Source organism: Rhodanobacter sp. TND4EL1, from assembly GCF_054061035.1.
Window position 1 is genome coordinate 1,243,233 of record NZ_JBSSDT010000001.1, and the last position, 57,671, is coordinate 1,300,903.

At 64.2% G+C, this 57,671-nt stretch carries 54 protein-coding genes (2 of these 54 cut by a window edge); 12 read left to right on the forward strand and 42 right to left on the reverse strand.

The window, feature by feature from the left end:
* From ACVWWQ_RS05905 to ACVWWQ_RS05915, 3 genes are all read left to right on the forward strand, one after another.
* Positions 1-873, forward strand: partial view of an alpha-amylase family glycosyl hydrolase gene (locus ACVWWQ_RS05905; RefSeq protein ID WP_133951164.1) — the 3' portion only. It extends 687 nt beyond the left edge of the window; only the last 873 of its 1,560 coding nucleotides appear in the window; its start codon lies off the left edge, out of view; the stop codon is at positions 871-873.
* A 25-nt stretch (positions 874-898) separates the two neighbouring features.
* Positions 899-3,292: a TIM-barrel domain-containing protein gene (locus tag ACVWWQ_RS05910; RefSeq protein ID WP_133951166.1), complete on the forward strand. Its 2,394-nt coding sequence runs from the start codon at positions 899-901 to the stop codon at positions 3,290-3,292.
* A 97-nt stretch (positions 3,293-3,389) separates the two neighbouring features.
* Positions 3,390-4,931 (forward strand): GH39 family glycosyl hydrolase, encoded by a 1,542-nt coding sequence (locus ACVWWQ_RS05915; protein ID WP_133951168.1) that lies wholly within the window; start codon positions 3,390-3,392, stop codon positions 4,929-4,931.
* Between the two features lie 249 nt (positions 4,932-5,180).
* Here ACVWWQ_RS05915 and ACVWWQ_RS05920 read toward each other — a convergent pair whose 3' ends face one another.
* The gene (locus ACVWWQ_RS05920; RefSeq protein WP_133951170.1) at positions 5,181-6,761 is read right to left on the reverse strand and encodes a tryptophan halogenase family protein; all 1,581 of its coding nucleotides are present in this window, start codon (positions 6,759-6,761) and stop codon (positions 5,181-5,183) included.
* A gap of 170 nt (positions 6,762-6,931) precedes the next feature.
* Here ACVWWQ_RS05920 and ACVWWQ_RS05925 point away from each other — a divergent pair, with 170 nt between their 5' ends.
* Positions 6,932-9,337, forward strand: a complete 2,406-nt coding sequence (locus ACVWWQ_RS05925) for a TonB-dependent receptor domain-containing protein (RefSeq protein WP_133951172.1) — start codon at positions 6,932-6,934, stop codon at positions 9,335-9,337.
* Positions 9,338-10,036: 699 nt separating this feature from the next.
* Here ACVWWQ_RS05925 and ACVWWQ_RS05930 read toward each other — a convergent pair.
* Both ACVWWQ_RS05930 and ACVWWQ_RS05935 read right to left on the reverse strand, forming a co-directional pair.
* Entirely contained in the window at positions 10,037-12,520 is a 2,484-nt protein-coding gene (locus ACVWWQ_RS05930) for a glycoside hydrolase family 3 protein (RefSeq protein ID WP_133951510.1), read from the reverse strand.
* 320 nt (positions 12,521-12,840) lie between these two features.
* Positions 12,841-13,851, reverse strand: a complete 1,011-nt coding sequence (locus ACVWWQ_RS05935; protein ID WP_099654100.1) for a LacI family DNA-binding transcriptional regulator — start codon at positions 13,849-13,851, stop codon at positions 12,841-12,843.
* 234 nt (positions 13,852-14,085) lie between these two features.
* Here ACVWWQ_RS05935 and ACVWWQ_RS05940 point away from each other — a divergent pair, with 234 nt between their 5' ends.
* From ACVWWQ_RS05940 to ACVWWQ_RS05955, 4 genes are all read left to right on the forward strand, one after another.
* A complete protein-coding gene (locus ACVWWQ_RS05940; protein WP_133951174.1) occupies positions 14,086-16,275 on the forward strand; it encodes a glucosidase family protein in 2,190 nt (729 codons plus the stop codon).
* Positions 16,272-17,762: an MFS transporter gene (locus ACVWWQ_RS05945; RefSeq protein WP_099654097.1), complete on the forward strand. Its 1,491-nt coding sequence runs from the start codon at positions 16,272-16,274 to the stop codon at positions 17,760-17,762. The genes ACVWWQ_RS05940 and ACVWWQ_RS05945 overlap by 4 nt, the downstream gene beginning before the upstream one ends.
* Positions 17,763-17,883: 121 nt before the next feature.
* Positions 17,884-19,560, forward strand: coding sequence for an alpha-amylase family glycosyl hydrolase (locus tag ACVWWQ_RS05950; RefSeq protein WP_133951176.1), 1,677 nt, complete (start codon positions 17,884-17,886; stop codon positions 19,558-19,560).
* A 182-nt stretch (positions 19,561-19,742) separates the two neighbouring features.
* On the forward strand, positions 19,743-20,291 hold the full coding sequence (locus tag ACVWWQ_RS05955; protein WP_133951178.1) for an NMCC_0638 family (lipo)protein: 549 nt from the start codon (positions 19,743-19,745) through the stop codon (positions 20,289-20,291).
* Between the two features lie 398 nt (positions 20,292-20,689).
* On the opposite strand, the gene ACVWWQ_RS05960 is transcribed toward ACVWWQ_RS05955, so the two are convergent.
* The 3 genes from ACVWWQ_RS05960 to tldD form a co-directional block, all read right to left on the reverse strand.
* On the reverse strand, positions 20,690-21,859 hold the full coding sequence (locus ACVWWQ_RS05960; protein WP_133951180.1) for a YncE family protein: 1,170 nt from the start codon (positions 21,857-21,859) through the stop codon (positions 20,690-20,692).
* 69 nt (positions 21,860-21,928) lie between these two features.
* Entirely contained in the window at positions 21,929-22,909 is a 981-nt protein-coding gene (locus tag ACVWWQ_RS05965; RefSeq protein WP_457383326.1) for a creatininase family protein, read from the reverse strand.
* A 592-nt stretch (positions 22,910-23,501) separates the two neighbouring features.
* The gene (gene tldD, locus ACVWWQ_RS05970; RefSeq protein ID WP_099654094.1) at positions 23,502-24,941 is read right to left on the reverse strand and encodes a metalloprotease TldD; all 1,440 of its coding nucleotides are present in this window, start codon (positions 24,939-24,941) and stop codon (positions 23,502-23,504) included.
* Between the two features lie 119 nt (positions 24,942-25,060).
* On the opposite strand from tldD, the gene ACVWWQ_RS05975 reads away from it, so the two are divergent.
* Positions 25,061-26,263, forward strand: coding sequence for a sterol desaturase family protein (locus ACVWWQ_RS05975; protein WP_133951182.1), 1,203 nt, complete (start codon positions 25,061-25,063; stop codon positions 26,261-26,263).
* A gap of 20 nt (positions 26,264-26,283) precedes the next feature.
* Here the strand turns inward: ACVWWQ_RS05975 and ACVWWQ_RS05980 are convergent, their stop codons facing one another.
* Both ACVWWQ_RS05980 and rng read right to left on the reverse strand, forming a co-directional pair.
* On the reverse strand, positions 26,284-30,279 hold the full coding sequence (locus ACVWWQ_RS05980) for a YhdP family protein (RefSeq protein WP_133951184.1): 3,996 nt from the start codon (positions 30,277-30,279) through the stop codon (positions 26,284-26,286).
* Between the two features lie 21 nt (positions 30,280-30,300).
* Positions 30,301-31,767, reverse strand: coding sequence for a ribonuclease G (rng, locus tag ACVWWQ_RS05985; protein ID WP_133951186.1), 1,467 nt, complete (start codon positions 31,765-31,767; stop codon positions 30,301-30,303).
* A 139-nt stretch (positions 31,768-31,906) separates the two neighbouring features.
* Here rng and ACVWWQ_RS05990 point away from each other — a divergent pair, with 139 nt between their 5' ends.
* Together ACVWWQ_RS05990 and ACVWWQ_RS05995 are read left to right on the forward strand one after the other, a co-directional pair.
* Positions 31,907-32,599, forward strand: a complete 693-nt coding sequence (locus ACVWWQ_RS05990; RefSeq protein ID WP_133951188.1) for a Dph6-related ATP pyrophosphatase — start codon at positions 31,907-31,909, stop codon at positions 32,597-32,599.
* Complete coding sequence (locus ACVWWQ_RS05995) at positions 32,583-33,104, forward strand: mismatch-specific DNA-glycosylase (RefSeq protein ID WP_133951190.1); 522 nt, start codon at positions 32,583-32,585, stop codon at positions 33,102-33,104. Before ACVWWQ_RS05990 ends, ACVWWQ_RS05995 begins: the two co-directional genes overlap by 17 nt.
* Positions 33,105-33,110: 6 nt before the next feature.
* Here the strand turns inward: ACVWWQ_RS05995 and ACVWWQ_RS06000 are convergent, their stop codons facing one another.
* Positions 33,111-34,397 (reverse strand): cytochrome c, encoded by a 1,287-nt coding sequence (locus tag ACVWWQ_RS06000; RefSeq protein ID WP_133951192.1) that lies wholly within the window; start codon positions 34,395-34,397, stop codon positions 33,111-33,113.
* Positions 34,394-35,143 (reverse strand): c-type cytochrome, encoded by a 750-nt coding sequence (locus ACVWWQ_RS06005; protein WP_133951194.1) that lies wholly within the window; start codon positions 35,141-35,143, stop codon positions 34,394-34,396. The genes ACVWWQ_RS06000 and ACVWWQ_RS06005 overlap by 4 nt, the downstream gene beginning before the upstream one ends.
* 98 nt (positions 35,144-35,241) lie before the next feature.
* On the opposite strand from ACVWWQ_RS06005, the gene ACVWWQ_RS06010 reads away from it, so the two are divergent.
* Positions 35,242-36,879, forward strand: coding sequence for an amidase (locus ACVWWQ_RS06010; protein ID WP_133951196.1), 1,638 nt, complete (start codon positions 35,242-35,244; stop codon positions 36,877-36,879).
* Here the strand turns inward: ACVWWQ_RS06010 and ACVWWQ_RS06015 are convergent.
* The 32 genes from ACVWWQ_RS06015 to fusA all read right to left on the reverse strand — a co-directional run.
* Positions 36,876-37,685, reverse strand: coding sequence for a hypothetical protein (locus tag ACVWWQ_RS06015; protein WP_133951198.1), 810 nt, complete (start codon positions 37,683-37,685; stop codon positions 36,876-36,878). The genes ACVWWQ_RS06010 and ACVWWQ_RS06015 overlap by 4 nt on opposite strands.
* A gap of 108 nt (positions 37,686-37,793) precedes the next feature.
* Positions 37,794-39,161 carry a class II 3-deoxy-7-phosphoheptulonate synthase gene (locus tag ACVWWQ_RS06020; protein WP_099654085.1) on the reverse strand — a complete coding sequence of 456 codons (1,368 nt, stop codon included), beginning with the start codon at positions 39,159-39,161 and terminating at the stop codon, positions 37,794-37,796.
* A 28-nt stretch (positions 39,162-39,189) separates the two neighbouring features.
* A complete protein-coding gene (locus ACVWWQ_RS06025; RefSeq protein ID WP_133951200.1) occupies positions 39,190-39,693 on the reverse strand; it encodes a disulfide bond formation protein B in 504 nt (167 codons plus the stop codon).
* Between the two features lie 175 nt (positions 39,694-39,868).
* Positions 39,869-40,252, reverse strand: coding sequence for a 50S ribosomal protein L17 (gene rplQ / locus ACVWWQ_RS06030; protein WP_099654083.1), 384 nt, complete (start codon positions 40,250-40,252; stop codon positions 39,869-39,871).
* A gap of 302 nt (positions 40,253-40,554) precedes the next feature.
* Entirely contained in the window at positions 40,555-41,553 is a 999-nt protein-coding gene (locus ACVWWQ_RS06035) for a DNA-directed RNA polymerase subunit alpha (RefSeq protein WP_056386812.1), read from the reverse strand.
* 15 nt (positions 41,554-41,568) lie between these two features.
* Positions 41,569-42,195: a 30S ribosomal protein S4 gene (rpsD, locus tag ACVWWQ_RS06040; RefSeq protein ID WP_099654081.1), complete on the reverse strand. Its 627-nt coding sequence runs from the start codon at positions 42,193-42,195 to the stop codon at positions 41,569-41,571.
* Positions 42,196-42,205: 10 nt separating this feature from the next.
* Entirely contained in the window at positions 42,206-42,592 is a 387-nt protein-coding gene (gene rpsK / locus ACVWWQ_RS06045) for a 30S ribosomal protein S11 (RefSeq protein WP_007513384.1), read from the reverse strand.
* 12 nt (positions 42,593-42,604) lie between these two features.
* Positions 42,605-42,961: a 30S ribosomal protein S13 gene (gene rpsM, locus ACVWWQ_RS06050; RefSeq protein ID WP_056764196.1), complete on the reverse strand. Its 357-nt coding sequence runs from the start codon at positions 42,959-42,961 to the stop codon at positions 42,605-42,607.
* A 136-nt stretch (positions 42,962-43,097) separates the two neighbouring features.
* Positions 43,098-44,420, reverse strand: coding sequence for a preprotein translocase subunit SecY (gene secY / locus ACVWWQ_RS06055; protein WP_133951202.1), 1,323 nt, complete (start codon positions 44,418-44,420; stop codon positions 43,098-43,100).
* A gap of 4 nt (positions 44,421-44,424) precedes the next feature.
* A complete protein-coding gene (rplO, locus tag ACVWWQ_RS06060) occupies positions 44,425-44,862 on the reverse strand; it encodes a 50S ribosomal protein L15 (protein ID WP_199107526.1) in 438 nt (145 codons plus the stop codon).
* Positions 44,862-45,062 carry a 50S ribosomal protein L30 gene (gene rpmD / locus ACVWWQ_RS06065; RefSeq protein ID WP_099654078.1) on the reverse strand — a complete coding sequence of 67 codons (201 nt, stop codon included), beginning with the start codon at positions 45,060-45,062 and terminating at the stop codon, positions 44,862-44,864. The genes rplO and rpmD overlap by 1 nt, the downstream gene beginning before the upstream one ends.
* Positions 45,055-45,564 (reverse strand): 30S ribosomal protein S5, encoded by a 510-nt coding sequence (gene rpsE, locus ACVWWQ_RS06070; protein WP_007808187.1) that lies wholly within the window; start codon positions 45,562-45,564, stop codon positions 45,055-45,057. Before rpsE ends, rpmD begins: the two co-directional genes overlap by 8 nt.
* Before the next feature lie 103 nt (positions 45,565-45,667).
* Positions 45,668-46,021 carry a 50S ribosomal protein L18 gene (gene rplR / locus ACVWWQ_RS06075; protein ID WP_099654077.1) on the reverse strand — a complete coding sequence of 118 codons (354 nt, stop codon included), beginning with the start codon at positions 46,019-46,021 and terminating at the stop codon, positions 45,668-45,670.
* A gap of 102 nt (positions 46,022-46,123) precedes the next feature.
* A complete protein-coding gene (gene rplF, locus ACVWWQ_RS06080; RefSeq protein WP_099654076.1) occupies positions 46,124-46,651 on the reverse strand; it encodes a 50S ribosomal protein L6 in 528 nt (175 codons plus the stop codon).
* A gap of 11 nt (positions 46,652-46,662) precedes the next feature.
* Positions 46,663-47,058: a 30S ribosomal protein S8 gene (gene rpsH, locus ACVWWQ_RS06085; RefSeq protein ID WP_099654075.1), complete on the reverse strand. Its 396-nt coding sequence runs from the start codon at positions 47,056-47,058 to the stop codon at positions 46,663-46,665.
* Positions 47,059-47,283: 225 nt separating this feature from the next.
* Positions 47,284-47,589, reverse strand: coding sequence for a 30S ribosomal protein S14 (rpsN, locus tag ACVWWQ_RS06090; protein WP_099654074.1), 306 nt, complete (start codon positions 47,587-47,589; stop codon positions 47,284-47,286).
* Positions 47,590-47,601: 12 nt separating this feature from the next.
* A complete protein-coding gene (gene rplE, locus ACVWWQ_RS06095; RefSeq protein ID WP_199107524.1) occupies positions 47,602-48,144 on the reverse strand; it encodes a 50S ribosomal protein L5 in 543 nt (180 codons plus the stop codon).
* 9 nt (positions 48,145-48,153) lie between these two features.
* The gene (rplX, locus tag ACVWWQ_RS06100) at positions 48,154-48,471 is read right to left on the reverse strand and encodes a 50S ribosomal protein L24 (protein ID WP_199107522.1); all 318 of its coding nucleotides are present in this window, start codon (positions 48,469-48,471) and stop codon (positions 48,154-48,156) included.
* An 11-nt stretch (positions 48,472-48,482) separates the two neighbouring features.
* On the reverse strand, positions 48,483-48,851 hold the full coding sequence (gene rplN / locus ACVWWQ_RS06105; protein WP_007513359.1) for a 50S ribosomal protein L14: 369 nt from the start codon (positions 48,849-48,851) through the stop codon (positions 48,483-48,485).
* 14 nt (positions 48,852-48,865) lie between these two features.
* Positions 48,866-49,141, reverse strand: a complete 276-nt coding sequence (gene rpsQ, locus ACVWWQ_RS06110; protein ID WP_099654072.1) for a 30S ribosomal protein S17 — start codon at positions 49,139-49,141, stop codon at positions 48,866-48,868.
* A 12-nt stretch (positions 49,142-49,153) separates the two neighbouring features.
* Positions 49,154-49,339 carry a 50S ribosomal protein L29 gene (gene rpmC, locus ACVWWQ_RS06115; protein ID WP_007808194.1) on the reverse strand — a complete coding sequence of 62 codons (186 nt, stop codon included), beginning with the start codon at positions 49,337-49,339 and terminating at the stop codon, positions 49,154-49,156.
* Positions 49,339-49,752, reverse strand: coding sequence for a 50S ribosomal protein L16 (gene rplP / locus ACVWWQ_RS06120; RefSeq protein ID WP_056386829.1), 414 nt, complete (start codon positions 49,750-49,752; stop codon positions 49,339-49,341). Before rplP ends, rpmC begins: the two co-directional genes overlap by 1 nt.
* An 11-nt stretch (positions 49,753-49,763) precedes the next feature.
* Entirely contained in the window at positions 49,764-50,516 is a 753-nt protein-coding gene (gene rpsC / locus ACVWWQ_RS06125; RefSeq protein ID WP_099654071.1) for a 30S ribosomal protein S3, read from the reverse strand.
* 15 nt (positions 50,517-50,531) lie between these two features.
* Positions 50,532-50,867: a 50S ribosomal protein L22 gene (gene rplV / locus ACVWWQ_RS06130; protein ID WP_099654070.1), complete on the reverse strand. Its 336-nt coding sequence runs from the start codon at positions 50,865-50,867 to the stop codon at positions 50,532-50,534.
* Entirely contained in the window at positions 50,867-51,139 is a 273-nt protein-coding gene (gene rpsS / locus ACVWWQ_RS06135) for a 30S ribosomal protein S19 (RefSeq protein ID WP_099654069.1), read from the reverse strand. Before rpsS ends, rplV begins: the two co-directional genes overlap by 1 nt.
* 12 nt (positions 51,140-51,151) lie before the next feature.
* A complete protein-coding gene (gene rplB / locus ACVWWQ_RS06140) occupies positions 51,152-51,976 on the reverse strand; it encodes a 50S ribosomal protein L2 (protein WP_099654068.1) in 825 nt (274 codons plus the stop codon).
* A 17-nt stretch (positions 51,977-51,993) separates the two neighbouring features.
* A complete protein-coding gene (gene rplW, locus ACVWWQ_RS06145; protein WP_099654283.1) occupies positions 51,994-52,287 on the reverse strand; it encodes a 50S ribosomal protein L23 in 294 nt (97 codons plus the stop codon).
* Positions 52,284-52,886: a 50S ribosomal protein L4 gene (gene rplD / locus ACVWWQ_RS06150; protein ID WP_099654067.1), complete on the reverse strand. Its 603-nt coding sequence runs from the start codon at positions 52,884-52,886 to the stop codon at positions 52,284-52,286. The genes rplW and rplD overlap by 4 nt, the downstream gene beginning before the upstream one ends.
* Positions 52,887-52,897: 11 nt before the next feature.
* Complete coding sequence (gene rplC, locus ACVWWQ_RS06155; RefSeq protein ID WP_133951204.1) at positions 52,898-53,539, reverse strand: 50S ribosomal protein L3; 642 nt, start codon at positions 53,537-53,539, stop codon at positions 52,898-52,900.
* Between the two features lie 20 nt (positions 53,540-53,559).
* The gene (rpsJ, locus tag ACVWWQ_RS06160) at positions 53,560-53,871 is read right to left on the reverse strand and encodes a 30S ribosomal protein S10 (protein ID WP_007082173.1); all 312 of its coding nucleotides are present in this window, start codon (positions 53,869-53,871) and stop codon (positions 53,560-53,562) included.
* 436 nt (positions 53,872-54,307) lie between these two features.
* Positions 54,308-55,498, reverse strand: coding sequence for an elongation factor Tu (gene tuf, locus ACVWWQ_RS06165; RefSeq protein ID WP_099654055.1), 1,191 nt, complete (start codon positions 55,496-55,498; stop codon positions 54,308-54,310).
* A 122-nt stretch (positions 55,499-55,620) separates the two neighbouring features.
* Positions 55,621-57,671, reverse strand: the 3' portion of a protein-coding gene (gene fusA / locus ACVWWQ_RS06170; protein WP_099654064.1) for an elongation factor G. The gene runs 79 nt beyond the window's last position; 2,051 of the gene's 2,130 nt are visible here — the last part of the coding sequence; its start codon lies beyond the right edge, outside the window — the gene reads right to left on this strand; it ends in the stop codon at positions 55,621-55,623.

A 57,671-nucleotide genomic window follows, 5' to 3' on the forward strand; every position in this document is an offset into this window, starting at 1 on the left:
TACGACTTCAAGGCGGATGCCGACAATCCGCTGGTACTGCGGAAAAACCTGGACTGGTGGACCGAGTTCCGCCGCGGCCTGGATGCGGTGAATCCCGCGGCGTACGTCGTCGGCGAAGTGACACGGGATTCCGCCGACGCACTGGCGCCTTACTTCAAGCCACTGGATGCGGTGTTCGATTTTCCGCTGGCGACACGGCTGATCGACTGCGCGCGCAGCGAACGCGCCGGCGATCTTGGAGCGTTGCTCGCACGCACCGACGCAGCCTATCGCAAGGTTGCCGGCAAGTCGGGCGTGGATGCACCGTTTCTTTCCAACCACGACCAGAACCGGGTGATGAGCCAGCTGGCCGGCAACCCACGCCACGTGCGCATGGCCGCCGCGATGCTGCTGACCCTGCCCGGCCATCCATTTGTCTATTACGGCGAAGAGCTGGGCATGCGCGGCGAGAAGCCCGATCCCGATCTGCGCGAGCCGATGCGCTGGCACCGCCATCCCGGTGGCATCGGCCAGACATCCTGGAAGGCCTTCAGCGCGGGCGACGACGCCGATGTTTCGGTGGATGCCGAACAGAACAGGGGCGACTCGCTGTTGCATGACTACACGACGCTGATTGGCTGGCGCCGCGACATCAGCGCCCTGCGCGACGGCGCCATTCGCGCCTGGCCGTTGGCCAATCCGCAGATCGCTGCCTGGCAGCTCGACGATGCCGACAGTCACGTGCTGGTCCTGCACAACCTTTCCGGGCAGACCCAGAACGTGCCGCTGGCCAACAGCGCTTTCCGCCATCTTCTGCGGCAGAGCGAACCCGACACCACCCTGCAGTCGGGCGGGCTTTCCCTGCCACCGTATGCCAGCGCCATCCTGGATTGACACCGTGATCCACGAGGAAACCGATATGAAGTACCGCCCCCGTATCAGCAAACCGCGCCGACCCCCGGCTGCGTGGCTATGGCTTGGCCTGGCGCTGCCGTCGTTCGGTGCGCTGGCCGCCAGCCCGGCCACCGCGCCGACCGCGCCGACGGCTCACTCCGAAGTGCACGGACTGACGATCGATCTCGGCCACGACATGGTGCAGATCGATTTCGTCGCACCCGGCATCGTGCGCTTGCATCTGTTGCCCGCCAGTCATCCCGGCGCCCCGGCGTCGTTGGTACTCGATCCGGCGCGCAGCGCAACGATCTTCGCGGCGCAGTACGCAAAGGATGCGCAAGGCGCAAGCCTCAGCACGGCCATCGCCTCGGTCCACTGGGATGAAAGGCAGCGCGAGCTGCAGGTCGACGATGGAAGCCGACACTTGCTGCTGCGCATCGACCTCGGCGCCCTTCCCCACGGCCGACTGCAGGCACGGCACGCCGTGGGTGATTCGCTGTATGGCGTCGGCGGCTACAACGCGACCGAAAACGCCTCCGCCGGCTTGCTGCGCAGCGGCCGGCAAGTCGCCAAGTCCGGCGAGCAGGGCCACGCCGGCGCGCCGTTCGTCTGGAGTACGGCCGGTTACGGCGTGCTGCTGGACAGTGACGGCGCAACGTTCGGCTTGCAGCCGGGCACGATCACCGCTACGGGACCTGGCACGAGCAAGGATGTCGACGTCTATCTCCTCATCGGCACGCCGGCACAGATGTTCGATTCGCTGAGCCGGCTGAGCGGTCGCACCCCGTTGTTCCCGAAATGGGCGATGGGCTTCACCAACAGCCAGTGGGGCATCGATCAGAAAGAACTGCTGCAGATCGTCGACACGTATCGCGCAAAGCACATCCCGATCGACAACATCACGTTGGACTTCGACTGGAAGGCGTGGGGCGACGACAACGACGGCGAGTTCCGCTGGAATCCGGTGAAGTTCCCCGATGGGCCAAGCGGCGCATTGGCGAAGGAAATGGCTACGCGCGGCATGCACCTGACCGGCATCATGAAGCCGCGCATCCACGTCGACACCGTGGAAGGCCGCTACGCCAGTGCGCACCACTTCTGGCTACCCGGCGAGAAGGTCAGCGACGACTATTTTTCGCACAAGCCGGTGCGGGACGTCGACTTCGACCTTGCCGCCGCGCGCCAATGGTTTGGTGACCTCGCCGTCAAATACGGCTACCTGCACGGCATCGCAGGGTGGTGGAACGACGAAGCGGACACTGTCGGCAGCACCACCGAATTCATGAACATGCAGCGCGCGCTCTACGACAGCCAGCGCGCCGTCTCGAACCAGCGCGTGTGGTCGATCAATCGCAACTTCTGGTTGGGATCGCAGCGCTACGCCTATGGTCTGTGGTCGGGCGACATCCAGACCGGTTTCGCGAGCATGGCCGCCCAGCGCGCGCGCATGCTCAGCGCGATCAACGTGGGTGCAATGCAGTGGGGCATGGATGGCGGCGGCTTCCGCGGCGGCACGCCCACGCCGGAAAACTACGCGCGTTGGGTGCAGTTCGGCGCCTTCACGCCAATCTTCCGCGTGCATGGGGACTTTGGCCAGAAGCGGCAGCCATGGGTCTACGGGCCGGTGGCCGAGCAAGCGGCAACCGCCGCGATTCGCCTGCGCTATGCCTTGATTCCCTACATCTACAGTTACGAACACAGCCGTCGCACGGATGGCGTCGGCCTGGTCCGCCCGCTGCTGTTCGACTGGCCGCACGACGCCAACGTGCGCAACGATATCGACAGCTGGCTGTTCGGCGACTGGTTGCTGGTTTCGCCGGTGGTCGCACAGGGCCAGACGACGAAGGACCTCTACCTGCCTGCCGGGCATTGGCTCGACTGGTTCAGCGGCAAGCCGTACGACGGTGGCCGAACCATCCATCTCGCGGTCGACGCGAAGCAATGGAGCGACATCCCGCTGTTCGTCCGCGAAGGCGCGATCATCCCGACCCAGCCGCCGATGGACTACGTCGACCAGAAGCCGCTGACCCAGCTCGACGTCGACGTGTTCCCCGCCGCTCGGCGCAGCAGCTTCGACTACTACGATGACGATGGCGTCAGTTACGACTACGAAAAACACGCGTACTTCAGCCAGCCGCTGTCCGTGCAGCGCGACGGCGACGGTGTCCGGTTCGAGGCCGGTGCGGTCAGCGGCAGCTACACGCCGGCGTTGCGCTTTTATGGGCTGAAGATTCACGGCGCGGCGGCGGGCGCGGTCACCAGCAATGGCAGGTCGCTGCCGTCCTTCGAGAATGCCGATGCCTTGCGGCACGCCAGTGGCGAGGGCTGGGCGCGCGGCCGCGATCGGTTTGGTCCGGTCACCTGGGTGCGCATCGCGGCGGGCAGCAAGCAGACCGTGTTGCTCGCCCCGCCGCGTTGATGGTCGCGGCCGGCCGAACGAAACCCGCCTCAAGGTGTAGCCTGATCCGGTGCCTGCGCCATCGCGGGCACTTTCGCCGCCACCCAGGGACGTTGCCATGTCAGCCACCCACCGTTTTTTCGCTGCCGCCTGCGCCGTCATGCTGCTGTTCGCCGGCCCGCTTGAAGCGACCTCCCCGCCGACCGAACAGATTCGCGTGGATGCGCGCGCCAGCACCACGCCGTTCCCCCACTTCTGGGAACAGGCACTGGGCTCCGGCCGCGCCTCGCTTGCCTTGCGCGACGATTACCGCAAGGATCTGGACGCCATACATCAGGCCACCGGCGTCGGCTACATCCGCTTCCACGGCATCCTCGATCACGATGTCGGACTGGTGCGGCGGGATGCCCAGGGAAAGATTTCCTGGAACTTCTCCTACGTCGACCAGATCTACGACGGCCTGCTCGACCACGGCTTCAAGCCGTTCGTCGAACTCGGTTTCATGCCGCCGGAACTGAGCTCCGATCCCGCTGCGCTGCAGGAGTTCTGGTACCACCCGAACATTGCGCCGCCGAAGGACTACGCCGAGTGGGACGCGATGATCGGCGCGCTGGCAAAGCACCTGGTCGAACGCTACGGCATCGAGGAAGTGGCCAGCTGGTACTTCGAAGTGTGGAACGAGCCGAACATCGGCTTCTGGGCCGGCAAGCCGGCGCAGTCCACCTATTTCACCTTGTATGAGCACACCGTGCACGCGCTCAAGGCCGTCAGTCCGCGCCTGCGGGTGGGCGGCCCCGGCACGGCGCAAGCCGCTTGGGTATCGGACTTCCTGCGGCACGCACACGACAGCAACCTGCCGGTGGATTTCATCAGCACCCACGTCTACGGCGATGACACCGCCGACAACGTATTGCACACCGCCGAGAACATTCCGCGTCGCGACATGGTCTGCCGCGCGGTGGACAAGGTACACGGGGAAATCGCCGCTTCGCCGTATCCGCACATGCCACTGGTGTTCAGCGAGTACAACGCCAGCTACGCCAACCTGCCCAACGTCACCGACACCGTGTTCATGGGTCCGTGGCTGGCCAACACGATCCGCGCGTGTGCCGGCAAGGTGCAGGTGATGAGCTACTGGTCGTTCTCCGACGTGTTCGAGGAACAGGGCGTGGTGCGCAACCCGTTCTACGGCGGCTTCGGGCTGATCGCCGCCGATCGCATTCCCAAGCCCGCGTTCAACGCGTTCGCGCTGCTGCACAAGCTGGGCGACCAGCAACTGCCGGCAGACTCCGACTCCGCCCTGGTCACCCGCCGCGCAGACGGCACGCTGGTGATCGCGCTGTGGAACTACGCCCCGCCCGTCGGCGACACCGCCAACTACACCGCGGGCAAACCCGGCGGCGCCACGAAGCATTTCAGCCTCGCCCTGCAAAACCTGCCTGCCTCCGCCCATGCCACCATCTGGCGCGTGGACGAAACCCACGGCAATGCCATCGCCGCGTTCGACGCGATGGGTCGACCGGACTCTCCCAGCCGTTCGCAGATCGCGCAGTTGCGCGAAGCCGGCAAGCTGGCCGCACCGGAAACGATGGACGTGCACCACGGCAAGCTCGCGCTCGACGTGCCGGTGCAGGGGCTGGTGGTGATCGAGTTGCGTTGATTCGGCTTTCGCACCGCGTGATCGGCGCGCAAAGACCGCTGCCCGTGGCATCGCCGTCGGAAGCTTTTGTAGGAGCGCACCCTGTGCGCGATGCTCTTCGTCATGTCGAGCAAGAGCATCGCGCACAAGGTGCGCTCCTACAGATGACCCGGCCGACGCGATGTAGGGCGGACATTGTCCGCCGCTCTTTGCGGCAGCAGCCGGCGGGCGGCGCCCGCCCTACCGATGCGCCGCGGAACTTGCCTCAGCTCACGCGTCCACCGCCACGCGCCGCTCCATGTGCTGCGCGTGCTCGCGACACAGCTGCTCGACTAGGGCGCGATGATCCGGCAGATCGTTCAGCGCATGCCCGGCCATCTGCTGGATCATCGCGAACTCGCGCTGCGCGGCATCCATCTGCGTGTACGCGCTGCGCATCGGCTCCAGGTCGGTCTTGAATTCCATGCCGTACAGCACGTACTGCCAGCTGGCCGGCATGAACATTTCCAGGTCGGTGACGAAGTCCAGGCGGTGTGGCGGACGGTGGCGCCACAGCGCCAGACGATCCTGCAGCGTCTGCGGAATGCTGGCCGCATCGGCGTTGTCGATCCAGAACGCGTGGTCGCGACGTTGCGACAGGCAGTAGTGCATCTTGATGAAGTCGATGATTCGCTCGTAGCGCGCCACCATCATCTGGTTGTAGTGGCGCGCGCTGCGTTCCATGTCGTCGAGATCACCTGGCAGCAGATGCGTGATCAGGTAGGCACCCAGCTCGACCAGCGCGATGCCGGTGGATTCCAGCGGTTCGACGAAGCCGCCGGCCAGGCCCACCGCCACGCAGTTGCGCCGCCAGTGTTCCGGCCGGTAGCCGGTTTCGAACTTGAGGTGCAACGCCTCCAGTCCCGCCGCCTGCTCGCCGACGTAGCGGCGGATGATGTCCTCCGCGCGCGTGGCATCGGCATGTCGCGAGGAATACACGTAGCCGATGCCGCGCCGCGTCTGCAGGCTGATGTCCCAGATCCAGCCCGCCTCCTGCGCAGTGGCACGGGTGAATGGCAGGATCGGTGCGTCGGGTTGCTGGTATGGCACCTGCAAGGCCACCGCGCGATCGACAAACAGCACGTCGCGCCGGCTGTGGAACGGCGACTGCATCGCGCCACCGATCAGCGCACCGCGCAGGCCGGTGCAGTCCACGTAGAGGTCGGCTTTGAGATCACCGATCTCGCGCGTGACGATGCGCGCAATCGCACCGGAGTCATCCAGCTCCGCGCGCTCCACCGTCGCCAGATGACGCGTGATGCCCAGTTGCTGGCCGTGCTCTGCCAGCACCTTGGCAAAGCAGGCCGCGTCGAAATGGTAGGCGTGGTTCATCGGCCCCTGGTAGTCGGGATCGGTGGCCCGCTTCGGTGCGCGGCCGTGGTCGATCAGTCGCTGCTGCATGGTCACCGCGTCGGCGAACGAGGTGCCTTCCGGCGCGCCACCGAGCAGCCAGTACGGCAGCAACTCCGGGCTGCCGGGACGCTGGCTGGGCTGGCTGAAGGGATGGAAGAAGCGGTCCGCTCCCGCTGTGCCGGGCGGACGCAGCCAGTTCACGTACTGGATGCCCTGCTTGAAGGTCGCGTTGGCGCCGGCCAGGAAACGGCGTTCATCCAGGCCGATCGCGGCAAGGGTGCCGCGGATCGACGGGAACGTCGCCTCGCCCACCCCGAGCAAGGCGATATTCGGTGACTCGACCAGCTCGACCTGAATGCTGGCAGACGCAGCGCTATTGAGCGTCTTGGCCAGATAGCAGGCGGTAAGCCAGCCCGCGGTGCCGCCGCCCACCACCAGAATCTTTTGAATGCGTGACATTTCGCGCCCTCCGCCGCTTGCTGCAGAGCAACAAGCCAAGCATGGAATTTCGCAGTAGGATCGGCCCCGATGACAGCGCTGTCATACATCTTGACAGCGCTGTCATTCCGCACAATACCGCATGTCCACGACTACTGCATGTCCACGACGATCTTTGGGGAGAGGGTGAAATGAAATTACGCTACTCGGCTTTGTACCTCGCGATGACCGCGATCCTTGCCTCCGGCACCGTCTGCGCCGCAGGTCAGGACACTGCCCCGCAGAAAGCGGCGGATGCGCGCAAGGTGAAGGATCTGGACAGCGTCCAGGTCACCGCCACCAAACGCGAAACCCCGCTGCAGAAAACCCCCGTCGCGATCAGCGTGATCAGTGCCGACTCGCTCGACAAGGAGCGGGTGATGACGGTGCAGGACATCACCAAGCTGGTGCCCGGTTTCCAGGCCACCTCGCAGGGTGACCATGGCGTGGTCACCCTGACCATGCGCGGCATCGGCAACGACAGCGCCAAGACCGAATACGCCGATCCGGAAGTGGCGATGTTCATCGACGGCGTGTACTCGCCGCGACCGGAGGCGGCCGCCGGCCTGCTGCTGGACATCGACAGCGTGGAAGTGCTGCGCGGACCGCAGGGCACGCTGTGGGGCCGCAACTCCACCGCCGGCGTGGTCAACTTCCAGACCGGCAAACCGGACCTCAGCGGCTTCTACGGCAACGCGCAGATCGAAGCTGGCAACTACAGCCACGTCGGCACCCGCGCCACGGTCAACCTGCCGATCAGCAGTACCTTCGGCGTGCGCGTGGCGATCGCGCAGGAACAGCATGACGGCTACGTCAACTATCAGAACCCGTCGAAACAGCTGCCCAGCCTGGCCGACCAGCAAGCCGCCTACCTGAGCAATGGCGGCACGCTCGCCACGTTCCAGCCGATCAATGCCAGCGACTACGTGACCGGCGGCGACAAGTACAACGCGCAGGACCAGTCCGCCGCGCGCGTCAGCGCCCTGTGGCAGCCCAGCGACGCGTTCACCTGGAACCTGTCGTGGGAGTACTTTCGCGACCGCGGCACGCCGGGCATGAGCCTGATGCAGCAGCCGCGCGCCGGGCAGGATTTCTGGTCCGCGCTGATCGATACCGCGCCCTACCTCAAGCGTGATTCGAACACGGTGCGCAGCCGGATGGACTTCAAGATCGGCGACTCGATGCTGCTGAGCTACGTGGCCGGCTTCAACCGCTTCTCCGGCAAGAGCAACTACGACCAGGACAACGGCGCCCAGGTGCCGACCAGCTTCAACACCGGCGCCTCGTATCAGGCCGACCGCACCAACTCCTCCAACTACAGCAACTACAGCCACGAGCTGGACCTGAAGTCCACCGGTGACAACAAGGTCGACTGGATCCTCGGTGCGTACTACGCCGCCGAAGACAACAACATCCGCTTCGACATCCCGATCTTGAACGGCACCTCGCAAGGCACCGTGTCGTGGCAGGGCTCGTTCATCCAGCCCAAGGAAACGGTGAAGTCGACCGCGTTCTTCGGCCAGGCCACGTGGCACATCACCGACGGCCTGCGCCTGACCGGTGGCGCGCGCTGGTCCAACGACAAGAAGGCGAACGTCGGCGGTCGCGGCTGGGGCTGGGCGTATGACCCGAACGTGCCGCAGGTGCCGATCGCGCCGGATGTCGAGCCGGGCAACGTGGGCTTCAATGTCTCCACCGTCAACGACGCGAAGTACAAAAAGAGCAAGGTGACCTGGCTGGGCCGACTGGATGCCGACGTGGGCCAGCATGGGCTGGTGTATGCCAGCGTATCCACCGGCTACAAGTCCGGCGGCACCCAGGATGCGGGCACGCTGTATGAGCCGGAGACGCTGACCAACTACGAAGTCGGCTCGAAGTTCAGCTTCCTCGACGGTCATCTGACCTGGAACAGCGCGATCTACTACGAGCAGTTCAAGAACTTCCAGCTGGCGGCGCCAATCACCTACCCCGATGGCAACCGCGGGCTGGGCTTCTCCAACGTCAAGGGCACCACCAAGGTAATGGGCTTCGAGTCCGAGCTGGCCTATTCCAGTCAGGACGACCGCCTCAACCTGGTGTTCTCGGCGATCCCGAAGAAGGAACTGGGCACCCTGAAATACGCCGGCAGCAACGACTACCAGGGCCTGCCCGCCTGCGCGCCGGTATCCGGCATCAGCAACTGCGTCGACGTCAGCGGCAACGACCTGCCGCACGCGCCGAACGTGTCGCTGACCGCGATCTACGAGCACGACTTCCACCTGGCCAACGGTGGCCGCGTCACGCCGCGCCTGTCCGCGCAGTACCAGAGCTCGCAGTGGCTGAGCACGTTCAACCTCGGCGCCGGTGACCAGCAGAAGGCCTATACGCGCGGCGATGTGTCGGTGCGCTACACCGAGCCGCAGGATCGCTGGTGGGTCTCGGCCTACGTGCAGAACGTGGCCGACGGCAAGGTACGCACCAGCGCCGGTCGCTTCGCCCTGCCCGACAACAGCTATATCTACACCTCGCAATACCTGCCGCCGCGCACCTACGGCGTCACCGTCGGCGTCTGGTTCTAGCGGCGATCGGCAAAAGGCGATGATGCGGCGGTCCACGGATGGATCGCCTCATTCAGGCGCTACCGCTGCCTGATTTGCGTAGCAGGACACGGAAAGCTGCCGGTCGCGGCGCTTCCATCGATACAGGCTCTTCTTCCTCGATTCTGTACTTCAGGCGTTCTTCTGGCGACCGCCCTCCCCCGGGTCGCCACTGGATGCCCCGGCAACGGGGCATCCTTTTTTTGCGTCGCGAATCGCCGTGCCATTCGTAGGGCGGGCACCGCCCGCCGCTTTTGCGCCTGCTCGCGACCAGGGCCGGCGGGCGATGCCCGCCCCACGAACGCCACAGCGACGGGGGCATCATTTTCAAACGCCCGGGATCATCAAGCCCCTCACAGGAGCGCACCCTGTGCGCGCTGCTCTTCGTCGCGTGACGAAAGGCATCGCGCACAGGGTGCGCTCCTACAGCGGCCCGTCAGTTTCGCAGGGCGGGCACGGCCCGCCGTTCTGCCGCAGCTCGCGACATGGACCGGCGGGCACTGCCGCCCTACCAACCATGGCAACGGACATTTTTGGCCGTCCATATGAATTTTCACGCCGCCATACGTCACATCGATCAGCGCGGCAAGCGTCCACGAGAAGGGCGGCCCGCAGGCCGCCTCTGCTCATTCCATTCCAACTTCCCGCGATCAGCTCGCAGAGCGTGCTCGCAAGACGTTGTCAGTGCGCCCCGCAGTCCAACGTCCGATCAGCCACGGTGCCCAGCGCAACCCCGGCGACCGCGATGTCTTCGCCGGAACTGCTGGTCCATTCGAACGGTCGATCCAGCTTGCTCATGTCGGCACCGGCAGCGCGGAAGCATTTCAGCGGCATGCCCACACGCAACCATTGCCCGCGCGGCAGGGCCGCCAGTTGCGTGCCGATCGGTAACTTGGCGCCACAGCCACTGCCGCAACTGACACCGATCGTCGCACCCTGTTTCGATAGCGCGTCAACCCGCAGCGTGGTCACCAGCATCACGTCGCCATTGGTCTCGCGTTCCACGTCCAGCGACGCCGGCGCGACCAGTGCTGCCTGCGCCGTGCCCTTGCCGGACCAAACCAGCTGGCGCGCATCTTCCTGTGCCTTGTAATCGAGCGAAGTCACCCGCAGGCTGCCATCGCGCGTCGCGAACGGCGTGGCGGTGACGCTGCTGCCGGCGCCATCGGCGCCCGTCAGACGCAATGCGAAACCCTGCGTCGGCTTGCCATGGGTGAAGTAGACACCGGCACGCGCGCTGCTCAGTTCGATGCCGGGATCTTCGGAAAGCGGACCGCCCTTGCCAGGCTCGGCGTAGCTCAGGCCGAACCCGTACGGAAACTGCGGATCGTAATGCGCCTTGCCGCCGGCCAGCGGAATCTGCACCGCGGTGCGCGGCCACGAGTACCCCAGCCTGCCGTGGAAGTCATGGGCAATGCCGCCGTCACGCGTGCGCAGCACCACGTCGGCAATGCCTTCGCCTTCGCTGCCCGGCAACCACGCCACCACGAAGGCGTCGGCGGCGTTGATCTCGCGGTTCATCCACAACGGCCGCCCGGTCAGGAACACCGCCACCACGGGTACGCCCTGCTTGCGCAATTTCCGAAGCAGGTCGAGGTCATGGTCATCGCCGGGTCGATAGGCGAGGTTCGGCAGATCGCCCTGGAACTCGGCATACGGGTCCTCACCGAACACCACGATGGCCACGTCGGGCTTCTGCTTGTAGTCACCTTCAACCGACAGCTCCACGCTGCCGCCAGCCGCCTGTACCTGCGCGCGAATGCCCGCGAAGATCGAAGTTGCGCCGGGAAAGTTCGCGTTGGTGAGACCGGTGCCCTGCCAAGTCAGCGTCCAGCCGCCGTTCTGCTTGGAGATGTTGTCGGCGCCATCACCGGCGACCAGCACGTGCTTGCGCGGATCGATCGGCAACACGCCGTCGTTCTTCAGCAAGACCAGCGATTCGCGCACTGCCTGCCGCGCCAGCGCACGATGCGCCGGGCTGCCGATCACTTTCGCCGCGTCACGCACCAGCGGGTTCGCTGACGGCAAGCCGGCCTTGAACATGCCCAGGCGCAGCTTCACCCGCAGGATGCGGCCGACCGCATCGTCAACACGGCTCATCGGAATCACCCCGGCTTTCACTTCGGCCAGCGTGTTGGTGTACAGGCCCTTCCACGAATCCGGGGCTTCCAGCATGTCCAGCCCGGCGTTGTACGCGACCGGGCAGTCCTCGTTGGTGCAACCGGGTACCTGGCCATGCGCGTTCCAGTCGCCCAGCACGACGCCGTCGAAGCCCATGCGCTGCTTCAGCACGTCGGTGATCAGCGCCTTGTTGCCGGCCATCTTCACCCCGTTCCAGCTGGAGAACGACACCATCACCACCTGCACGCCGGCCTTGATCGCCGGCGGATAACCGGCCGCGTGCACGTCACGCAACACTGCCTCGCTGATCTCCGCGTCGCCCTGATCCTTGCCGTCCCGGGTGCCTCCATCGCCGACGAAATGCTTGGCAGTGGCGATCACGTGGTCGGCATCCAGGAACTGCGGCGTGCCGACCTTGCCTTCCAGCCCTTCGACCACCGCGCCGGCGTATTGCGCGACCAGCGCCGGGTTCTCCGAATAGCCTTCGTAGGCACGACCCCAGCGGCCGTCCTGCGGCACGGTGAGTGTCGGCGCGAACGTCCAGTTGATGCCACTGGCACGCAGTTCGCGCGCGGTGACTTCGCCGATCCGGCGGATCAGCTGCGGGTCACGCGCATTGCCCAGCGCGGAGTTCTGCGGAAAGAGCGTGCTGCCGACCAGGTTGTTGTGGCCATGCACCGCGTCGATGCCGAACAGCACCGGAATCGCCAGCCGCCCCCCGCTGGTATCCATCGAGGCCCGATAGAATGCATCGGACAACTTCTGCCATTGCGCGGCCGTGCCGTACTGGCCGCCATCGGGCCCGGAGTTGCCACCGGCCAGGATCGAGCCAAGCCGGTATTTGCGCACGTCGTCAGGCGTCACGTATTTGATGTCGGCCTGGATCATCTGGCCGACCTTGTCTTCCGGCGACATGGTCGCCAGCAGCGCTTTCACCCGCGCCTCGATCGCTGGATCCGGCGGCAGCGGCGAGCTGCCCCGTGGCCAGGCACCGGGGTGAACGGCGGTGGCGGCGTCCCCCGCCAGCACGAAAGAAGTGGGCATGATCAGCGCGCCGGCAAGGGTGACGGAGAGAACAAAACGTCGCGGCAACGAGTTCGGTGGAGGCGGAAATCGCACGGCAAGGCTCCTGGCTGGCGCGCCCATCGCGCACGGTATGAATCGCATAGTGACACGGATGACAGCGCTGTCAATTCGCTGTGCAACACGACCGGTAGAACCGCTGGGCGCACTTCATGGGCGGGCGGGTACTGCCCGCCCTGCGAAGCTGCGCGGGCATTTCGTAGGAGCGCACCCTGTGCGCGATGCCTTCCGTCACGTGACGAAGAGCATCGCGCGCAGGGTGCGCTCCTACACAGGCCTTCTCAGGGAGCCGGGGCGGTGGAGTCGCGGATCTGCAGGGCGAATGGCATCTGCACCAGTTCGCCCGGGCCGCGGCCGCGCAGCAAGTTGAGCAACTGCTGGGCGGCGATCCGGCCCATCTCGCGGCTGGGCTGCTGCACCGTGGTCAGTGCCGGCCACAACTGGCGCGCCAGCGGCGTGTCGTCGAAACCGCAGACGGACAGGTCGTGCGGCACCTTCAAACCGTATTCACCGGCAGCCCACATCACGCCGGTGGCCATGTCGTCATTGGCGGCAAACACCGCGGTGGGCCGTTGCTTCAAGGCGAACAGCTCGCGCGCCGCGCTGACGCCGGAGCCGAACGTAAACGCACCCTGCACCACCAGCGCGGGATCCTCGGTCACGCCAGCCGCCGCCAACGCCTCGCGGTAGCCCGCCAGCCGCCAGCGACTGGCGCCGTGGTCGGCAATGCCCAGCACGTGGGCGATGCGCCGATGGCCGAGGCTCAGCAGGTGTTCGACGATGGCCCGCGCCGCGGCCTGCTCGTCCATCCGCACGCCGATGCCGGCATCGCTTTGCGGCGACACGCTGGCGTACGGCACGTTGCGCTCGCGCAGGCGCTTCAGCAGCGGCGCGTAATCGGTGATCGGCGGGGTCAGCACCACGCCGTCGGGGTGGTGATCGGAAATCAGCGCGTCGAGCCGGCGGATGAAATCGTCGCTGCGCATCCGCAGCGGGCGCACCATCATGCTGTAGCGGTGCGCATCGCAGGCTTCCAGCACGCCATCCTGGATCTCGGCCAGATAGGTCGAAGCCGGGTTGTCGTTGTTGTCGTACAGCATCGCCACCACGAAGGAGCGGTTGCCGGCGAGGCTGCGGGCCGATGGATGCGGGCGGTAGTCCATCGCCTCCATGGCGGCGAGCACGCGCTTGCGCGTATCGTCGCTTACGTTGGCCTCGTCGTTGAGCACGCGGGACACCGTCTTGGGCGATACGCTCGCTGCGCGCGCCACATCTTCGAGGCGTACCCGCATGGAATCTCCCGCTGTGTTTGCTGTTGTCGATTGACTATGCCGTCATCGGATGCCGCTTTACAAGAAGCCACGCCGGCCCGGCCGGCTTGTGGCACAGGCGGCACCGGATGAATACGTATGCAAGCTCTGGTTGCTGCACTGCGACCTTGCCTACCATGCAGGACGCCTGCCCGCGTCCGGAGTGTTCCTGTCCATGATCACCGCCATCCATCATCCGCTGTCGCCAACCCGCCCGTGCTGAGCCTGCTGCTCGCCGGCGCACTGGCCGCCCAGGCGCCGGCCGCCGCCTGGCACGACGGCCTGGACTGGCACGGCGTGCACGTGGGCATCGAGCGCGACTCGCAGCAGCAGTACACGCTGGCCTGGCCTTATGGCCAACGGGTGATCGCGGCGCAACCGCTGCGCAGCGAGACGGCCAGCATGCTGTTCGACGGGCTGTTCGCGATGGCGCAGGACGATCTCAAGCTCGATTCGGTGAGCGCGATCCGCGATGGCGCGTTCGACCACGGCCAGCCGATTCCCTGCCAGTGCTTCGTCACCGGCCTGAAGTGGCCCTACGTGTGGACGCGCGACCTGTCCTACGCGATCGACCTCGGCCTGTGGCGTTTCGACGCCGCGCGCTCGCGCGACGGGTTGCAATTCAAGCTGTCCGAGGTGCGCGTGGCGAGTCCGCCGCAACGCCTGTACCCGATGCAGGACACCGGTTCCGGCGGCAGCTGGCCGATCAGCACCGACCGCGTGGTGTGGTTCCTGGGCGCGCGCCACTTGCTGGGCGACAAGGCGTTTGCCGCCGACGTCCGGCGCGCGCTCGGCACCACCCTGGCGCAGGACCGCCAATACGCGTTCGACGCGCGCTTCGGCCTGTATCGCGGCGAGACCTCGTTCCTCGACTGGCGCGAACAGAGCTATCCGGCGTGGACGGCGGACGACGTGGGTTTCATCGCACAGTCGTTCGCGCTGTCCACCAACGTGCTGCATTACCAGGCGCTGCAGCTGGCGGCCACGCAGGCAGCGGGTCGGCACGACACCGAAGCAGCGGCAGGCTACACCGCCGAAGCCACCGCGCTGAAGACGGCGATCAATACCCATTTCTGGCGGGCCGATCGCGGCATGTTCATGAGTTACCTGGGCGGCGACGGCACGCCGTACGACACCTATGACCTGCTCGGCATCGCACTGGCGATCGACAGTGGCGTGGCTGATGGTGAGCGCGCGCGGCAGGCGCTGGCGAACTATCCCACCTGGCCCGCCGGCAGTCCGGTGATCTGGCCCGAACGCGTCGACCAGCCGATCTACCACAACCGCGCGATCTGGCCGTTCGTCAGCATGTACGCGCTGCGCGCCGCACGCAAAGTCGAGCAGCCGGCGCGGATCGCGCACGAGATCGCCTCGATCATGCGCGGCGCGGCGCTGTATGGCTCCAACATGGAAAACTACGAGTTGCTCAGCCAGGGCCAGCACGTTGACGAAGGCGCGCTGAGCGGGCCGGTGGTGAATTCGCCGCGGCAGTTGTGGTCGGTGGCGGCTTATCTGGCGATGGTCAGCGAAGGTGTGTTTGGACTGGACGAAGACGGCCAGGTGCAACCGAAGTTGCCCACCTCGTTGGTGCCGATGCTGTTCGGTTCGCGCCACACGATCACCCTGCAATTGCCCGCTCGCACGATCACCCTGGTGCTTCCCGAAAAGCTGACCGGCAACCTGCTGGTAGCCGACCACAGCCGCAGCCAGGGCAGCACCACCACGGTGACCCTGAAGGCGGTGCAGGTGGCCGATGCGCCGTTGCGCCTCGACGCGCCGCTGTACGCACCGCTCGCTCCTGCGGCACCCACGGTGCAGCGCGCGGCGGATGGCTGGCGGGTGACGGTCGATGGCCAGCAAAGGTTGTATCTGGACGGCGCCGCGCACGGCGACATCGACGGCACCGCGACGCTTGAGCGAAAGCGGGGGCTGGCCTGCTTCAGCACCACGCGGGTGGACCCGCACGGACTGGAGTCGCTGCATAGCCCGACCGTCTGCGCGGGCGACACGAACACGGTTGGCGGCCAGTGGCCGCGGCGCTGGACGGCACCAGCCAGCGGCGACTATCGGGTGGCGCTCGACTACGCCAATGATCACGGCCCGATCAACACCGGCATCACTGCCGCAGTGAAGATGCTGGTGATCGACTGCACCGGCAGCGACGAGCAGCGCCTGCCGCTGGTCATGCCGCACAGCGTGCGGGTGCAGTCCTCCAGTTGGGGCCGCTTCACCGCCCGCGCCGGGGCCACCTGTCGATTCAGCCTCGACGACGGCTTCAACATGAGCTATCTCGCCCACTTCGCCCGCTATACCGGAGGCACCGGCGGCAGCGAAGGCCCGTTGAATCAGGCAGTAGTGCATGATCTGCGGATCGCTCCGCTCGCCCACGGCCCCGATTTCCGATGAACGATGGTTCCCGCGTGACGTCCAAACCGGCGCTGTCGTTCTGGCAGATCTGGAACATGTGCTTCGGCTTTCTCGGCCTGCAGTTCGGCTTCGCATTGCAGAACGCGAATGTCAGCCGCATCTTCCAGACGCTGGGCGCCGACCTCAACGACATCCCCGCGCTGTGGATCGCCGCCCCGCTGACCGGGCTGATCGTGCAGCCGATCATCGGCCACTTCTCGGACCGTACCTGGACCCGGCTCGGCCGGCGCCGCCCGTACTTCCTGGTCGGCGCGGTGTTCGCTTCGCTGGCCCTGCTGTGGATGCCGAATGCGCCGGTGCTGTGGATGGCGGCCGGCCTGTTGTGGATTCTCGACGCGTCGATCAACGTCTCGATGGAACCGTTCCGTGCGTTCGTCGGCGACCAGCTGCCCACCCGCCAGCGACCGGCCGGCTATGCGATGCAAAGTTTCTTCATCGGCGTGGGCGCGGTGGTGGCCTCGGCGCTGCCATGGATCCTGGCGCACTTCGGCGTGGCCAACGTGGCCGCGGACGGGGGTATTCCGGACACGGTGAAATACGCGTTCTATGCCGGCGGCGCGGTGCTGCTTGGTGCGGTGCTGTGGACCATCCTGAGCACGCGCGAATACCCGCCCGAACAGCTGCAATCGTTCAGCGACAACGTTGCCGAACAACCTGCCGTGGACGCCAGCCGCGCCTGGCGCTGGGGCGTGTTGCTGCTGGTGGTCGGCGTCGCGGTGCTGTTCGCCATCCAGCACTTCTCACTGGAGAAAGAAGTCTACGTGCTGGCCGGCGGACTGATCGTGTTCGGCCTGCTGTTCGTCTGGCTCAGCTTCAGCCGCAGTCACGGCATGTTGCGCGAGGTGATGGGCGATCTTTACAGCATGCCCGTGTCCATGCGGCAACTGGCCTGGGTGCAGCTGTTCTCCTGGTTCGCGCTGTTCGCGATGTGGATCTACACCACCTCGGGCGTGACCCAGACCATCTACGGCACCACCGACGTGCACTCGGCGCTGTACAACGAAGGCGCCAACTGGGTCGGCGTGCTGTTCGCCGCCTACAACGGTTTTGCCGCCGTGGCCGCGGTGGTGATCCCGCTGATGGTGCGTCGCTGGGGCCTGCGCATCAGCCACCTGATCAACCTGTGCCTGGGCGGCGCGGGCCTGTTGTCGTTCCTGCTGATCCGCGACCCGCACTGGCTGCTGGCTTCGATGGTCGGCGTCGGCTTCGCCTGGGCCTCGATCCTGTCGCTGCCGTATGCGCTGCTGTCGGACAACCTGCCGGCGGCGAAGATGGGCGTCTACATGGGCATCTTCAATTTCTTCATCGTGATCCCGCAATTGCTCGCCGCCAGCGTGCTTGGTCTGCTGCTGCGGCTGTGCTTCCACAACCAGCCGATCTGGGCGCTGGCGCTGGGCGGCGCCTGCCTGCTGGTCGCCGGTCTGTTCACCCTGCGCGTGCGCGAGCCGGTACTCCACACCCCGTAGGAGCCCGCTCGCGGGCGATGCTCTTGTTGGGGAACGGAACAATTCAACCGCATCGCCCGCAAGCGGGCTCCTGCACATTCACAGATGCGTGTCGCTGACGCATATTGCCCCGGGGAACACGATGGCAAAAAACATCACTGCAGCTCTGACACTGTTGCTGGTCATGGGTCTCGCCCACGCTGCCACCACACCCGAATTCGTCGGCACCGACGCACCGATGGCATCCAACGCCATCTACTTCGTGATGACCGACCGCTTCGTCAACGGTGACCCATCGAACGACCAGCGCACGCAGGGCGGTGCGCACCCCACCTTCGACATCCCGGTACCCGGTGCGCCAAAAGGTGAAAGCGCCAACATCGGCTACCTCGGCGGTGACTTCAAGGGCGTGCTGGAAAACGCCGGCTATATCCGCGGCATGGGCTTCGGCGCGGTGTGGATCACGCCGATCGTGGACAACCCGAACGAGGCCTTCACCGGCGGCGATCCGGTCAGCTGGGGCTCGAAATTCACCGACCGCGGCAAGACCGGCTTCCACGGCTACTGGGGCGTCAACTTCTACAAGGTCGACGAACACCTGCCCAGCAAGAATCTCGACTTCGCGCAGTTCACCGCGGACATGCGCGCGCAGGGACTGAAGACCGTGCTCGACATCGTCGCCAACCACGGCTCGCCGGCCTTCACCATGCCCAAGCCGCAACCGATGTTCGGCCAGATCTACGACCAGCAGGGCAAGCTGATCGCCGACCAGCAGAACCTGCCGCCGTACAAGCTGGACCCCGTACGCAACCCGCTGCATCGCTTCTATCACGCCTGGGACGACCTGGCGCAGCTGTCCAACAACGACGACCAGAGTCCGGCCGTGCTGGACTACTTCGTCGGCGCATACAACCAGTGGGCCGACCAGGGCGCCGATGCGTTCCGCATCGACACCATCAGTCACATGTCCACCGCGTTCTGGAAGCAGTTCGCCGCGCGCATCCGCGCCAGGCACCCCGGCTTCTTCATGTTCGGCGAAGCGTTCGACTACAGCCCCGACAACATCGGCAAGTACACCTGGCCACAGAACGGCGGCATCAGCGTGCTGGACTTCCCGTTGCGCGGGCGCATCGCCGACGTCTTCGAACACCCCGGCAGCGACTACGCCCAATTGCTCGACCGCCTGTACCTGACTAACGGCCCGTACCAGAACCCGTACGAACTGGTCACCTTCTACGACAACCACGACATGGCCCGGCTGGACGCCAGCGACAACGGCTTCATCGACGCCAACAACTGGCTGTTCACCGCGCGCGGCATCCCGGCGATCTATTACGGCTCGGAAACCGGCTTCGAGCGCGGCAAGGCCGAGCACCAGGGCAACCGCAATTACTACGGCCAGCAGCGCATCGACAACGCGGCAGACAGCCCGATCTATCCCCGGTTGAAGCGCATCGCCCTGTTGCGCGAGAAGATGCCCGCCCTGCAACGGGGACTGATGCTGCCGCTGCAGTTCGCCGGCAACCAGGCCGCCTTCTACCGCGTCTACCAGAAGGGTGACGTGCATCAGATCGTGCTGGTATTGCTCAACAAAGGCGACCAAGTGACGTCATTCGACATCAGCGATTACCTGCAGGCCGGTCGCTGGGTGCCCGCACTTGGCGGCAAGCCCATCGACGTAGGCGCAAGCGGAAAACTGTCCGCGACCGTGGCGCCACACGACGTGCAGGTCTATCTGCTCGACGCCACCGTCCAGCGCAGCGATCTCGTCGCCGAGTTGACCCGGTTGATGGTTGAACGGGGCCACCCGGCGCACTGAGCCGGCACGCCACCGCAAGCTCCAAACGGCAACCGCCCATGCGCACTGGCCGGCCTGCCGTACAATTCCGCTGCCCCGCGCCGAGTGCGCTCAAGCAGGACAGCCGCGCCGCTGTCCGTGCACAAACCCAACGGACGACATCGGGCAGGCGGCGGAACTCTTTACTCTTTCAAGGATGAAACATGCGCAAGTTGCTTACCGCCCTCGTCATGCTCGGCATGACCTCGAATCTGGCCACCGCCGCGACCCTGGGCGAAAAGCAGGCTGGCTCGTTCGCCAACATCTACGCCTCGCTGTGCCTGAAGCACCTGAACCACCTCGGTGAACTGCGGGAAAAACTGCAGGCGATGCCCAAGCTGCCTCCCGAAAAGGCCGCCCATTTCCTCGCCGGAAAAGCGGGTGACGCGTGGCCGGTACCCGACCAGCACGGAACCTTCGTGTTGGCCCTCGCATTCGAAAAGAACTTCTGCGCCGTCTACGCGCGCAAGGCAGACACCGAAGCGGCAAAGCAGCAGTTTGCCCGACTGGTCGACAACGCCCCTGCCCCGCTGGTCGTCACGCGGACCGCGCCGGAGCGAACAGATACCGCCGCCAACGGCACTACCGAAACCGTTTCCTACACTTGGGCGGTTCCGAACGGAAACCGCCGCATGCTGTTCATGCTGACCACCGCCTCGGCGGAGTACGCACAGCTCCAGGTCATGGCATCCGCGTCGCTCATCAACCCATGAAGTCGAAACACTGACCCCGCATCCGCAGGAGCCCACTCGCGGGCGTTGCTCCCACGCGCTCCGGCCTCGGTCGCACGCAGCTCACCTCGCTGCTCTTCAAACGCACCGAAAAACGCAGAGCTTTCCACCTCCTGCGTAGTTGATTCGGCAATGTCTGCTTTCGACGGCAGATTCAACTGATCGACGCCACACATTGCCGACGGCGCCCCGTTGACTCGCTGATCAGCATACCGGTCGAGTCACACCACTGCCGCAGCGGAGGGCCAGCCCAACCGCACGCCTGGAATCCGCAACGCGCCGATGATGATGCGCAGGGTGGTCGCCCGCCGGAGCGGGTTTCGCCGGGAAAGCCGATCAATGACGTTGCGGGCGACCTGCAGGTCGCTGGAGTTTCGCGGTCAGCGCATGATGCCGGTGTGGCCCAGCGAATAGCGTCCCGGCTGCGGCCATACGGTCAGGCCGTGCGGCTCCATGCCGACCTTGATGCTGCGCACCTTGCCGGTGCGAGTGTTGATCGCATACACCACGTCGTCGAAGCGACCGCTCAGCCACAGCACGCTGCCATCGGCGCTGACATTGCCCATGTCCGGGCTGCCGCCGCCGGGAATCGGCCACTTGGCGACGACCTTGCGTGTGGCGTAGTCGATCACCGAGACGCTGCCCTTGCCGTGGCGCCGGCCGTGAATCTTGTGCGAGCCCCGGTTGGTGACGTACAGCCGGGTGCCATCGCGACTGGGGTACAGCCCGTGGGTACCGGTGCCGGTGTGGATGAAGCCAATCCTGGTGAAGTTGTCGCCGTCGACGAGGAACACACCATCAGCCATCATGTCCGCCACGTAGAACACCTTGCCGTCCGGCGAAACCCGGATGTCCTGCGGCATGCCGGCTTTCTTGTCCAGCTGCAGGTAGCCGAGTACTTTCTGGTTCACCATGTCGATCTTGGCCAGGGCGCCGCCGAACTCGCAGGTGAAGATCGCGTAGCGCCCGTCGATCGAAAAGTCGGCGTGGTTGATGCCCTTGCAGCCAGGCACGTCCAGGCGGTTCTTCAGCGCCATCGTGTGCGCATCACGAAAATCCAGTTGCGCATGCGCCTCGGATACCACGATCGCTTCGCTGCCATCCGGAGTGAAGTACATGTTGTACGGGTCGTCGACCGGGATCGCGGTGCCCGGCTGGCCGGTCAACGGGTCGATCGGGGTCAGGCTGCCTTCGCTACCGCCCTCGGCGTTGTCGGTCACCCACAGCGTCTTCAGATCCCATGACGGCACGATGTGTTGCGGACTGCGCCCGACCTTGAACGTGGTCAGCACCTTGAAGGTGGCCGGATCGATCACGTATACGTCATCTGAACGCAGGTTCGGCACATACACCCGCTGCAGTGCGCCCTTCACCGCCGGGCTGAAATTGTTGGCGGAGGACTGGCTGTAGAGGTTTGCCGGATTGCTCACCGGCGGCATGCCCGGCACGGTGACGACTGGCGTCGCCGCGGTTACGGTGCCGGTCAGGGCCAAGCTTGCCCACAACACGTTCGCTCCAATCGCGCGACGCATCAAACGGTGGAAAGGCATGTCTTGTGTGCCCTGTTTTCTGGTTTCGTCGAACGTCAATGATCGGGAGATGGCCGACCTGCGCGCAGATCAGTGACCGTCGGTTTTCTCACGAATCGCCGCGACCGTGCGAGACACGATCGTATCGGCGCCCAGCTTACCAAGCTGCGCGGACGAGCGACGTGGATCGCCGCCATAAACTCCGTCGATGGCGCCTGGCTTCCCCGCATGTCGCAACTCATCCAGCCGGACCATCTGCGGCGCCACCGCCAATTGCAGCGAAGTATCGGCCATCCCGGCATGGGTACCGATCTCGTCATCGTGAAAACCGTGCTGGCGCAATATCTGCGCAAAGCCCTTCGAGCTGGTTTCGTAATACGCCGGCGGCACGAACGCGCGCGCACTGGTCTGCGCCCATGCTTTGTTGAGCTCGGCCACCACCCGCTTGAGGTCGTTCTGGTAGCCGCCGTGATCACCCAGGAACACGATGTTGCGGAAACCGTGCACCGCAAAACTGTTCGCCACCGAGACCAGCATTTGCTCGAACGCCGCGTCAGGAATGGTGATGGTGCCGGGGAAACGCATATGCGAGGTCGGCGGCGCATAACCACCCTCCGGCACGTAGGCCACTACCGGTGCCACCAGCGCATTGCCCAGCTGCTCGGCGATTCGTTGCGACAGCCATGCCGCCCGCACATTGTGCTTGCCCAACGCGATGTAGGGCCCGCTCTGCTCGGTGCCGCCAATCGGAATGATGATGGTGGTCTTGCCCGCTGCAATCTGGGCGCGCAACTCGGTCCAAGTGAGGTCTTGCAGTTGCACGGTGTGCGGGGCCTGCGCGCGGGCCATTGGCGCCAGCAAGAGCAGCAGCGAGAAGGCGAAGATCTTTCGACACGAAAAGCGGGGCACGGAAGATGGGGACACGGCGACACGATGGTTGAAGAGCGGCACCGGGAACAATGGGACAGTTGTACGCCGTTGCGCAAGGCATTCTGCCGGCATCGCTCTCCTGTCACTGCAAATTTGCTCAGCGGCTAAAGCGGCAATATCCGTGCTTTCGTGGGTGCGCACATGCGGACTTGAGATCCGCAACCGACCGCTTGATGTCGGTTTTTAGCGGCAGTTTTGCGGCAACCTGGTCCACAGCGATTGTCCGAGCTGGCCGTTGGCAGCCTTCGTCGCTCACTATTGAGCGCGCAGCAATGGCCTTCGCCGGCCTTCGGCTCTCGCCACCGATTAGCGGTAGCGCCCCCGGTAACGGACAGGGCGAGGGCATGGATCCGCGGTGAGGCCACGCAGAAGCAGTTGCCCGAGGCCAGGAAGCCCCAGCCGCGGTAGCTTCTTTTTGCTCCTGGCATCCGGCCCCTGCGACCTTCGGGCCGGCTTCGCCGTTCGCCCCGCTCCTGCGGCGCAGTGGGCCACCCTGGCTCTGGCCACACAGAGAAAGCTGGCTCGGTTGCCGCAGGCAGACGAAAACTCTTGCTCGCGACCTCGCAGCATCCAGAAGAGCATCGCCCGCGAGCGGGTTCCTGCGAGAGTTGGCCACGACGCGACGTCACGCGGGGAGAAGGCGGCTGGCGGTGCTCGCCCTACGCCGGTGGGGACAAGGGCGCCCTCACCGCGCCCCTCTCCCTGGCAAAGCCGCGGGAGAGGGAGCAGAGCATTACGAGGCTGTGCCACCCACCGTCATCGAATCGATTTTCAGCGTCGGCTGGCCCACGCCCACGGGCACGCTCTGACCGTCCTTGCCGCAGACACCCACGCCTTCATCCAGCGCCAGATCGTTGCCGATCATCGACACGCGATTGAGCACGTCCGGGCCGGAGCCGATCAGGGTGGCACCCTTCACCGGGCGGGTGATCTTGCCGTCCTCGATCAGGTAGGCCTCGCTGGCGGAGAAGGTGAACTTGCCGTTGGTGATGTCGACCTGGCCGCCACCGAAATTCGGTGCGTACAGGCCTTTTTTCACCGAGCGGATGATCTCGGCCGGATCGTGCTGGCCGGCGAGCATGTACGTGTTGGTCATGCGCGGCATCGGCAAGGCGGTGAAAGATTCGCGGCGGCCGTTGCCGGTCGGTGCCATGCCCATCAGGCGGGCGTTGAGCTTGTCTTGCATGTAGCCCTTGAGGATGCCGTCCTCGATCAGCGTGGTGCACTCGGTCGGGGTGCCTTCGTCGTCGATGCTGAGCGAGCCGCGGCGGCCGGCGAGCGTGCCGTCATCGACGATGGTGACGCCCTTGGCGGCGACACGCTGGCCGATGCGGCCGGAGAACGCGGAGCTGCCCTTGCGGTTGAAGTCGCCTTCGAGGCCATGGCCGATCGCTTCGTGCAGCAGCACGCCGGGCCAGCCCGGTCCGAGCACCACGGTCATCTGGCCGGCGGGCGCATCGACTGAGTCCAGGTTGACCAGTGCCTGGCGCACGGCCTCGTCGGCGAAGCCGAGTGCGCGGCCGTTCTCGATCAATTCGCGATAACCGTAGCGGCCACCGCCGCCGGAGTAGCCCTGTTCGCGGCGGCCGTTCGACTCGGCGATCACCTGCACGTTGATGCGCACCAGCGGGCGCACGTCGGCGGCCAGGGTGCCGTCGGAGGCGGCGATCAGGATGGTGTCCATGGTGGCAGCGAGGCTGACGATGACCTGCTTGATGCGCGGGTCGCGCGAACGCGCGTAGGCATCAACTTCGCGCAACAAGGCGATCTTGTCGGGGTTCGGCAGGCTCTCGACCGGGTCGATCGCCGGGTACAGCGAACGGGCGTTGTGCAGCGCCAGCGGCTTGCCGGCGCCGTTGCCGTCGTGGGCGATCGCACGCGCGGCTTTCGAGGCTTCCAGCAGCTGCGGCAGCACGATCTCGTCGGAATAGGCGAAACCGGTCTTTTCGCCGGACATCGCGCGCACGCCCACGCCCTGCTCGATCGAGTGGCTGCCATCCTTGACGATGCCTTCCTCCAGCGTCCACGACTCGCTGCGCGAGTGCTGGAAATACAAGTCGGCGGCGTCGATCGACGGGCCCATCAGCTGGGTGAACACGCGATCGAGGTCACCGGTGGCGATGCCGCCGGGGGACAACAATTTGCTTTCGGCGAGGGCGATCAATGAATCCATGGGTTATCAGCTTGTCGGCGGTCGATCAGGAACTATCCCACATGGGGCTTGCGCTGGCGGCTTTAAAGCCCGGTACCATGCGCCGAGCGCCAGCCGGCGCGTGACGTGAAGGATCACTTGTGAGCGACCATTCGAAACGCGAGGCTGCCCGCGAAGCCCTCGAGCGCGCCGTGCAACCGGTGGCTGACACCCGCGAGCTGCTGCAACGCGATGGCGAACTGAAACCAGGGCTGGGCAAGATCAGCGGCGTGATCGCGCTGTCGCTCGGGTTCCTGTGCCTGCTGGCGGTGATCGCCTTCCATTTTCCGCAGTATCTGACCACGCCGGACCTGCGCCACAAATACTCGGTCGACGTGCTGCGCCAGGTGCTGCTGGGCGGACTGCTGGTGGCTGGCGGCATGTCGCTGGGCAACGTGATCCTCGGCCGCCAGCGCAACCTCAACATCACCGCCTTCCTGCTGGTGATCGCGGCGGTGGCGCTGGGTGGTTCGCGCGTGCCGGTCGGTGCCTTCCCCGACCATACGCCGTACATCGGGCTGGACTGGTTCATCCTCGACCTGCTCGGTTCCACGCTGATCTTCGTGGTGATCGAAAAGCTTTTTCCGCTGTACAAGGGGCAGGCCATTTTCCGCAAGGAATGGCAGACCGATCTGAAGCATTTCGCGGTGAATCATTTCATCGTGGGGCTGGCGCTGCTGACGGTGAATTTCCTGCTGCACCACATGTTCGGCTGGCTGGTGAGCAGCAACTTCCAGCAGACCGTGCAGCACATCCCGTTCCTGCCGCAGCTGCTGATGTGCGTGCTGGTGGCTGACCTGGCGCAGTACTGGACGCATCGCGCGTATCACGAGGTGCCGTTCCTGTGGCGCTTCCATTCGGTGCACCACAGCGTGAAGACGATGGACTGGCTGGCCGGCTCACGCCAGCACATGCTGGAGCTGATCTTCACCCGCGTGTGCGTGCTGGCGCCGCTGTACATCCTCGGCTTCTCCGAGGCGGCGATGAACGGCTACATCCTGATCGTGGGTTTCCAGGCAGTGTTCAACCACGCCAATGTTCACCTGCCCTGGGGGCCGCTGAAATATGTGCTGGTGACGCCGGACTTCCATCACTGGCACCACGCGTCCGACGACGAGGCGATCGACAAGAACTACGCGGCGCACTACGCGTTTCTCGACTACCTGTTCGGCACGGCGGTGAAGTCGAAGAACAAGTTCCCCGAACGCTATGGCGTGGTCGGTGACTACATGCCGGATGGCTTCGTCAGGCAGCAACTGTTTCCGTTCCGTGGCAACAAGGATCGGGCTGGCCCGTCGGCGTGACGGGTTGAGCGCCTGACGGATCAGCGCGAGACGGAGCTCGCCGGCACGGGAGCCGTGCTGCTGCCGGCTGCGGCCGGTGGCAACACCATCAGCGGGATCGGCGCCGGGGTATTCACGCTGCCTGCCGCCGCGGGCTGGCCGATGGGCTGAAGCAGCGGCGAGGCGGGCGGCGACTTCCTGCCGTGCTTTTCGATCAGGGTCATGACCGGATCGTCCCAACTGCCGGTGACCCGGTAGCGCGCACTGGCGGCCTTGTTCAGGCCCTTGCCGAGCAGGCCCTGTACGGCGAATCCGGCGGCCGCGCCAATCGGCCCGCCCACCACCGCGCCGACCAGCGGCAGGCTGTTGCCCACATGCGGCACCACTTGCATCTGCTGGTCATAGTCTTTCGCACGCAGGCCGGTGCGACCGGTCACGCTGATGTTCGCCGCCGGGCCGGCGATCACCAGGTTGTCGGTGGTGGCGTTGCCGTTGGCCAGTTTGAAGTCGCCGGTGATCGAGTCGAACGCGAGCCCCTTGCCGAACACGTCGCCGAAATCCAGGGTGAGCCTTCGCGGCAATTCGGCGAGCGAGACCAGGCCCAGCAACCGCCCCACGCCGGGTGAGGCTGCTTCAGGAATTCGACCGTCGTTGACCTGGATGCTGAGCGTGCCGTCCATGGTGGCCAGTGACAGTCCGCTGGGCGAACCCGGCCAACGCGCGTCCAGCTGATCGCGGGTCTTGCCGCCATTGACCAGACCGTCGAAACCCAGCGCCGCCAACATATCCCCCAGGTCCTCGGCCGCGAAGTTGATCCGCATATGGGTATGGCTGGAGCTGGCGGTACCGTTCCAGTCGCCGCTGCCGTTGATCTGCACGCGGCTGGACAGCGCGCGCAGTTGCTCGATGTGCAGGCCATCGGCGGTCGGCCAGGTTTCCAGCCGGGCCTCGCCCAGCTTGGCATCACCCAGACGCAGGTCGCCTACCCAGAGATGGAAGGGCGGCAACGACGCGGGATTGATGCCGGTGTTCGCCGGATCCGCTGCCGGCACCACCGGCGATGCGGCGATCGGCATGGCGTTCGACTTGCCTGCCGCCTTGTGCGAACCGGCGGAGGGTTCCGCCGAGGCCGCTTTTGGCCAGTACATGCGCTGCAACCGCGCGGTGACGCCGCGCTTGTCCAGCTCCTGTGTCGGGACGCTGTAGTTGCCAAGCATCGCCGGCCCTTCCACGTCAACGCTCAAGACATCCGGCTCCGGCTTCGCGTGCAACTTCAGCGCCCCCAGCTGATTGCCGAACCACTGTGCCTGGTCCGTGCTGATATCGAGACTTTCCAGACCAGGCCCGCCACTGCCGCCACCCCCTGCCAGCTGCTGCACCCAGCCGGTGACATCCAGCCGATCCGCATGGCCGCGAACGCGCAGGTCGCGTCCGGGCAGCGTGGTCGGCATCTGACCGCCCAGGGCCAGCGTGCCGGCCAGCGGGTGCTGCTCGCCATTGGCAAGTCGCAGGTAGCCGTTCAACGCATCACCGAGGGAGAAACGCAGCTCGCTGCCGGCGATCGGCAGGCTCATGGTCAGCTGCAATGGCAGCGTGGCCGCCGCGGGCTTGTGCAACGGCGCCGGAAGATTCAGCGCAACACCCTGCAGCGAGGAGGTCGCCACCAGCGACTCGCTCATCGCGTCGCTGCCGGCGACATGCGCGATGGTGAAGCCGATATCGAAAGGACCGCGACCGTCGGACAGCTTGCCCAGCCAGTCCAGCGTCGGGTAATCGGCCACCAGTTCGTCGATGCGGTAGTTGCCTTGCAAATGGGCCGACAACACGGTGGCCGGATCACTGTTGGCACCGGCAATGGCCATCTGCAATGTCGACGGCTGGCCGCGGAAGCTGGCCGCGAGCGGGCCAGCCTGCATGCCGTGCAGGTCGAATTTCAGCGGCCCGTTGAGCTTGTCCAGCTTGAGGTTCCATTCCGGCGCGGCAAGATCGGCATCCTTGAGTTGAGCCATGCCGTCCAGCTTTGCTTCGGAACCCACTTCCTCGTGCAGCGGCAGCATCAAATGAATACCGAAGCTGCCACTGCCACCAAGCTTGAGCTTGGCCAACGTATCGGCCTCGTGGCTGCCGATCGGGCTCTTGCGCACGAACTCCATCAGGCTGGCGCCGCTGCCGCTGCCCTGCACATTGAGGTCAAGCAGCGGACTGGCGAAGTCCGGGATCAGCGCCACCGCCTTGTCGACTTTCACGCCCAGCGAGTGGCCGCTGCTGGCCTCGACCAGCATGCCGTTGTTGACGAAGCTGGCCACCGCATCGACGCCCTCGGCGTGCGGCCAATCGTCGCCGTAGTCGAGGTTCAGGCCCTTGATCACCGCGCGCGCTTCGAAGCGCCCCTCGTTATGCCGGAACGGCCAGTCACGCAAGTCGCCTCGCACCAGCACCTGGGCCGACTCCAGCTGGCCCGACTGCAGCGCGTGATCAAGCCATTCGATGGTGTGCGGCGACATCGAGCTCGTCGGCCAGAACAACTTGGCCGCCGCCACGTCGGCATGATCCAGCGAGGCGTAAAGATCCATGAACGGCGCGCCGCCCTGCCCGGGCAAGACCACTTCGCCACGCGCCTGTCCGGCGTAGCCCTCGCCGCTGAAGTCCAGCGTGTCGACACCGATATGCGACTGGCCATCCTGCGACCAGAACGCCAGCGTGCCGCCCACGGCAGACAGCACGAACGGCTGATGGAAGGTCTGCGGGAAACTCAACGTGGTCGCCTGGGTCGGCAGCGTCAGCGCCAACGCCTCGGCATCGCCGCGCAATTGGCCGTCCAGATGGCTCACGCCGGGCAGCTTGCCGACCGGGTCGATGCCCAGGCCACCGAACGTCACGTCGAGTGCGCGCAAGCCGGTGCCGCGGCCCCATTGCAGACGCAGTTGTTCAACTTCGCCATGCGGGTGTCCACGCCCCACCCACTGCGACAATGCGGGGGACAAACCGGGTTTCAGGGCCAGCCACGGAAGCAAGGGCTCGATCTGCAAGTGACGGGCAACCGCGTTGACCACGGCATTGGCGCTGTCGGCCTGATGCAGGCTCAGCGCCAGTGCACTGCCGTCATCGCCACCCCACCGCAGCTCATAACCGTCCGGGGTGTGGTTCACTCCGGCCAGGCCGTGCAGCACGTTGACGGTGGCCTCGCCACCGCCGGGCGCGCTGACGGCGAGCGTATCCAGGTCAAACCGGACCAGACTGCGGTCCAGTTGCCCATGGCGCCAATCCATCCATGCACTGAGCTTGCCGTGGCCCTGCTGCACCGCGTAGCCGCCCATGTCGATGCCATCCAGCAGCGGCTTCAATTCGGCGCCGTCGACACTCACCCAGACCTGTCCGGAACTGCCATCCTCGCGGAAACGACCGGCACTGCGCACGGCGGCGCTCACCCCCTCACGCTGCAGTACGCCGCCAAAACGAAGTTGATCGCCCTGGTGGCTCAGCCGCAGTTGCTTCGACAGCAGGGTGAATTGCTTGTGCAGTACCGTGTCATCGACCGACAGGCGCAGATCTTCCAGCCACAGATCGGCGGAAAGATGCCCCAGTGACAGCGGCTGGCGCTGTGGGCCACCGGCCACCCCGATGCCGTTGACATGCCAACCATCGGCCTGGCGCAGCAGATCCAGCTGCAAACCGCGCACATGCAGGTTGATCAGGTGCCGCGACGGCAGCAGCCAGCCGCCGAAGTCGAACTTCAACTGGGATTCGGGCAAATCCAGCACCGCGCCCGCCTCGCCAGCGGCGGCGCCGACTTTCACCCCGTGCATCACGAATTCGGGGCCGGAAGGCGTCCAGCGCCCCTCCATCGAGGCAAAGCTGACCGGCCGCTGCAGCCGCGCGCTGAGTTGCGCCGCCACCCATTCAGGGTGGCGTGCCAGCAAGGGAAGCAACAGTTGCGCCAGCGCCGCCATCAGGGCAAGCAGGATCAGCGCGACTCCGGCGACCCAGCCCGAAGCGCGGGCGCAGCGGTGCAACCGCCGCTGCCACAACGCGTTCACGCGCGGCGATCCGGCATGGATTTACAGCAAGACGACATCAAACTGTTCCTGCGAATAATGCTCTTCAGCCTGAAAGCGTATGCTTTTGGAGATGAACTCTTCCAGTTCGGCCACCGCACTGGACTCTTCCTCGAGGATCCGGTTGACCACGATCGGATTGGCCATCACCAGCAGTTGCTGCGCGTTGAACTGACGCACCGCCCGGGTGATCTCGCGGAAGATCTCGTAGGTCACGGTCTCTGCGGTCTTCAGCAGTCCGCGACCGTTGCAGGCCGGGCACGGCTCGCACAGCTGACGGGCCAGGCTTTCGGTGGTGCGCTTGCGGGTCATCTCGACCAGGCCCAGCGCCGACATCGGATAGACGGTGGTCTTGGCATGGTCGCGTGCCAGACCCTTGTTCAGCATGCGCAGCACCTGGCGCTTGTGTTCCTCGTCCGACATGTCGATGAAGTCGATGATGATGATGCCACCGAGGTTGCGCAGGCGCAGCTGTCGCGCCGCCGCCTGGGCTGCCTCCAGATTGGTGCGGTAGACCGTTTCCTCCAGGTTGCGCGTACCCAGATAGGCGCCGGTGTTGACGTCGATGGTGGTCATCGCCTCGGTCTGGTCGACGATCAGGTAACCACCGGATTTCAGCGGCACCTCCTTCTTCAGCGCGCGCTGCATTTCGTCCTCGACGCCGTACAGGTCGAAGATCGGCCGCTCGCCGTCGTAGTGCTCGATGCGATCGTCCAGACTGGGCATGAACTTGTGCACGAACTTGACCACGTTGTCGAAGGTGAGGTGCGAATCCACGCGCACCTTCTCGATATCGTCGTTCAGCATGTCGCGCAGGCTGCGCAGCGGCAGCGACAGCTCTTCGTAGACGCGTTCGCCCATCTTCGCCTTGGCGATGTTCTCCTGCACCACACGCCAGACCTTGCCCAGGTAGGTGACGTCGAAGCCCAGCGAGTCGGCGCTCTGGCCCTCGGCATTGGTGCGCACGATGTAACCCAGCGGCGCCTCGCCGATCAGCGGATTGAGCACGTCGCGCAGGCGCTGGCGTTCGGCTTCATCCTCGATGCGCGCGGAGATGCCCAAGGTGCGTGCGTACGGCAGCAGCACCAGGTAGCGCGACGGAATCGACAGGTGGGTCGACAACCGCGCCCCCTTGCTGCTGATCGGGTCCTTGACCACCTGCACCACGATTTCCTGGCCTTCGTGCACCAGCTCGCTGATCGAGGGGACATGGCCGCTGCCCTCGCTGCCTTCGGGCGGCGTGGGCCGCACGATGTCCGACGCGTGCAGGAACGCCGCACGTTCCAGCCCGATCTCCACGAACACCGCCTGCATGCCCGGCATCACCCGCTGCACGCGCCCCTTGTAGATGTTGCCCACATAACCGCGCTTCGATGCCCGCTCAACGTGCACTTCCTGCAACATGCCGTTCTCGACCACCCCGACCCGCGTCTCACGCGGGGTCACGTTGATCAGGATTTCTTCGCTCACTGCATACTCCCCAGATAGATCATCTTTATAGCGGTGCGGCCACGGACTGTCGATGAATCACGGCACGGGATGAGCCTTCATAGCGCAGATAACGCAAAATGGATGCGATGGACGAACCAGCCACCCCGGAGCTGAACCGATGACCACCCCGATCCTGCTGGCCTGGAGTGGCGGCAAGGACTGCCTGCTGGCCTTGCAGCGCCTGCTGGCCGACCCGCAATGGCAGGTGGTTTCCCTGCTGACCACGGTGAATCGCAACTACCAGCGAGTGGCCATGCACGGCACGCCGCGTGCCGTGCTGCTGGCGCAAGCGGCGGCGCTGGGTCTGCCGGTGCTTGAGGTGATGCTGGACTGGCCCGGCAGCAACGAAGCCTACGAAGAGGCCCACGCGCAAGCGCTGGTCGAGGCGCGCATGCGCTGGCCGGGCATTCGCCACTGTGCCTTCGGCGACCTGTTTCTGGAAGACGTGCGCGATTACCGTGTACGCCAGCTCGGCCGCGACAACTGGCGCGCGGTGTTCCCGCTATGGGGCGAAGACACCGCAATGCTGTCGCGGCGCTTCGTCAGCGAAGGCCACCAGGCGGTGCTGTGCTGCGTGGACACCCAGCAACTGGGCGCGGATTACTGCGGCAGGAACTATGACGCCGCCCTGCTCGACACCTTGCCGGCCGCGGTCGACCCCTGTGGCGAGCGCGGTGAATTCCATACGCTGAGCTACGCCGGACCGCTGTTCGGCACGCCGCTGAAGTTGCGCCGGGGCGAATCGGTGTTGCGCGACGGACGCTTCCAGTTCACCGATTTCCTGCTGGACGAACATGCCGCGGCGGACTGACAACCACATCTTGCCGGACCTGCTGCAACCGGGCCTGACCCTGGTGTTCTGTGGCACCGCCGCGGGCCGGCGCTCGGCCGCCGAGCGCGCGTATTACGCGCATCCGGGCAATCTGTTCTGGCGCGCACTGTTCGAGGCGGGTATCACCCCGCGCCTGCTGGCGCCGGCGGAATTTCCGCAATTGCCCGAGTGGGGCATCGGCCTCACCGACCTGGCCAAGCGCCACTCCGGCAATGACGCCGAGCTGCCACCCGATGCTTTCGACGTACCCGCCCTGCGCGCCAAGATCGAACACCACTCTCCGCGGCTGCTCGCGTTCACCAGCAAGAACGCGGCACGGGCCGCGCTGGGTCATGCGGTCAGCTACGGCGCGCAGGCGGATACCCTCGGCGACACACCGCTGTTCGTGCTGCCCTCGCCCTCCGGGCAGGCACGGGGGCACTGGAATATCGAGCCGTGGCGGGCACTGGCGATACGCTACCGCGCCCTCCGCGGCGGCGACTGACACGGATCACTCGATCGGCGTGTGGCGCGAGGCGCGCACCTGTTCGGCGCGCACGCTTGAACCGTGGTTGCTCCAGCTTCGGCGCAGGTAAGTCACCACCGCCGCCACTTCCTCGTCACTCAGTTGCTGGGCAAAAGGCGGCATCGAATACGGACGCTGGTTGGCGGCGGTGACCGGTGCGAAACCACCGAGCAGCACCATGCGGGTCGCGTTGATTCCGGTCGGTTCGGTCACCGAGGAGTTGCCATCCAGCGGCGGGTAGATGCCGGCCACGCCTTCACCGAGGCGTCCATGGCAGTCCGCGCAGTGCTGTGCGTATACCTTGCCACCCAGTTCAGTCAGTCCCTTGGCATCGAACAGCGTCTCCTGCGGCGTTGCCGGCGCTCGCGGCGGCAGCGACTGCAGATAGCTGGCGACTGCCCGCAAGTCGGCATCGGTCATGTGCTGGGTGCTGCCCGATACCACCGTGGCCATCGGACCAAAGGCCACGCCCCGGGCGGACTGACCGGTCTTCAGCAGGTTGATGATGTCTTGTTGGCTCCAGCCTTCCAGACCGCCGTTTTTGCGCGTGCTGAGGTCCGGCGCGTACCAATCCTGCACCGGCATCTGCCCGCCGCTCAGATGGAGGTTTTGCGGCGTGCCACCCAGCGAGTCGCGCGCGGCATGGCATTCGTTGCAATGCCCCAGCCCCTGCACCAGATAGGCGCCGCGATTCCATTCGGCGGATTGCGCTGGGTCGGGCTTGAACTCGCCCTCCGTGAAGTACAGCGCGCGCCAGGCCTTCAGGCTGTTGCGCACGCTGTAAGGAAAGGCCAGCGACGGCGCACCGCCAGGCTGATGCACCGGCGCCAGCGACTGCAGCCAGGCAAAAATCGCCAGCGCATCGTCCTTGTTCACCTTGGTATACGAGGTATAGGAAAACGCCGGGTAGAGCAGCTCGCCGTGACGCCCCTTGCCGGTATGCAAGGCCTGCCAGAAATCCTCGAAACTCCAGTCGCCGAGGCCGGTTTCGCGATCAGGCGTGATGTTGGGTACCGGGATGTCACCGAACGGCGTGGCCAGCGCACGCCCGCCGGCGTAGCGCGCACCGCCCTGAGCGGTATGGCAGCCGGCGCAGTCGCCGACGGTGGCCAGATATCGGCCTTTCGCGATCAGCTCCGGGTCGGCCAGCGTGAGCGCCGAGACCTTGCTGGATGACCGCGGAACCGGTGCATGCGCGCCGCCAAACCAGAACCAGGCCAGCGCCAGCACGATCAGCACCGCGATCACCAGCAACCCTCGCCACGCTTTCACAAATGGTCTCCGGTCCCACCCAGCACGCCGCACGACAAGGGCGGCGTCACCGAACCGGCGGCTTGCGCACGCGTATCTGCCGGCAATTCGCGACTGGCCAGCGCGGCGGCCACCGCCGTGATGTCCGATGCACTGAGCCGGCTTGCCACCGTGGCCATGCAATCCGGCGCCACGGTGGAGCGGGTATGCGTGCGCCACGAGCCCAGCTGCGCGCTGATGTAGTCATACGGCAAACCGACCAGCCCCGGCGTGGACGGCTCCACCCCGGTCAGCTGGCTGCCGTGGCAACTGCTGCAAGCGGGAATCTTGCGTGCGGGATCGCCCTTGGCGATCAACGCGTCGCCACGCTGCAGGGTTTCGGCGGGAAGCTTGGGCAGGGCCGAACGTGCGTAGGGCACCTGCTGGGCCGCAAAGTACTCGGCGATTTCCTGCATGTAAGCGGGCGGCAACTGGCGCACGGTGTATTCCATCGGTGCGTATTTGCGCAGGCCGTTCTGGAAATCCTGCATCTGCCGTGCGAGATAGGCAGCCGGCTTGCCCGCAAGGCGCGGGAAATAGCCACTGCCGGGCGTGCCTTCGCCATGCTCACCATGACAACTGGTGCAGGCGGCGATCCGCTGCTGCAAGGTGTCGGGAATCGTGGGGGCATCAGCCGCACGACTGGCCGAACTGCCTGCCATGGCGACAACGAATACGGCGACAAGGACGAACAACCTGACGGGAAACGGGGCGGTGATCATAGTCATTTCCCCATTGTACGCATCCCGTGTCGGCATCCGGCACGCGCCGGAGCTAAGCTGCCATCACGCCGCAGCGTGCCGCCTCATCCATACCGGGGGTTACCGTGAATCGTCCAGCCGTCCAACTTGCCGCACTTGTCACCGCCTTGTTCGCCATCCCCGTGATGGCCGCCGACGTTCCCCCATCCACGGCAGCCGAAGTCGCCTACGCGTCGATCGACCAGCTGCAGCAGCGCATGGACGCGGGCACGCTCGACAGTCGGCAGCTGAACGCACAGATGCTCAAGCGGATCGAACAGATCGACCGCTCCGGCCCCACTCTGCACGCGGTGATCGAAACCAATCCGGATGCGTTGCTGCTTGCCGGCAAACTTGATGAGGCACGGGCCGCCAACGCCAAGCGTGGACCGCTGTACGGCATTCCGGTTCTGCTGAAGGACAACATCGACACTGGCGATCGCATGCTGACCACGGCGGGCTCACTGGCCTTGGTCGGGGCACCGGCGGCACGAGATGCCGGCCTGGTCGAACGCCTGCGCAAGGCCGGCGCGGTGATTCTCGGCAAGGCCAACTTGAGTGAATGGGCGAACTTCCGTTCCAACCATGCCAGCAGTGGCTGGAGCGGACGCGGCGGCCAAACCCGCAATCCCTACGTACTTGACCGCAATCCCTGCGGTTCGAGTGCCGGTTCCGCCGCCGCGGTGGCCGCCGGCCTGACCACCGTGGCAATTGGCAGCGAGACCGACGGTTCGATCATCTGCCCGGCCGCGATGAACGGCATTGTCGGCATCAAGCCCACCCTGGGCCTGGTCAGCCGCAGTGGCATCGTGCCGATCAGCCACAACCAGGACACCGCCGGCCCGATGGCGCGCAGCGTGAGCGATGCCGCGGCACTGCTCAGCGTGATCGCCGGCAGCGACCCGCGCGATCCGGCCACCGCCGAGGCGGACCGTCACGCCACCGACTATCGCCGCTTCCTCGATCCGAACGGCCTGAACGGCAAGCGTATCGGCGTGGTGCGCCAACTGGCCGGCGCCGAACCCAATGCCGACCGCGTGCTGGAGCAATCCATCGCGTTGATGAAGGCCCAGGGCGCGATCATCATCGACCCGGTCACCCTGCCCCATCTGTCCGATCTGGGCGCGCCGGAAATGACCGTGCTGCTGTATGACTTCAAACACGACATCAACGCCTACCTGGCTACTCGTCAGGGGCTTGGCGTGAAGACGCTGACCGATCTGATCGCCTTCAACCGTGCGCATGCCGGCGAGGAGATGCCGTGGTTCGGCCAGGAACTGTTCGAGCAGGCCGACAAGAAAGGGCCGCTGACCGACAAGGCCTATGTCGATGCCCTGGCCAAGGCAAAGCGGCTGTCCGGCCCGCAAGGCATCGACGCCGCCCTGAAAGCGCAGCATCTGGACGCGTTGCTCGCGCCATCGTGGGGCCCAGCCTTCATGACCGATCCGGTGCTGGGCGATCACATCGTCAGCGGTGATCCCACCGTTGGCGGAGCGTCGCAGCCGGCAGCCGTGGCGGGCTATCCGTCGATCACCGTGCCAGCCGGCTTTGCGCACGGCCTGCCGGTCGGCATCGTGCTGTTCGGCGCCAGGTGGAGCGAGCCGACCCTGATCGCGATCGCCTATGGCTTCGAGCAGCACGCCCACGCCTGGCAGGCGCCGCAGTTCCTCGATACGGTGGACGGCAAGCCGGTGGCCGCGCCTGAAGCGCCATCGCACGACTAATGCAGGTAGAGCGTCGGCCCCAGCACGATCGCGAACGCCAAGGTCACGAGTACGCCCGTCACGACGATCGCCGGGTGCCGGCCAATCTGGAAATCCCGCGGCGCTTCGGCGCGGGATTTCGCATACGCCACGTTGAACAAGCCGGCGGTGCCGCCGAATGACGACGCCACGGCCGAGATCAGGGTGATCACGATGCCAAGCGGATTGACCAGACTGACCAGCAGCGCGGATACGCCGCCTATCAGGTAGACCGTCATCGCGATGCGCCACTGCAAGCGATGCGCGGATTCGCCGCCGCCGAGCATCGCGGCCAGCATCCGGATCGAGCGACGGGTCACCGCGATATAGACGAACAGGCCCACCGCGAACAGGACCGCGCGCCACAGCCAAGGCCAGGGCAGCGGACCGATGCCGCCACCGACATCCGGGCCCCAGTCACCCAGATTGGACACCCCGGAAAACATCCAGTAGCCGGCGGCCACCATGCCTTTCACCGTGAACACGATCCACAGCGCCAGCCGTGGCAGTGCCCGCCGCGCGCGATGCCAGCCGACCAGTGCAAGCACGGCCAGCACCACGTCCATGCCGGTACCGGCCATGGCCACGATGCGCCGGGCCCATGGCCCGGTACCCGGACACTCGACGTAATACGCGCCGATCTCGCTGGGCCAATGACCGGTGGCGACGCAGGTCAGTGCGTGCCCGGCCACCTCATGCCCCATGGTCAGCAACGGCAACAACAGCAGCGCCAGCCCGGCAAGCGTCCAGGGATCGACGCGCGCAGGCGCCGGTTTCGTTGCGTTCATCAGTCGAATCTGGCCATGGATCGGTACGCACCAGTCTCGTGCCGACCGCCGGCGCGTGTCAGTGCGTCATGCCAGCAACTGGCGATGACAGATGTCATCGCCTCCACCTCAAGGGCTGCCCACCGACTTGCGCACGATCAGCATCGCCAACTCCAGCGACTGCTCGTAGTTCAGGCGCGGATCGACCATCGACTTGTAGGCTCGTTCGAGGTCGCGTTCGGACAAGCCGCGCGCGCCTCCCGTGCATTCGGTGACGTCCTCACCGGTCAGCTCAAGATGCACGCCGCCCAGCCGCGTACCAGCCGCCGCGTGGATATCGAACGCCTGGTCGAGTTCGCCGCGAATGTTGTCGAAACGCCGGGTCTTGTAACCGTTCGACGTGCTTTCGGTATTGCCGTGCATCGGATCGGCCACCCACAACACCTTGCGTCCGTCCCGCTTCACCGCTTCGAGCAGCGACGGCAGTGCCGTCGCGATCCTGGCGTTGCCCATGCGGTGGATCAAGGTCAGCCGGCCCGGCTCGTCGTGCGGATTCAACGCGTCGATCAACGGCAACAGCTGATCCGGCGTTACCGTGGGTCCCACCTTGACCGCGATCGGATTGCGAATGCCGCGGAAATACTCCACGTGTGCGCCATCCAGCGCCGCCGTGCGCATGCCGATCCACGGGAAATGCGTGGACAGGTTGAACCAGCCCGGATTGCGCGGCACTTCGCGTGTCAGCGCCTCCTCGTAGTGCAACAGCAAGGCCTCGTGCGAGGTGAAGAAATCCACCCTGGAGAAGCCGCCGATCGGGCCAGCCAGCGTTTCCATGAAGCGCAACGAATCACCAATGGCCGACACCATCTGGCGGTATTCAGCGGCCAGGGGTGAATGTTCCACCCAGGCCAGGTCCCAGTATTCCGGATGACGCAGATCGGCAAAACCGCCGTCGATCAGCGCCCGCACGAAGTTCATCGTCAGCGCCGAATGTGCATGCGCCTTGATCATCCGCTGTGGATCAGGACGCCGCGCGGCCGCGGTGAACTCAGGGCCGTTCACCAGATCGCCGCGGAAGCTCGGCAGGCTGACGCCGTCACGGGTTTCCTCGTCCGTGGAGCGCGGCTTCGCGTATTGCCCGGCGAACCGGCCCACGCGCAGCACCGGCTTCTTCAACCCGTGCACCAGCACCAGGCTCATCTGCAACAGCACCTTCAGGCGGTTGGAGATGACCGGACTGCTGCAATCGGCAAAGCTCTCCGCGCAATCACCGCCTTGCAGCAGAAAGCGCGACCCGTCCTGGGCCTCGGCCAGCGCCTGCTTCAGCGCCAGCACCTCCCATGAAGTCACCAGTGGCGGCAGGCGCGCAAGTTCGGTGGTGGCCTGCGCCAGTTCTTCGGGGTCGTCGTAGCGGGGCTGTTGCAGCGCTTCGTGCCGTTGCCATGAGGCCGGCTCCCAGTCTCTGGAATCGAAGACGTTCGGTGCAGCTTGAGTCATTGCGAATTCCCGACAGCGGCTGAAGCATTCACTTCGAAACGGCCCGGCGGCACGTCGCCAGCACGGCAAGCAACGCCAACACGACGAACCACAGCAGACTCCACAGAGGCATGGGCAGACCGAGGATGGGCTCCACCTGCGCACACTCACCGGAACCAGTGAATACCAGCTTCAACATTTTCGCGAACGGGAAGGCGTCCAGCATGTAACCCAAGCCAGGGCCGCACGAAGGCACCTGATCGGCAGGCAGGCTTTGCAGCCACAGATGGCGACCGGCCGTGATGATGCCGCCCACCGCACCGGCCAGCACCACCCCGGTATAAACCCAACGGCCCTTGCCGCGCGGCGCATGAATGGCACCGAGCAGGAAGAACAAGCCCATGACGAGGAAGGCCATGCGCTGGAAGATGCACAACGGACAGGGCGTCATGCCCAATCCGTACTCTGCGTAGAGCGCGAACGCCAGCAATGCGGCACAGATCAGGAAGCCGACGAAAAAGGTGACGCGATAAGACCAGCGGAATGGGTTCATGGCACTTTGTTGCGTTGCGGAACCGTGACCTTACCGGTTCGCCGTGGCGCTGTCAGCCCGTCCGGCGGAAACGTTTCAAATCGACTCGCCAACGGGTGAATCTCGCACAAAAAACCCGGCTGGTTTCCCGGCCGGGCTTCGATGATGCAGACCTGCGCGTTTCAGTCTGAGCGACTTACTCGGCGTCGACGGCCTCGACCTGCGGACGACCGACCAGCTCGACATACGCCATCGGCGCATTGTCGCCAGGGCGGAAGCCGCACTTCAGGATACGCAGGTAACCACCGGGGCGCTCCTTGTAACGGGGTCCCAGTTCGACGAACAGCTTGCCGACCGCTTCCTTGTCGCGCAGGCGCGCAAAAGCGAGACGACGATTGGCAACACCATCGTTCTTGGCCAAGGTGATCAGCGGCTCCGCCACGCGGCGAAGCTCTTTCGCCTTGGGCAGGGTGGTGCGGATCAGTTCGTGCTTGATCAGCGACGAGGCCATGTTCTTGAACATCGCTTCGCGATGCGAACTGGTGCGATTGAGTTTGCGTCCGGATTTTTGATGGCGCATGACTGATTCTCTGTCTGTTGTTATGAAAAACCGGCGCTTGTGTCCGGATTCCCGCGGTTACCCGCTATGAGGAGCCTTTTTCTACCGGGCCCTTGTTGGAGGTTCGGTCCTGAATGACCGACCTGGCGGTTGACGGAGCAGGTAGACCCCTGCCCGTCACACCGAAACGACACGGCGATCAAAGGGATCACCAAAAAAACGCGGCGGCCAGGGTGGCCGCCTTTGGCGACTGGCGAGAGAGCCGAAACTCAACCTCGCCAGCAAGCCGGTACACGGCGGTCACGAGTGACCGCGAACCTCAATCAACCCAGCTGCATGCCGTGCGACAGACCCGGCGGCGGCCAGTTCTCAAGCTTCATGCCGAGTGCGAGACCACGCCCGCCCAGCACGTCCTTGATTTCCGTCAACGACTTCTTGCCAAGGTTCGGCGTCTTCAGCAGCTCCACTTCGGTCTTCTGCACCAGATCGCCGATGTAGTAGATGCTCTCGGCCTTCAGGCAGTTCGCCGAACGCACGGTGAGCTCCAGATCATCGATCGGACGCAGCAGCAACGGATCGAAGCCGCTCTTTTCCGCCTTGTCGGTGGCGCTCTCGCGACGCGAGAAGTCACCAAACACGGACAGCTGGTCGTTGATGATCTCGGCAGCCTTGCGGACTGCGTCTTCAGCGCCGATGGTGCCGTTCGTCTCGATGTCCAGCACCAGCTTGTCGAGGTTGGTGCGCTGCTCGACACGAGCGGCGTCCACTTCGTAAGCCACGCGCAACACCGGCGCGAACGACGCATCCAGCTGCAGGCGACCGATCGGACGTGCCTCGTCATCCGGATGCTGGCGAGCGCTGGCCGGCTGATAGCCGACGCCGCGACGCACCTTCAACCGCATGTTGAGTGCGATGTCCTTGGTCAGGTGGCAGATCACATGCTCGGGGTTGATGATTTCCACCGAGTGGTCGACGACGATGTCGCCGGCCGTGACCACGCCCTTGCCCTTTTTGGACAAGGTCAGGGTGACTTCATCGCCGGTATGCTGACGAATGGCCACGTCCTTGAGGTTCAGCAGGACTTCGATCACGTCCTCCTGCAGACCTTCCAGGGTCGTGTATTCATGCAACACGCCATCGATTTCGACCTCGACGATGGCACTGCCAGGGATCGAGGAGAGCAGCACGCGTCGCAGCGCGTTGCCCAGGGTGTGGCCGAAGCCACGCTCGAGCGGCTCGACCACCACTTTGGCGCGGTTGGCTCCGAGCTGTTCGACGCTGAGGCCACGCGGCCGCAGCACACTAGTTGACGAAACTGCCATGCAGAGCTCCGGTAATTACTTCGAGTAAAGCTCGATGATCAACGCTTCATTGATGTCGGACGGCAGATCACCGCGATCCGGCACCGACTTGAACGTACCTTCGAATTTCTTGGAATCCACTTCGACCCAGATCGGACGCAAGTCCATGGTGTCGAACACGGTTGCCGCTTCCTGCACACGCAGTTGGCTGCGACCCTTTTCGGTCAACGCGATCGCGTCGCCCGGACGAACCTGATAAGAAGGAATGTTCACCTTCTTGCCGTTCACCATGATCGCCTTGTGGGCAACCAGCTGACGGGCCTGGGCGCGGGTGACCGCAAAACCCATGCGATAGACGACGTTGTCCAGACGGCTCTCAAGCAGACGCAACAGGTTTTCACCGGTGTTGCCCTTGAGGGTGGTCGCCTTGGTGTAGTAGTTGCTGAACTGACGTTCAAGCACACCGTAGATGCGCTTGACCTTCTGCTTCTCGCGCAACTGCACGGCATAGTCGGACATGCGCATGCGCTTGTTCGCGCCATGCTGGCCGGGCTTGTTTTCCAGTTTGCACTTCGAATCCAGCGCACGCGCCGGGCTCTTCAGGCTGAGATCCGCACCCTCGCGACGGGCGAGTTTGCAGGTAGCTCCACGATAACGGGCCATGGGTTACTCCTTAGACTCGACGCTTCTTGGGGGGACGGCAGCCGTTATGCGGAATCGGCGTGACGTCGATGATGTTCAACACCTTGTAACCGAGCGCATTCAGCGAACGCACGGCCGACTCGCGACCCGGGCCTGGGCCCTTGATGCGCACTTCGACCGTCTTCACGCCGTAGTCGCCTGCGGCGCGGCCAGCCTTCTCGGCCGCAACCTGCGCTGCGAACGGGGTCGACTTGCGCGAGCCACGAAAACCGGCGCCGCCGGCAGTGGCCCACGACAAGGCATTGCCCTGGCGATCGGTGATGGTGACGATGGTGTTGTTGAAGGAGGCCTGCACGTGCGCCACGGCATCCGTGACAACGCGCTTGATCTTCTTCTTGGTTTTAACCGGCTTAGCCATATTCGGAATCCGTTACTTCTTGATCGCGCGACGGGGACCCTTGCGGGTACGTGCGTTGGTACGCGTGCGCTGGCCGCGCACCGGCAGGCCACGACGATGGCGCAGGCCACGGTAGCAACCCAAGTCCATCAGGCGCTTGATAGCCATGCCCACCTCGCGGCGAAGATCGCCCTCGACGGTGTACTTGGCGATCTCGTGGCGGATCTTCTCCACCTCGCCTTCACTGAGGGACTTGATCTGGGTGGTCGGAACCACGCCAGCATCCACGCAGACTTGCTTGGCTCGGCTGCGGCCGATACCAAAAATACTCTGCAGACCAACCCAGACATGCTTCTGGACCGGCAAATTGACACCCGCGATGCGCGCCATGATGTACTTCTCCGATGCGTTTCGTGCGCGGTAAACGCGCAATTTTAACCTGAATTACCCTGACTGGAAAGCCCTGCGACACCGAAGCGCCGCCAGCTTCCTACCTTGACCAACGCCACACTCGCACCAGCAGCCACTAGTTGCGACGCAGATTGGCCTTCTTGAGCAGACTTTCGTACTGGTGACTGACCAGGTGCGCCTGCACCTGAGAGGTAAAGTCCATCACCACCACCACCACGATCAGCAGCGACGTGCCACCGAAATAGAACGGCACATGCCAGGCGTTCTGCATGAACGATGGCACCAGACACACCAGTACCAGATACAACGCACCGACACCGGTCAGACGAGTCATCACCGCATCAATGTAGTTGGCCGTGCCCTTGCCCGGACGAATACCCGGAATCAGGGCACCCGACCGCTTGAGGTTGTCGGCCGTCTCATCCGCGTTGAACACGATCGCGGTGTAGAAGAACGCAAAACCGATCACCAATACCGAAAAAACAATCTCGTACAACGGGTTGCCCGGACTCAGCGCCTGCACCAGGTCCTGCACCCAGCGCGACTGCTGCCCGGTACTGAACCAGCTCACCGCGGTCGCCGGAAACATCAGCAGACTCGAGGCGAAGATCGGCGGGATCACGCCCGCCATGTTGATCTTCAACGGCAGATTCGAACTCTGGTTCATGTAGGCCTTCTGCCCACCAGACCGTCGCGCGTAATTCACCGTGATCCGTCGCTGCGCCCGCTCCATGAACACCACGAAAGCGGTCACTAAAAGCGCCAGGCCGAACACCATCAGCAACTTGATCAGCGACAACTCACCGTTGCTGGCCATGCCGAGCGTATGCACCACCGCCCCGGGCAGACCGGCGACGATACCGGCGAAGATCAGCAGCGAAATGCCGTTGCCGACGCCCCGCTCCGTCATCTGCTCGCCGAGCCACATCAGGAACATCGTGCCTGCGGTAAGCCCCACCACCGACGACATGATGAAACCGAAGCCGGGCGTGTAAACGACGGGAGCGCCGCCTGCTGCCACCTGACCCTGCAGCGCCATCGCGATACCAAACGACTGGAAGGCCGCCAGTGCCACCGTGGCATAACGCGTATACATCGTCATCTTGCGCTTGCCGGCTTCGCCTTCCTTGCGGAGGCTCTGCAGGCTTGGCACCACCGCGCCCATCATCTGGAAGACGATGGATGCCGAGATGTACGGGATGACGCCGAGTGCGAACACCGAAAACCGCGCCAGTGCGCCGCCGGAGAACATGTTGAACATGTCCATCAGGCCGTTGCCGCTGACCAGGCTGGTCATCGCCTCGGGGTTGACACCGGGAACCGGAATGAACGAACCGAGCCGGAACACCACCAACGCACCGATCACGAAAAAGATGCGCTGGCGAAGCTCCGTGAGTTTGCCGAGCTTGCCGAGTGCGTTGCCCTTGGCTGCTGCCACCGGATTACTCCACGCTGCCGCCGGCCGCCTCGATGGCTGCCTTGGCGCCGGCGGTAGCCAGCAAACCAGACAACTTCACCGCGCGACCGATTTCACCCTTGAGGACGACCTTGACCCGCTTCGCGCGGCTGTTGATCAGGCCAGCCTGATGCAGCGCAACGACGTCGATCACGTCAACCTTGAGGCTGGCCAGCTGATACAGGAAAACTTCCTGACTCTCGGCCTGTTTCTTCGAACGGAAGCCCACTTTGGGCATCCGGCGATTCAGCGGCATCTGGCCGCCTTCAAAACCGAACTTGTGGGTACCACCGGCACGGGCATGCTGGCCCTTGTGACCGCGACCCGCAGTCTTGCCCATGCCCGAACCGATACCACGACCAACGCGCAGACGCGTCTTGTGCGAACCGGCGGCCGGCTGAATGTCATTCAAACGCATGATGATTACTCCTCGACCCGGACCAGGTAATAGACCGTGTTGATCAGGCCGCGAACCTGCGGGCTGTCCTTCAGCTCGCGGACATCGTTGATCTTGCCCAGACCCAGCGCCTTGACGCTCAGGCGATGACGCGCCTGCACACCGCGCAGACCCTTGACCAGACGCACGCGCACCGTGGCGGCGGCGGTTTCGTTCTTCTTAGCCATTGCCCAACACCTCGTCCAGGGTCTTGCCACGCTTGGCGGCGATCTTCTTGGGAGAGGCAACCGCCTGCAGGCCCTTGATCGTCGCGCGCACCAGATTGATCGGATTGCGCGAACCCACGGCCTTGGCCAGTACGTTCTTCACACCAACCACTTCCAGCACGGCACGCATGGCGCCACCGGCAATCACACCGGTACCTTCGGAAGCCGGCTGCATGTAGACGCGGGCAGCGCCGTGGTTCGCCTTGACGGCGTACCACAACGTACCGTTATTGAGCTCGATGTCGACCATCTGGCGACGGGCGCGCTCCATGGCCTTGGAGATGGCCACCGGCACTTCGCGCGCCTTGCCATAACCAAAACCCACTTTGCCTTCGCCATCACCGACAACGGTCAGTGCGGTGAAGCTCATCTGGCGGCCACCCTTTACGGTCTTGGCCACACGGTTGACGGCAATCAACTTTTCCAGCAGGCCGTCGGAATTTTCGCGATCGGTAGAAGACATGTTCTTTTCCATGTGCCCAGCGAACCGGGACTTTGCTTGCGGCTGAGCCGCTTGGAGTTTTAGGTGACGCTGCGGAAATCGGGCGAACCCGACCCGGTGCTACTTAGAACTTCAGACCAGCTTCGCGAGCCGCTTCGGCCAGTGCCTTGATGCGACCGTGAAAACGGAAGCCCGAACGGTCAAATGCGACCGACTCGATACCTGCCGCCATGGCGCGCTCTGCCACTGCCTTGCCCACCGCCGCAGCAGCCGCCAGGTTCTTGGTGCCTTTGAGACCTTCGGCAACCGACTTCTGCACGGTGGAGGCAGCAGCCACCACGTTCACGCCGGAAGCATCGAACACCTGCGCGTAGATGTGCTGGCCCGTGCGATGCACCGACAGGCGGGCGACAGCCAGCTTGCGGATGTGGCAACGAGTGGACTTGGCGCGACGCAGGCGATTTTCGTTCTTGTTCATTTCTGTATTCCTCGAAAGCGGATCGGCACGGAATGTCTGTTACCTGCGTTTGGTGAGAGTCTGGCCATGGATGACCAGGATCTACGCGCAGGGACAGCGCATTTAGGCCTTCTTGGCTTCCTTCAGGTTGATCTTCTCGCCGGAGTAACGCACGCCCTTGCCCTTGTACGGCTCGGGCGGACGGAAACCGCGGATCTTCGCAGCAACCTGACCGACCACCTGCTTGTCCGCGCCCTTGATCAGGACCTCGGTCTGCGTCGGGGTCTCGATCGTGACGCCTTCCGGCGCCTCGAAGACCACCGGGTGAGAGAAGCCCAGGCTCAGGTTCAGCGACTTGCCGGCCATGGAAACGCGGTAGCCGACGCCGACCAGCTCAAGCTTGCGCTCGTAGCCGGTGGACACTCCGGTGACCATGTTCGCCAGCAGCGCGCGAGCGGTGCCGCCGAACTTGTCGTCGGCGCCCTCGTCGAGGCTGATGTTCGCCACACCGTTGTCCACCGCGACGGTGACGCCCGGCAGATGGTGGACGGTCAAGGTGCCCTTCGGACCTTTCACCGAAATCTGATCGTCGTTGACGGTCAGTTCGACGCCCTTGGGCAGGGAAATGGGTTGTTTGGCAACACGTGACATCGAAAGACTCCTTATGCCACTTGGCCGATGACTTCGCCGCCCAAGCCCTTGGCACGGGCCTGCGCATCGGTCAACAGACCAGCGGAAGTCGAGATGATCGAGATACCCAGGCCACCGAGGACCTTCGGCAGCTCGTCCTTGCCGCGATACACACGCAGGCCGGAGCGGCTGACACGGGAAATGCGTTCGATGGCCGGCTGGCCCTCGAAATACTTGAGCTTGATCTCGAGCACCGGCTTGCCTTCCTCGGCGGAAGTCTTGGCGTCGAGGATGTAGCCCTCGTTCTTGAGAAGGTCGGCGATCGCCACCTTCATTTTCGACGACGGCATACGCACGGTCGGCTTGCCCATGGCCTGGGCATTGCGAACACGCGTGAACAGATCGGCGATGGGATCAGTCATGCTCATGAAAACATCCTTCAGAGTGCACCGATATCCGAGAAAACCGGAAATCAATCAAATTGTGAGCTGGCAAGACGCCAGACTGCGTTGCGCAGACCGCCGACTATAACAGCATTTTCAGGTTTTAGCGAATAGCGATGCGGTAGTCGCATCCAGCGGCTGCAGCGGATGCTGCAACCGGCCACTCGGCCGAGAGGGGCGTTGCCCTCTCGGTCGGTGCGGAACGTTGGTTTACCAGCTGGCTTTGCGCAGACCCGGCACGTCACCGCGCATGGTCGCTTCACGAAGCTTGTTGCGGCCGAGCCCGAACTTCGCGTAGACAGCACGCGGACGACCGGTCAGTGCGCAACGAGTGCGCTGGCGCACCGGGCTGGCGTCGCGCGGCAGTTTCTGCAGCTTCGCCTGGGCTTCCATCTTTTCCTCGTAGGAGGACTTGGGGCTCAGCACGATCGCCTTCAGTTCGGCGCGCTTGGCAGCGAACTTCTCGACGAGTTTGGTCCGCTTGATATCGCGGTTCACCATTGATGTCTTGGCCATGGATAACGCCTATCAGTTACGGAACGGGAAGCTGAACGCTGCCAGCAGGGCTTTCGCCTCTTCGTCGGTCTTGGCGGTGGTGGCAATGGAGATATCCATGCCGCGCAGCGCGTCAACCTGGTCGAAGTCGATCTCAGGGAAAATGATCTGTTCCTTGATACCGAAGTTGTAGTTGCCACGGCCGTCGAACGCCTTCGCCGACACACCGCGGAAGTCGCGCACGCGCGGCAACGAGATGTTGATCAGTCGATCAAGGAATTCGAACATCTGGGCACGGCGCAAGGTCACCTTGCAACCGATCGGCCAGCCGTCGCGGATCTTGAACGAGGCCACCGAAACGCGGGCCTTCGTCGTGATCGGCTTCTGGCCCGAGAGCTTGGCCATGTCGGCCACGGCGTTCTCGAGCACCTTCTTGTTGCCGGCAGCTTCGCCCACGCCCATGTTCAGCGTGATCTTGGTGATGCGGGGAACCTGCATCACGTTCTGGTAGCCGAACTGCTCAGTGAGCTTGGCGACTACCTGCTCTTTGTAGAAATTTTCGAGGCGGGTCATGATCGTGATTCCTTACGCGTCCACGACCTCGCCATTCGAACGGAACACGCGGACCTTGCGCCCATCTTCGAGCGTTTTGGTGCCGACGCGTTCACCCTTGTTCGTGGCGGGGTTGAACAGCTGCACATTGGAGAGATGGATCGAGGCCTCACGCTCGACGATGCCACCGGCCTGATTGGCCTGCGGATTCGGCTTGGTGTGACGCTTGACCAGGTTCACGTTGGAGACGAACACACGCTCGCCTGCAACACGCAGCACGTCGCCGCGCTGACCCTTGTTTTTGCCGGTGATCACGAGCACCTGATCACCCTTTCGGATACGGTTCATTATGTGATCTCCGCTCAGAGCACTTCGGGCGCGAGCGAGACGATCTTCATGAACTTCTCGCTGCGCAGCTCGCGGGTAACCGGCCCGAAAATACGGGTACCGATCGGCTCGAGCTTGTTGTTGAGGAGGACCGCTGCATTGCCGTCGAAACGGATCAGCGAACCATCGGGACGGCGAACGCCCTTGGCGGTGCGAACCACCACGGCATTATACACTTCGCCCTTCTTGACCTTGCCGCGCGGAATCGCATCCTTCACGGTGACCTTGATGACGTCGCCGATCGCGGCGTAACGGCGCTTGGAGCCGCCGAGCACCTTGATGCACATCAATTCCTTCGCGCCGCTGTTGTCCGCTGCGGAAAGCGTGCTTTGCATCTGGATCATGTCTGCACCCTCCCTTAGACGTTGGCGCGCGTGATGATCTCAACCACGCGGTGATGTTTGGTCTTGGACAATGGACGGCACTCGGCGATACGCACGAGGTCACCCTCGTTCGCACCCAGGTCGTCCTGCGCATGCAACTTGGTCGACCGACGAATGATCTTGCCGAGCAGCCAATGCTGCTCCTGACGCTCGACCAGGACGGTAACCGTCTTGTCCATCTTGTTGCTGGTGACGCGACCCTCGAGGGTACGCGCCTTCTTCGCTTCTGCTTGAATCTGGTTGTCGCTCATGTCGGCCGTCCCTTACTTCTTGCTGCCGAGCACGAACTTCGTGCGGGCGATGTCGCGCCGAACGCGGCGCAGCTGGTGCGGCTGGGTGAGCTGGCCGGAACCCTTTTGCATGCGCAGATTGAACTGCTCCTTGCGCAGGTCCAGCAGATGCTGCTTCAGCTCGTCGGCCGACTGGTTGTTGATATCTTTGCTGGCCATCACATCACCGCCCGTGTCACAAACTGAGTCTGCACCGAGAGCTTGGCGGCGGCCAGGCGGAACGCCTCGCGAGCCGTCAACTCGTCGACACCCTCGATTTCATAGAGCATGCGACCGGGCTGGATCGGAGCGACCCAGAACTCGACGCTGCCCTTGCCGGCGCCCATGCGGACTTCGATGGGCTTCTTGGTGATCGGCTTGTCGGGGAACACGCGGATCCACAACTTGCCACCACGCTTGACGAAGCGGGTGATGCAACGACGCGCGGCTTCGATCTGACGTGCGGTGAGCGCGCCATGGGTCGTTGCCTTCAGTCCGTACTCGCCAAAGCTGACGAGATTGGAGCACTGCGCCAGACCGTCGTTGCGGCCCTTGAACTGCTTGCGGTATTTGGTTCGCTTAGGTTGCAACATGGCAACTCTCCTTACTTCGCAGACCGCTCGCGACGGCCGTCACCGGCCTCGCGACGCGAATCATTACGACGACCTTCGCCACCTTCGCGGCGCGGCTGCGACGGCTCGTCCTTCGACTCCTGGCTGGCTGCGGCCAGATCGAAGATCTCGCCCTTGTAGATCCAGACCTTGATGCCGATGATGCCGTAGGTGGTTTTCGCCTCGGCGGTGCCGTAATCGATATCCGCACGCAGAGTGTGAAGCGGCACGCGACCTTCGCGAGCCCACTCGGAACGGGCGATCTCGGCACCGTTCAGACGACCGGAAACGTTGATCTTGATACCCAGCGCGCCCAGACGAATCGCGTTGCCGACCGAACGCTTCATCGCGCGGCGGAACATGATGCGGCGCTCGAGCTGCTGCGCGATCGACTCGGCCACCAGCTGGGCGTCGAGCTCCGGCTTGCGCACTTCGTTGACGTTGATGTGCGTCGGAACGCCCATCATGTCGCTGACTTCCTTGCGCAGCTTCTCGATATCCTCGCCCTTCTTGCCGATCACCACGCCCGGACGGGCGGTGTGAATCGTCACGCGTGCGGTCTTGGCCGGACGCTCGATCTGGATACGGGAGACACCGGCAGCAGCCAGCTTCTTCTTCAGCATGTCGCGGACTTTGATATCGGCCACGAGATACTTGGCGTAATCACGCTTGTTGGCGAACCACTTCGAGTTCCAATCCTTGGCAATGCCGAGGCGGATACCGGTGGGATGAACTTTATGACCCATCGTCTATATCCTCGGTCAGTTACCAACAACCACAGTGATGTGGCTGGTGCGCTTGAGAATGCGCGAACCGCGGCCTTTGGCGCGGGCATGCATGCGTTTCATCGCCGGACCTTCGTCAACGAAGATGCTGGCCACTTTCAACTCGTCGACGTCAGCACCGAGATTGTTCTCGGCGTTGGCGACGGCCGACAGCAGCACCTTGCGGACAAGGTGAGCAGCCTTCTTGTTGGTGAAGGTGAGCACGTCGCTGGCCCGACCCACGGGAAGCCCGCGGACGAGGTCAGCCACCAGGCGTGCCTTTTGCGCCGAAATGCGGGCGCCACGCAGGATCGCTTTGGCTTCAGTGCTCATCACTTGCCCTTCCTGTCGGCGACATGGCCCTTGAACGTCCGGGTCACCGCGAACTCGCCGAGCTTGTGCCCGACCATGTTCTCGTTGATCAGAACGGGCACGTGCTGACGGCCGTTATGGATGGCGATGGTCAAGCCGACCATTTCCGGCAGAATCATCGAGCGACGCGACCAGGTCTTGATCGGGCGCTTGTTGTTGGCGGAAACCGCAGCTTCCACCTTCTTCACGAGGTGAAGGTCGACGAACGGACCTTTCTTCAGAGAACGAGGCATGTCGGTTTCCTGTTACTTGGTACGACGACGCACGATGAACTGCTGCGTGCGCTTGTTGTTACGGGTCTTGTAGCCCTTGGCCGGCGTACCCCATGGGCTGACCGGATGACGACCACCTGAAGTCTTGCCTTCACCACCACCGTGCGGATGGTCGACCGGGTTCATCACCACACCGCGAACGGTCGGACGAATACCCAGCCAACGCTTGGCGCCGGCCTTGCCCAGCTTCTTCAAGCTGTGCTCGCCATTGCCGACTTCGCCAATGGTTGCGCGGCAGTCAACCGACACGCGACGCATCTCGCCGGAGCGAAGACGCAGCGTGGCGTAACCGGACTCGCGTGCCACCAGCTGCACCGAGGCGCCAGCGCTGCGTGCGATCTGCGCGCCCTTGCCGGGACGCAGTTCGATGCAGTGAATCGTGCTGCCCATCGGGATGTTGCGCAGCTGCAGGCAGTTGCCCGCCTTGATCGGCGCGTCACGACCGGACACCAGGCGATCGTCCACCTTCACGCCCTTCGGCGCGATGATGTAACGGCGCTCGCCATCGGCGTAGCACAGCAACGCGATATGCGCGGTGCGGTTCGGATCGTATTCGATACGCTCGACGCGGGCGGCGATGCCTTCCTTGTCGCGCTTGAAATCGATGATGCGGTAATGCTGCTTGTGACCGCCGCCGCGATGACGCACGGTGATGCGACCGTGGTGATTGCGACCGCCGGTGCGGGACTGCGACTCGGTCAACGCCGCGTACGGCGCGCCCTTGTACAGCCCTTCCGTCTTGACGCTGACTGCGTCACGGCGACCCGGCGAGGTCGGCTTGTGGTTGATTAGTGCCATCTCACAGAACTCCTGGCTCAGGCCTTGGCGGCGACGTCGATGGTCTGGCCATCGGCAAGACGCACGTAGGCCTTGCGCTTGCCCTGGCGGCTGCCAGCGCGTTGGCGGAAAGCTTTGACCTTGCCCTTGGTGTTGACGAGGTTGACCTGCTTGACGGACACGTCAAACAGCTTCTCCACGGCAGCACGGACATCGGCCTTGGTTGCGGTCGGGGCGACCACGAATACGTATTGATTGTGCTCGGCCAGACGCGCCGATTTCTCGGAGATGTGCGGCGCGCGCAGCGTATCGAGAATGCGTTCGTTGTTCATGCCAGCCACTCCTCGACCTTCTTCACAGCATCAACCGTCATCACCACATGGTCGGAACCGACCAGGCTGACCGGGTTGATACCCATCACGTCCAGCACATGGATGTAGGGAATGTTCCGCGCAGCCAGGAAAACCGACTCGGACGCATCCTCGGAAACCAGCAGCACGCGACCGGAAACTTCCAGCTCGGCCAGCTTGGCCACCATCGCGGAGGTCTTCGGCGTATCGATGCCGAAACTCTCGACGACCTTCAACCGACCCTGACGAGCCAGCTCGGAGAAGATCGAACGGATCGCAACGCGATAAGCCTTGCGGTTGACCTTCTGCTCGTAGCTGCGCGGCTTGGCTGCGAACGTGCGACCACCACCCACGAAGATCGGGGCGCGATAGTCACCGTGGCGGGCGCCACCGCCCTTCTGCTTCTTGAACTTCTTGGTGGTACCGGACATTTCGCCGCGCGACAGCTGCGACTGGGTGCCTGCACGACCGGCCGCCTGATAGGCGATCACGACCTGATGGACCAGGGCCTTCTTGTACTCACCGCCGAACACTTCATCGGACACGCTGAGCGGCTTGGCGCCAATAACATTGAGTTCCATGGCGTCTCTCCTCAACCCTTGGTCGTCGGAAGGATGATGACGTCGCCACCGGTTGCACCCGGTACCGCGCCCTTCACCGCAATCAGGTGACGCTCGACGTCGACCTTGACCACTTCCAGACCTTGCTGCGTGCGGTTGACCGCACCCATATGTCCGGACATCTTTTTGCCGGGAAACACGCGACCCGGAGTCTGGCGCTGACCGATGGAGCCCGGCGCGCGATGCGACAGCGAGTTACCGTGGGTGGCATCACCCATCTTGAAGTTCCAGCGCTTGATCGTGCCCTGGAAGCCCTTGCCCTTGGACACGCCGGCGACATCGACGATCTGGCCGACGGTGAACACGTCGTCAGCCTTGATCTCGGCACCCACGGTGTACTTGCCGAGATCGTCGGCAGACACACGGAACTCCCACAAACCACGACCCGGCTCAACCTTCGCCTTCGCGTAGTGGCCCTTCAGCGGCTGCGTCAGCAGATTCGCGCGCTTGGTGCCGGCGGAAACCTGGACGGCGCTGTAGCCATCATTATCGTCCGTCTTCAGCTGGGTCACCCGGTTCGGCGTCGCTTCAATCAGCGTCACCGGAATCGAGCGGCCATCTTCAGTGAAGAGCCGGCTCATGCCGCATTTGCGGCCAACCAATCCGATACTCATATTCGTATCCTGTCTGTCGCTCAACCGAGCTTGATCTGAACATCGACGCCAGCGGCGAGATCAAGCTTCATGAGCGCGTCCACGGTTTTGTCGTTCGGGTCGACGATGTCGAGCACACGCTTGTGAGTACGGGTCTCGTACTGGTCGCGCGCATCCTTGTCGACGTGCGGCGACGTCAGAATGGTGTAACGCTCGATCTTGGTCGGGAGCGGGATCGGGCCGAGTACCGTGGCACCCGTGCGCTTAGCCGTCTCGACGATCTCGCTGGCCGAGCGGTCGATCAGTCGATGATCGTACGCTTTCAGCCGAATCCGAATCTTCTGGTTCGCCATAACCGTGTCCTGTTGTCTAAAGAACGTAATGTGAAACGAAACGGCTTCTCACCGCCTCGCACTACCCTTTGCCACCACACCAGAGGCCACCAACAAATCGCACGGCCTCTGCTAAAAACACCAGGCGAGCTTGCAACAGCTCGCCTGGCACAATTCGAATCTCGCGCAAAAAATGACGTGTCTACAGGACTTGTCCCGTGATCACGTCGACTTGCGAGGGCCATTCCAAGGCCAGCGAACTCGAAGCGCTTCCTGCGCCTCATTTCGCGGTAGGTCGTCCAGAACATGTCTGTCCGACTAGTGAGCTGCGAAGTATACCTGCAAATTTTGCAATAGTGAAGAGGCTCCGCAATCAGCGCCAGAACCCTTCACTCAGCCACCCGGAACGGGCGGCAGACGCGGAGCTCCCGGAGGAACCCCGCGTCCGGTCAGACGATTACTTGATGACCTTGGCCACCACGCCGGCGCCGACGGTACGGCCGCCTTCGCGAATGGCGAAACGCAGGCCTTCGTCCATCGCGATCGGATGGATCAGGCTCACCACCATCTTCACGTTGTCGCCCGGCATCACCATCTCCACGCCTTCCGGCAGCTGGCAGGCGCCCGTCACGTCGGTCGTGCGGAAGTAGAACTGCGGACGGTAGCCCTTGAAGAACGGCGTATGACGGCCACCCTCGTCCTTTGACAGCACATAGACTTCGGCTTCGAAATCGGTGTGCGGGGTGATCGTGCCCGGCTTGGCCAGCACCTGGCCACGCTCGACGTCGTCACGCTTCAGGCCGCGCAGCAGCAGACCGGCGTTGTCGCCCGCCTGACCCTGATCCAGCAGCTTGCGGAACATTTCCACGCCGGTGACCGTGGTCTTCTGCGTGTCGCGGATGCCGACCACTTCGATTTCGTCGCCGACCTTGATGATGCCGCGCTCGATACGACCGGTCACCACGGTGCCGCGGCCCGAGATCGAGAACACGTCTTCCACCGGCATCAGGAACGGCTTGTCGATCGTACGCACCGGCTCCGGGATGTAGCTGTCCAGCGCTTCGACCAGCTTGATGATCGACGGCACGCCGATCTCGCTCTGGTCGCCTTCCAGCGCCAGCTTGGCCGAACCGTGGATCATCGGGGTGTCGTCGCCCGGGAAGTCGTACTTCGACAGCAGCTCGCGCACTTCCATTTCGACCAGCTCGAGCAGCTCGGCGTCGTCCACCATGTCTGCCTTGTTCAGGTAGACCACGATGTACGGCACGCCGACCTGACGCGACAGCAGGATGTGCTCGCGGGTCTGCGGCATCGGGCCGTCAGCAGCCGAGCACACCAGGATCGCGCCGTCCATCTGCGCTGCGCCGGTGATCATGTTCTTGACGTAGTCAGCATGGCCCGGGCAGTCGACGTGCGCGTAATGGCGGTTCGGCGACTCGTATTCCACGTGGGCGGTCGAGATCGTGATGCCGCGCGCCTTCTCTTCCGGCGCCGCGTCGATCGCGCTGTAGTCCTTGAACTCGCCACCGAAACGTTCTGCACCGACCTTCGTCAGCGCTGCCGTCAGCGTCGTCTTGCCGTGATCCACGTGACCAATCGTGCCGACGTTGACGTGCGGCTTGGTGCGTTCGAATTTACCCTTTGCCATGACTCAAACCTCTGAGAGAACTTAAATTTGATAATGCGTCCACGGAGGGGCGCCGTTGGAGACGACGGCCATGAACGGCCGCGTCTTGATCCTTGCTACCGCGATCACAAAGATCGCACGGCTTACGCCTTCTTCATCACCTGCTCGGCGACGTTGCTCGGCGCTTCGGCGTAGTGATCGAATTCCATCGTGAAAGTGGCCCGACCCTGCGTCAACGAACGGATCGTGGTCGCGTAACCGAACATTTCACCCAGCGGAACTTCCGCATTGATGGTCTTGCCCGACGGCGTGTCTTCCTGACCGGTGAGCATGCCGCGGCGCTTGCTGATATCGCCCATCACGTCGCCCATGTAATCCTCGGGGGTGACGATCTCGACCTTCATGATCGGCTCGAGCAACACCGGGCTCGCCTTCGCGAAGCCCTGCTTGAACGCCATCGACGCAGCAAGCTTGAACGCCATTTCCGACGAGTCGACGTCATGGTACGAACCGAAGACCAGCTTGGCCTTCACGTTCACCACCGGGAAGCCGGCAAGCGGACCACTGGTGATCGTCTCGCGCAGGCCCTTCTCGATCGACGGAATGAATTCCTTCGGAATCACGCCGCCGGTGATGTCATTGATGAACAGGAAGTCATCCTTGATACCGGCCGCGATCTTCTCGTCAGCACGGTCAGCGTCGCTGATCGGCGACATTTCGATCACCACGTGACCGTACTGACCCTTGCCGCCGGACTGCTTGGCGTGCTTGTAGTCGGACTTCACGTCGCTGGTACGGATCGTCTCGCGGTAGGCCACCTGCGGCTTGCCGACATTGGCCTCGACGTTGAACTCGCGACGCATGCGGTCGACCAGGATATCCAGGTGCAACTCGCCCATGCCGGAGATGATGGTCTGACCGGATTCCTCGTCAGTACGCACGCGGAACGACGGATCTTCCGCGGCCAGGCGGCCCAGCGCGATACCCATCTTTTCCTGGTCGGACTTGGTCTTCGGCTCGACGGCCATCGAGATCACCGGCTCAGGGAACACCATCCGCTCCAGCGTGATGATGTGATCCTGTGCGCAAAGCGTATCGCCAGTCGTCACGTCCTTCAGGCCCACCGCGGCGGCGATGTCGCCGGCACGGACTTCCTTCAGTTCGTGGCGTTCGTTGGCGTGCATCTGCAGGATACGGCCGACGCGCTCTTTCTTGCTCTTGACCGGGTTGTAGACGGCGTCGCCGGAATTCAACATGCCCGAATAGACACGGAAGAACGTCAGCGAACCCACGAACGGATCGGTCATGATCTTGAACGCCAGCGCGGAGAACGGCGCGGCATCGTCGGCAGGACGCGTGGCTTCCTTGTCGTCCTCGTCGACACCGGCAACCGGCGGACGGTCGGCCGGCGACGGCAGCAGCTGGACCACGGCGTCGAGCATGGCTTGCACGCCCTTGTTCTTGAACGCGGTACCGCAGAACATCGGGATGATTTCATTGGCCAGCGTGCGCTGACGCAGACCGGCGATGATTTCCGCTTCGCTCAGGTCGCCGCCTTCCAGGTACTTGTTCATCAGCTCTTCGGTGGCTTCCGCCGCCGACTCGACCATGAACGCATGCGCCGCGGCAGCCTCATCAGCCAGCTCGGCCGGGATCTCCCGGTATTCGAACTTCATGCCCTGGGATTCCATGTCCCAGATGATCGCCTTCATCTTGAGCAGGTCAACCACGCCCTCGAAGCCCTCTTCGGCGCCAATCGGCACCTGCATCGGCACGGCGTTTCCGCCCAGGCGCGCCTTCAGCTGGGCAACCACCTTGTTGAAGTTGGCGCCAGTGCGATCCATCTTGTTGACGAATGCGAGACGCGGCACCTTGTACTTGTTGGCTTGGCGCCACACGGTCTCGGACTGCGGCTGCACGCCACCGACCGCGCAAAGCACGAACACCGCGCCATCGAGCACGCGCAGCGAACGCTCGACTTCGATGGTGAAGTCAACGTGTCCCGGGGTGTCGATGATGTTGAAGCGGTGCTGCTCCATGGAGCCGTCCATGCCCTTCCAGAACGCCGTCGTTGCCGCCGACGTAATGGTGATGCCGCGCTCCTGCTCCTGCTCCATCCAGTCCATCGTGGCTGCACCGTCGTGCACCTCGCCAATCTTGTGACTGACACCGGTGTAGAACAGGATGCGCTCGG

Excerpts from the sequence above, each read along its gene's own strand:
- ACVWWQ_RS06015 (WP_133951198.1), bottom strand. The coding sequence starts at position 37,685 with ATGAACGCAACGAAACCGGCGCCTGCGCGCGTCGATCCCTGGACGCTT.
- rpsM (WP_056764196.1), bottom strand. The coding sequence starts at position 42,961 with ATGGCGCGCATCGCGGGTGTCAATTTGCCGGTCCAGAAGCATGTCTGG.
- ACVWWQ_RS05910 (WP_133951166.1), top strand. The coding sequence starts at position 899 with ATGAAGTACCGCCCCCGTATCAGCAAACCGCGCCGACCCCCGGCTGCG.
- rplQ (WP_099654083.1), bottom strand. The coding sequence starts at position 40,252 with ATGCGCCATCAAAAATCCGGACGCAAACTCAATCGCACCAGTTCGCAT.
- rplV (WP_099654070.1), bottom strand. The coding sequence starts at position 50,867 with ATGAGCACTGAAGCCAAAGCGATCCTGCGTGGCGCCCGCATTTCGGCG.
- rpmC (WP_007808194.1), bottom strand. The coding sequence starts at position 49,339 with ATGGCCAGCAAAGATATCAACAACCAGTCGGCCGACGAGCTGAAGCAG.
- rpsQ (WP_099654072.1), bottom strand. The coding sequence starts at position 49,141 with ATGAGCGACAACCAGATTCAAGCAGAAGCGAAGAAGGCGCGTACCCTC.
- ACVWWQ_RS05960 (WP_133951180.1), bottom strand. The coding sequence starts at position 21,859 with ATGCCTTTCCACCGTTTGATGCGTCGCGCGATTGGAGCGAACGTGTTG.
- ACVWWQ_RS05990 (WP_133951188.1), top strand. The coding sequence starts at position 31,907 with ATGACCACCCCGATCCTGCTGGCCTGGAGTGGCGGCAAGGACTGCCTG.
- rpmD (WP_099654078.1), bottom strand. The coding sequence starts at position 45,062 with ATGGCTAAGAAGAACGAAACCGCCGCCGCCACGGTGCGCGTGCGTCTG.
- rpsE (WP_007808187.1), bottom strand. The coding sequence starts at position 45,564 with ATGTCTTCTACCGATCGCGAAAATTCCGACGGCCTGCTGGAAAAGTTG.
- rpsS (WP_099654069.1), bottom strand. The coding sequence starts at position 51,139 with ATGCCTCGTTCTCTGAAGAAAGGTCCGTTCGTCGACCTTCACCTCGTG.
- rplF (WP_099654076.1), bottom strand. The coding sequence starts at position 46,651 with ATGTCACGTGTTGCCAAACAACCCATTTCCCTGCCCAAGGGCGTCGAA.
- rplR (WP_099654077.1), bottom strand. The coding sequence starts at position 46,021 with ATGAACAAGAACGAAAATCGCCTGCGTCGCGCCAAGTCCACTCGTTGC.
- ACVWWQ_RS05945 (WP_099654097.1), top strand. The coding sequence starts at position 16,272 with ATGAACGATGGTTCCCGCGTGACGTCCAAACCGGCGCTGTCGTTCTGG.
- tuf (WP_099654055.1), bottom strand. The coding sequence starts at position 55,498 with ATGGCAAAGGGTAAATTCGAACGCACCAAGCCGCACGTCAACGTCGGC.
- rplC (WP_133951204.1), bottom strand. The coding sequence starts at position 53,539 with ATGAGTATCGGATTGGTTGGCCGCAAATGCGGCATGAGCCGGCTCTTC.
- rpsD (WP_099654081.1), bottom strand. The coding sequence starts at position 42,195 with ATGGCCCGTTATCGTGGAGCTACCTGCAAACTCGCCCGTCGCGAGGGT.
- rplN (WP_007513359.1), bottom strand. The coding sequence starts at position 48,851 with ATGATCCAGATGCAAAGCACGCTTTCCGCAGCGGACAACAGCGGCGCG.
- rpsH (WP_099654075.1), bottom strand. The coding sequence starts at position 47,058 with ATGAGCATGACTGATCCCATCGCCGATCTGTTCACGCGTGTTCGCAAT.
- ACVWWQ_RS05930 (WP_133951510.1), bottom strand. The coding sequence starts at position 12,520 with ATGCCCACTTCTTTCGTGCTGGCGGGGGACGCCGCCACCGCCGTTCAC.
- rpsC (WP_099654071.1), bottom strand. The coding sequence starts at position 50,516 with ATGGGTCATAAAGTTCATCCCACCGGTATCCGCCTCGGCATTGCCAAG.
- ACVWWQ_RS06035 (WP_056386812.1), bottom strand. The coding sequence starts at position 41,553 with ATGGCAGTTTCGTCAACTAGTGTGCTGCGGCCGCGTGGCCTCAGCGTC.
- ACVWWQ_RS05955 (WP_133951178.1), top strand. The coding sequence starts at position 19,743 with ATGCGCAAGTTGCTTACCGCCCTCGTCATGCTCGGCATGACCTCGAAT.
- rplB (WP_099654068.1), bottom strand. The coding sequence starts at position 51,976 with ATGGCACTAATCAACCACAAGCCGACCTCGCCGGGTCGCCGTGACGCA.
- rpsJ (WP_007082173.1), bottom strand. The coding sequence starts at position 53,871 with ATGGCGAACCAGAAGATTCGGATTCGGCTGAAAGCGTACGATCATCGA.
- ACVWWQ_RS06005 (WP_133951194.1), bottom strand. The coding sequence starts at position 35,143 with ATGACTATGATCACCGCCCCGTTTCCCGTCAGGTTGTTCGTCCTTGTC.
- rplP (WP_056386829.1), bottom strand. The coding sequence starts at position 49,752 with ATGTTGCAACCTAAGCGAACCAAATACCGCAAGCAGTTCAAGGGCCGC.
- ACVWWQ_RS06020 (WP_099654085.1), bottom strand. The coding sequence starts at position 39,161 with ATGACTCAAGCTGCACCGAACGTCTTCGATTCCAGAGACTGGGAGCCG.
- ACVWWQ_RS05935 (WP_099654100.1), bottom strand. The coding sequence starts at position 13,851 with ATGCGGGTACGCCTCGAAGATGTGGCGCGCGCAGCGAGCGTATCGCCC.
- ACVWWQ_RS05920 (WP_133951170.1), bottom strand. The coding sequence starts at position 6,761 with ATGTCACGCATTCAAAAGATTCTGGTGGTGGGCGGCGGCACCGCGGGC.
- rpsK (WP_007513384.1), bottom strand. The coding sequence starts at position 42,592 with ATGGCTAAGCCGGTTAAAACCAAGAAGAAGATCAAGCGCGTTGTCACG.
- rpsN (WP_099654074.1), bottom strand. The coding sequence starts at position 47,589 with ATGGCCAAGACATCAATGGTGAACCGCGATATCAAGCGGACCAAACTC.
- ACVWWQ_RS05950 (WP_133951176.1), top strand. The coding sequence starts at position 17,884 with ATGGCAAAAAACATCACTGCAGCTCTGACACTGTTGCTGGTCATGGGT.
- ACVWWQ_RS05915 (WP_133951168.1), top strand. The coding sequence starts at position 3,390 with ATGTCAGCCACCCACCGTTTTTTCGCTGCCGCCTGCGCCGTCATGCTG.
- rplW (WP_099654283.1), bottom strand. The coding sequence starts at position 52,287 with ATGAACAACGAACGCATTCTCGATACGCTGCGCGCGCCGCACATCTCC.
- ACVWWQ_RS05925 (WP_133951172.1), top strand. The coding sequence starts at position 6,932 with ATGAAATTACGCTACTCGGCTTTGTACCTCGCGATGACCGCGATCCTT.
- rplD (WP_099654067.1), bottom strand. The coding sequence starts at position 52,886 with ATGGAACTCAATGTTATTGGCGCCAAGCCGCTCAGCGTGTCCGATGAA.
- tldD (WP_099654094.1), bottom strand. The coding sequence starts at position 24,941 with ATGGATTCATTGATCGCCCTCGCCGAAAGCAAATTGTTGTCCCCCGGC.
- ACVWWQ_RS06025 (WP_133951200.1), bottom strand. The coding sequence starts at position 39,693 with ATGAACCCATTCCGCTGGTCTTATCGCGTCACCTTTTTCGTCGGCTTC.
- ACVWWQ_RS05995 (WP_133951190.1), top strand. The coding sequence starts at position 32,583 with ATGCCGCGGCGGACTGACAACCACATCTTGCCGGACCTGCTGCAACCG.